Source organism: Kribbella caucasensis (genome assembly GCF_004361855.1).
GTDB classification, from domain to species: Bacteria; Actinomycetota; Actinomycetes; order Propionibacteriales; family Kribbellaceae; genus Kribbella; species Kribbella caucasensis.
Window position 1 is genome coordinate 564,464 of record NZ_SNWQ01000001.1, and the last position, 57,038, is coordinate 621,501.

54 protein-coding genes (2 of these 54 running past the window's edge) are annotated in these 57,038 nt (G+C 68.1%); 22 read left to right on the forward strand and 32 right to left on the reverse strand.

Annotation, left to right across the window (positions count from 1 at the left end; all coding sequences use genetic code 11):
• Positions 1-436, reverse strand: the 5' end (the start) of a protein-coding gene (locus EV643_RS02725; protein ID WP_133798307.1) for an MFS transporter. 797 nt of this gene lie to the left of the window's left edge; the window shows 436 of its 1,233 coding nt (coding positions 1-436); its start codon is at positions 434-436; its stop codon lies beyond the left edge, outside the window.
• A gap of 83 nt (positions 437-519) precedes the next feature.
• Between EV643_RS02725 and EV643_RS02730 the strand changes: the two genes are divergently transcribed.
• Complete coding sequence (locus EV643_RS02730) at positions 520-1,422, forward strand: LysR family transcriptional regulator (RefSeq protein ID WP_133798308.1); 903 nt, start codon at positions 520-522, stop codon at positions 1,420-1,422.
• 3 nt (positions 1,423-1,425) lie between these two features.
• On the opposite strand, the gene EV643_RS02735 is transcribed toward EV643_RS02730, so the two are convergent.
• Positions 1,426-2,262 carry an SRPBCC family protein gene (locus EV643_RS02735; RefSeq protein ID WP_133798309.1) on the reverse strand — a complete coding sequence of 279 codons (837 nt, stop codon included), beginning with the start codon at positions 2,260-2,262 and terminating at the stop codon, positions 1,426-1,428.
• Positions 2,255-2,821 (reverse strand): helix-turn-helix domain-containing protein, encoded by a 567-nt coding sequence (locus EV643_RS02740; RefSeq protein ID WP_238165312.1) that lies wholly within the window; start codon positions 2,819-2,821, stop codon positions 2,255-2,257. The genes EV643_RS02735 and EV643_RS02740 overlap by 8 nt, the downstream gene beginning before the upstream one ends.
• A 193-nt stretch (positions 2,822-3,014) precedes the next feature.
• Between EV643_RS02740 and EV643_RS02745 the strand changes: the two genes are divergently transcribed.
• From EV643_RS02745 to EV643_RS02755, 3 genes are all read left to right on the forward strand, one after another.
• Complete coding sequence (locus EV643_RS02745; RefSeq protein ID WP_133798311.1) at positions 3,015-4,088, forward strand: ABC transporter ATP-binding protein; 1,074 nt, start codon at positions 3,015-3,017, stop codon at positions 4,086-4,088.
• Between the two features lie 148 nt (positions 4,089-4,236).
• Entirely contained in the window at positions 4,237-4,665 is a 429-nt protein-coding gene (locus EV643_RS02750; RefSeq protein WP_238165313.1) for a phosphatase domain-containing protein, read from the forward strand.
• A 33-nt stretch (positions 4,666-4,698) separates the two neighbouring features.
• The gene (locus EV643_RS02755) at positions 4,699-5,094 is read left to right on the forward strand and encodes a RidA family protein (protein WP_133798313.1); all 396 of its coding nucleotides are present in this window, start codon (positions 4,699-4,701) and stop codon (positions 5,092-5,094) included.
• Positions 5,095-5,224: 130 nt separating this feature from the next.
• On the opposite strand, the gene EV643_RS02760 is transcribed toward EV643_RS02755, so the two are convergent.
• On the reverse strand, positions 5,225-6,505 hold the full coding sequence (locus EV643_RS02760) for an FAD-binding oxidoreductase (protein WP_133798314.1): 1,281 nt from the start codon (positions 6,503-6,505) through the stop codon (positions 5,225-5,227).
• Positions 6,506-6,569: 64 nt separating this feature from the next.
• Here EV643_RS02760 and EV643_RS02765 point away from each other — a divergent pair, with 64 nt between their 5' ends.
• A complete protein-coding gene (locus tag EV643_RS02765; protein WP_202869355.1) occupies positions 6,570-7,529 on the forward strand; it encodes a helix-turn-helix transcriptional regulator in 960 nt (319 codons plus the stop codon).
• 49 nt (positions 7,530-7,578) lie between these two features.
• Here the strand turns inward: EV643_RS02765 and EV643_RS02770 are convergent, their stop codons facing one another.
• Together EV643_RS02770 and EV643_RS02775 are read right to left on the reverse strand one after the other, a co-directional pair.
• Positions 7,579-7,989, reverse strand: coding sequence for a hypothetical protein (locus EV643_RS02770; RefSeq protein ID WP_133798316.1), 411 nt, complete (start codon positions 7,987-7,989; stop codon positions 7,579-7,581).
• 75 nt (positions 7,990-8,064) lie between these two features.
• Complete coding sequence (locus EV643_RS02775; RefSeq protein WP_133798317.1) at positions 8,065-8,619, reverse strand: DoxX family protein; 555 nt, start codon at positions 8,617-8,619, stop codon at positions 8,065-8,067.
• A gap of 85 nt (positions 8,620-8,704) precedes the next feature.
• Between EV643_RS02775 and EV643_RS02780 the strand changes: the two genes are divergently transcribed.
• A complete protein-coding gene (locus EV643_RS02780; RefSeq protein ID WP_133798318.1) occupies positions 8,705-9,358 on the forward strand; it encodes a MerR family transcriptional regulator in 654 nt (217 codons plus the stop codon).
• Between the two features lie 136 nt (positions 9,359-9,494).
• Here the strand turns inward: EV643_RS02780 and EV643_RS02785 are convergent, their stop codons facing one another.
• Together EV643_RS02785 and EV643_RS02790 are read right to left on the reverse strand one after the other, a co-directional pair.
• Entirely contained in the window at positions 9,495-10,643 is a 1,149-nt protein-coding gene (locus tag EV643_RS02785; protein ID WP_133798319.1) for a DUF2786 domain-containing protein, read from the reverse strand.
• Between the two features lie 172 nt (positions 10,644-10,815).
• Positions 10,816-14,073: a replicative DNA helicase gene (locus EV643_RS02790; RefSeq protein WP_440589961.1), complete on the reverse strand. Its 3,258-nt coding sequence runs from the start codon at positions 14,071-14,073 to the stop codon at positions 10,816-10,818.
• A 376-nt stretch (positions 14,074-14,449) separates the two neighbouring features.
• Between EV643_RS02790 and EV643_RS02795 the strand changes: the two genes are divergently transcribed.
• Together EV643_RS02795 and EV643_RS02800 are read left to right on the forward strand one after the other, a co-directional pair.
• Positions 14,450-15,754, forward strand: a complete 1,305-nt coding sequence (locus EV643_RS02795) for an MATE family efflux transporter (RefSeq protein WP_133798320.1) — start codon at positions 14,450-14,452, stop codon at positions 15,752-15,754.
• Between the two features lie 120 nt (positions 15,755-15,874).
• Positions 15,875-16,588, forward strand: coding sequence for a hypothetical protein (locus EV643_RS02800; protein ID WP_133798321.1), 714 nt, complete (start codon positions 15,875-15,877; stop codon positions 16,586-16,588).
• Positions 16,589-16,605: 17 nt separating this feature from the next.
• On the opposite strand, the gene EV643_RS02805 is transcribed toward EV643_RS02800, so the two are convergent.
• Entirely contained in the window at positions 16,606-16,983 is a 378-nt protein-coding gene (locus EV643_RS02805) for a YrdB family protein (protein WP_133798322.1), read from the reverse strand.
• Between the two features lie 111 nt (positions 16,984-17,094).
• On the opposite strand from EV643_RS02805, the gene EV643_RS02810 reads away from it, so the two are divergent.
• Positions 17,095-17,787: a TetR/AcrR family transcriptional regulator gene (locus tag EV643_RS02810; RefSeq protein ID WP_133798323.1), complete on the forward strand. Its 693-nt coding sequence runs from the start codon at positions 17,095-17,097 to the stop codon at positions 17,785-17,787.
• On the opposite strand, the gene EV643_RS02815 is transcribed toward EV643_RS02810, so the two are convergent.
• From EV643_RS02815 to EV643_RS02855, 9 genes are read right to left on the reverse strand one after another with little or no spacing between them, the layout of a single operon-like run.
• Entirely contained in the window at positions 17,784-18,158 is a 375-nt protein-coding gene (locus tag EV643_RS02815; protein ID WP_133798324.1) for a DUF4913 domain-containing protein, read from the reverse strand. The two genes, EV643_RS02810 and EV643_RS02815, sit on opposite strands and share 4 nt — an antisense overlap.
• On the reverse strand, positions 18,148-20,004 hold the full coding sequence (locus tag EV643_RS02820; RefSeq protein WP_133798325.1) for a type IV secretory system conjugative DNA transfer family protein: 1,857 nt from the start codon (positions 20,002-20,004) through the stop codon (positions 18,148-18,150). The genes EV643_RS02815 and EV643_RS02820 overlap by 11 nt, the downstream gene beginning before the upstream one ends.
• Complete coding sequence (locus EV643_RS02825) at positions 20,004-22,922, reverse strand: LAGLIDADG family homing endonuclease (protein ID WP_133798326.1); 2,919 nt, start codon at positions 22,920-22,922, stop codon at positions 20,004-20,006. The genes EV643_RS02820 and EV643_RS02825 overlap by 1 nt, the downstream gene beginning before the upstream one ends.
• A 16-nt stretch (positions 22,923-22,938) precedes the next feature.
• On the reverse strand, positions 22,939-24,447 hold the full coding sequence (locus EV643_RS02830) for an SCO6880 family protein (protein WP_202869356.1): 1,509 nt from the start codon (positions 24,445-24,447) through the stop codon (positions 22,939-22,941).
• Positions 24,434-25,942 (reverse strand): TrbL/VirB6 family protein, encoded by a 1,509-nt coding sequence (locus tag EV643_RS02835; protein ID WP_133798327.1) that lies wholly within the window; start codon positions 25,940-25,942, stop codon positions 24,434-24,436. The genes EV643_RS02830 and EV643_RS02835 overlap by 14 nt, the downstream gene beginning before the upstream one ends.
• A gap of 2 nt (positions 25,943-25,944) precedes the next feature.
• Positions 25,945-26,820 carry a TrbL/VirB6 family protein gene (locus EV643_RS02840; protein ID WP_133798328.1) on the reverse strand — a complete coding sequence of 292 codons (876 nt, stop codon included), beginning with the start codon at positions 26,818-26,820 and terminating at the stop codon, positions 25,945-25,947.
• Positions 26,820-27,659 carry a DUF8175 domain-containg protein gene (locus EV643_RS02845; RefSeq protein ID WP_133798329.1) on the reverse strand — a complete coding sequence of 280 codons (840 nt, stop codon included), beginning with the start codon at positions 27,657-27,659 and terminating at the stop codon, positions 26,820-26,822. The genes EV643_RS02840 and EV643_RS02845 overlap by 1 nt, the downstream gene beginning before the upstream one ends.
• Positions 27,660-27,707: 48 nt before the next feature.
• Positions 27,708-27,968: a TrbC/VirB2 family protein gene (locus EV643_RS02850; RefSeq protein ID WP_133798330.1), complete on the reverse strand. Its 261-nt coding sequence runs from the start codon at positions 27,966-27,968 to the stop codon at positions 27,708-27,710.
• Positions 27,969-27,983: 15 nt separating this feature from the next.
• Positions 27,984-28,622 carry a DUF6668 family protein gene (locus tag EV643_RS02855; protein ID WP_133798331.1) on the reverse strand — a complete coding sequence of 213 codons (639 nt, stop codon included), beginning with the start codon at positions 28,620-28,622 and terminating at the stop codon, positions 27,984-27,986.
• 249 nt (positions 28,623-28,871) lie between these two features.
• On the opposite strand from EV643_RS02855, the gene EV643_RS02860 reads away from it, so the two are divergent.
• Together EV643_RS02860 and EV643_RS02865 are read left to right on the forward strand one after the other, a co-directional pair.
• Positions 28,872-30,272 (forward strand): hypothetical protein, encoded by a 1,401-nt coding sequence (locus EV643_RS02860; protein ID WP_166665288.1) that lies wholly within the window; start codon positions 28,872-28,874, stop codon positions 30,270-30,272.
• On the forward strand, positions 30,269-30,544 hold the full coding sequence (locus tag EV643_RS02865) for a hypothetical protein (protein ID WP_133798333.1): 276 nt from the start codon (positions 30,269-30,271) through the stop codon (positions 30,542-30,544). Before EV643_RS02860 ends, EV643_RS02865 begins: the two co-directional genes overlap by 4 nt.
• Before the next feature lie 91 nt (positions 30,545-30,635).
• Here the strand turns inward: EV643_RS02865 and rplI are convergent, their stop codons facing one another.
• From rplI to EV643_RS02890, 5 genes are all read right to left on the reverse strand, one after another.
• On the reverse strand, positions 30,636-31,082 hold the full coding sequence (gene rplI, locus EV643_RS02870; protein ID WP_133798334.1) for a 50S ribosomal protein L9: 447 nt from the start codon (positions 31,080-31,082) through the stop codon (positions 30,636-30,638).
• 14 nt (positions 31,083-31,096) lie between these two features.
• Entirely contained in the window at positions 31,097-31,330 is a 234-nt protein-coding gene (gene rpsR, locus EV643_RS02875) for a 30S ribosomal protein S18 (RefSeq protein ID WP_133798335.1), read from the reverse strand.
• 78 nt (positions 31,331-31,408) lie between these two features.
• Positions 31,409-31,999, reverse strand: a complete 591-nt coding sequence (locus tag EV643_RS02880) for a single-stranded DNA-binding protein (RefSeq protein ID WP_133798336.1) — start codon at positions 31,997-31,999, stop codon at positions 31,409-31,411.
• Positions 32,000-32,091: 92 nt separating this feature from the next.
• Positions 32,092-32,382 (reverse strand): 30S ribosomal protein S6, encoded by a 291-nt coding sequence (gene rpsF / locus EV643_RS02885; RefSeq protein WP_012924541.1) that lies wholly within the window; start codon positions 32,380-32,382, stop codon positions 32,092-32,094.
• 186 nt (positions 32,383-32,568) lie between these two features.
• A complete protein-coding gene (locus EV643_RS02890; protein WP_133798337.1) occupies positions 32,569-33,732 on the reverse strand; it encodes an MFS transporter in 1,164 nt (387 codons plus the stop codon).
• A 94-nt stretch (positions 33,733-33,826) separates the two neighbouring features.
• Between EV643_RS02890 and EV643_RS02895 the strand changes: the two genes are divergently transcribed.
• Complete coding sequence (locus tag EV643_RS02895) at positions 33,827-34,327, forward strand: Lrp/AsnC family transcriptional regulator (RefSeq protein WP_133798338.1); 501 nt, start codon at positions 33,827-33,829, stop codon at positions 34,325-34,327.
• A 63-nt stretch (positions 34,328-34,390) separates the two neighbouring features.
• On the forward strand, positions 34,391-35,194 hold the full coding sequence (locus EV643_RS02900) for a deoxyribonuclease IV (protein ID WP_133798339.1): 804 nt from the start codon (positions 34,391-34,393) through the stop codon (positions 35,192-35,194).
• A gap of 70 nt (positions 35,195-35,264) precedes the next feature.
• Here EV643_RS02900 and EV643_RS02905 read toward each other — a convergent pair whose 3' ends face one another.
• The 3 genes from EV643_RS02905 to EV643_RS02915 all read right to left on the reverse strand — a co-directional run bounded on the left by EV643_RS02905 (position 35,265) and on the right by EV643_RS02915 (position 37,755).
• Complete coding sequence (locus EV643_RS02905; RefSeq protein WP_166665289.1) at positions 35,265-35,669, reverse strand: hypothetical protein; 405 nt, start codon at positions 35,667-35,669, stop codon at positions 35,265-35,267.
• A 32-nt stretch (positions 35,670-35,701) separates the two neighbouring features.
• Positions 35,702-36,940, reverse strand: coding sequence for an MFS transporter (locus EV643_RS02910; RefSeq protein WP_133798340.1), 1,239 nt, complete (start codon positions 36,938-36,940; stop codon positions 35,702-35,704).
• 98 nt (positions 36,941-37,038) lie between these two features.
• Positions 37,039-37,755 carry an SDR family NAD(P)-dependent oxidoreductase gene (locus EV643_RS02915; protein WP_133798341.1) on the reverse strand — a complete coding sequence of 239 codons (717 nt, stop codon included), beginning with the start codon at positions 37,753-37,755 and terminating at the stop codon, positions 37,039-37,041.
• 48 nt (positions 37,756-37,803) lie between these two features.
• Between EV643_RS02915 and EV643_RS02920 the strand changes: the two genes are divergently transcribed.
• A complete protein-coding gene (locus EV643_RS02920) occupies positions 37,804-38,556 on the forward strand; it encodes a class I SAM-dependent methyltransferase (protein ID WP_133798342.1) in 753 nt (250 codons plus the stop codon).
• Here the strand turns inward: EV643_RS02920 and EV643_RS02925 are convergent.
• Positions 38,544-39,110, reverse strand: a complete 567-nt coding sequence (locus EV643_RS02925; protein WP_133798343.1) for a TetR/AcrR family transcriptional regulator — start codon at positions 39,108-39,110, stop codon at positions 38,544-38,546. The genes EV643_RS02920 and EV643_RS02925 overlap by 13 nt on opposite strands.
• A gap of 131 nt (positions 39,111-39,241) precedes the next feature.
• Here EV643_RS02925 and EV643_RS02930 point away from each other — a divergent pair, with 131 nt between their 5' ends.
• The 3 genes from EV643_RS02930 to EV643_RS02940 all read left to right on the forward strand — a co-directional run bounded on the left by EV643_RS02930 (position 39,242) and on the right by EV643_RS02940 (position 42,432).
• Complete coding sequence (locus tag EV643_RS02930; protein ID WP_133798344.1) at positions 39,242-40,171, forward strand: SDR family NAD(P)-dependent oxidoreductase; 930 nt, start codon at positions 39,242-39,244, stop codon at positions 40,169-40,171.
• A 124-nt stretch (positions 40,172-40,295) separates the two neighbouring features.
• Positions 40,296-41,426 (forward strand): lipid II:glycine glycyltransferase FemX, encoded by a 1,131-nt coding sequence (locus EV643_RS02935; protein WP_133798345.1) that lies wholly within the window; start codon positions 40,296-40,298, stop codon positions 41,424-41,426.
• 4 nt (positions 41,427-41,430) lie between these two features.
• The gene (locus tag EV643_RS02940; protein ID WP_133798346.1) at positions 41,431-42,432 is read left to right on the forward strand and encodes an alanine racemase; all 1,002 of its coding nucleotides are present in this window, start codon (positions 41,431-41,433) and stop codon (positions 42,430-42,432) included.
• A gap of 53 nt (positions 42,433-42,485) precedes the next feature.
• On the opposite strand, the gene EV643_RS02945 is transcribed toward EV643_RS02940, so the two are convergent.
• A complete protein-coding gene (locus EV643_RS02945) occupies positions 42,486-42,869 on the reverse strand; it encodes a VOC family protein (RefSeq protein ID WP_166665290.1) in 384 nt (127 codons plus the stop codon).
• 119 nt (positions 42,870-42,988) lie between these two features.
• On the opposite strand from EV643_RS02945, the gene EV643_RS02950 reads away from it, so the two are divergent.
• The 3 genes from EV643_RS02950 (at position 42,989) to EV643_RS02960 (ending at position 49,484) form a co-directional block, all read left to right on the forward strand.
• Complete coding sequence (locus EV643_RS02950) at positions 42,989-43,720, forward strand: methyltransferase domain-containing protein (RefSeq protein ID WP_133798348.1); 732 nt, start codon at positions 42,989-42,991, stop codon at positions 43,718-43,720.
• 82 nt (positions 43,721-43,802) lie between these two features.
• A complete protein-coding gene (gene glsA, locus EV643_RS02955; RefSeq protein ID WP_133798349.1) occupies positions 43,803-45,197 on the forward strand; it encodes a glutaminase A in 1,395 nt (464 codons plus the stop codon).
• Positions 45,198-45,521: 324 nt separating this feature from the next.
• Positions 45,522-49,484: a GH92 family glycosyl hydrolase gene (locus EV643_RS02960; protein WP_238165314.1), complete on the forward strand. Its 3,963-nt coding sequence runs from the start codon at positions 45,522-45,524 to the stop codon at positions 49,482-49,484.
• A 275-nt stretch (positions 49,485-49,759) separates the two neighbouring features.
• On the opposite strand, the gene EV643_RS02965 is transcribed toward EV643_RS02960, so the two are convergent.
• Positions 49,760-50,368 (reverse strand): hypothetical protein, encoded by a 609-nt coding sequence (locus EV643_RS02965; RefSeq protein WP_133798351.1) that lies wholly within the window; start codon positions 50,366-50,368, stop codon positions 49,760-49,762.
• A 146-nt stretch (positions 50,369-50,514) separates the two neighbouring features.
• Between EV643_RS02965 and EV643_RS02970 the strand changes: the two genes are divergently transcribed.
• On the forward strand, positions 50,515-51,156 hold the full coding sequence (locus tag EV643_RS02970) for a hypothetical protein (protein WP_133798352.1): 642 nt from the start codon (positions 50,515-50,517) through the stop codon (positions 51,154-51,156).
• Positions 51,157-51,171: 15 nt separating this feature from the next.
• Here EV643_RS02970 and EV643_RS02975 read toward each other — a convergent pair whose 3' ends face one another.
• From EV643_RS02975 to EV643_RS02985, 3 genes are all read right to left on the reverse strand, one after another.
• Positions 51,172-52,362, reverse strand: a complete 1,191-nt coding sequence (locus EV643_RS02975) for a mannosyltransferase family protein (protein WP_133798353.1) — start codon at positions 52,360-52,362, stop codon at positions 51,172-51,174.
• 11 nt (positions 52,363-52,373) lie between these two features.
• Positions 52,374-54,599, reverse strand: a complete 2,226-nt coding sequence (locus EV643_RS02980) for a transglycosylase domain-containing protein (protein WP_133798354.1) — start codon at positions 54,597-54,599, stop codon at positions 52,374-52,376.
• A 131-nt stretch (positions 54,600-54,730) separates the two neighbouring features.
• Positions 54,731-56,230: a short-chain fatty acid transporter gene (locus EV643_RS02985; protein ID WP_133798355.1), complete on the reverse strand. Its 1,500-nt coding sequence runs from the start codon at positions 56,228-56,230 to the stop codon at positions 54,731-54,733.
• 235 nt (positions 56,231-56,465) lie between these two features.
• On the opposite strand from EV643_RS02985, the gene EV643_RS02990 reads away from it, so the two are divergent.
• Positions 56,466-57,038, forward strand: partial view of a PadR family transcriptional regulator gene (locus EV643_RS02990; RefSeq protein ID WP_133798356.1) — the 5' portion only. 6 nt of this gene lie beyond the right edge of the window; the window shows 573 of its 579 coding nt (coding positions 1-573); the start codon lies at positions 56,466-56,468; the stop codon falls past the right edge of the window.

Here is a 57,038-nt window from a genome sequence, read left to right on the forward strand (position 1 = left end):
CGTCCTCCTCCGGGCGGGCGATCTGCCGCAGTTCGGACAGGTGCGCCGTCGCGGTCGCGGTGAGAACGCCGACACCGACCCCACAGATGAATCGGGCGAGCATCAGCCCCGGAACGTTCTGCCAGACCAGGAAGACCACGGCCGACACCGCCTCCGCGAGCACCGCCAGCAGCGCGACCCGGCGACGGCCGAGCCAGTCGGACACGTGCCCGGCCAGGTACAGGCTGGCCATCACACCGACCGCGTAGGCGGCGAAGATCACCGTGATCATGAAGGTCGGGAACCCGTCGCGCCGCTGGTAGATCGCGTACAACGGAGTCGGCACCGTGGAAAACGCCATCGTGATCAGGTACGCCGCGGCGATCAACCAGAAGCCCTTGCCGTGGGCCAACCGCACGCGCGCCTGATCCACCCGGTGACCGGTGAGAGTCGTCATGGCTCCAGCCTGACCCGCCGAATCTATCGAGTCCAACGAATCTTCTTGCGGACTCTTATCGCCGATCTCGATAATAGGTGCCCGTGGACACTCGCCAGTTGGAGTACTTCGTCGCGGTGGCCGAGGAGCTGAGCTTCACCCGCGCGGCGCAGCGACTGTTCGCGGTCCAGTCCACGGTGTCGGCGGCGGTCCGGGCACTCGAGACGGATCTGAAGACGACGTTGTTCGATCGCTCGACCCGGCGGGTGACGCTGACCCCGGCCGGCGCGGCTTTGTTGCCTGAGGCAAAGGCCGCGCTGAAGGCGCTGGACCGGGCCCGGTCCGTGGTCGAGGAGGCGTCGACCGGACTTCGGGGCAGTGTCCGGATCGGGACGATGACCCGGCTCGGGCTGGTCGATCTGGCCGAACTGCTGGGCGCGTTCTACCAGCGATATCCACTGGTCGAGGTACAGGTGACCACCTCGCCGACCGGATCCAGCGGCCTCGCGGATGACGTCCGGCACGGACGACTGGATGTCGCCTTCGTCGGTCTCGGTCGCGCTGATCTGGCCGGGCTGGAGGTGCGGGAGTTGGCCACCGTTCCGTACGTAGTACTGCTGCCCAGCGCTCATCGGCTCGCCTCGCAGCAGGCGGTGACGCTGGCGGATCTGGCCGGCGAGCGGTTTGTCGACATGCTGCGCGGGTTCGGCAACCGGACCACGATGGATCGGGCGTTCGAGCTGGCCGGGATGCGGCGGCGGGTTCAGGTCGAGGTTCCAGACCTCACCACAGTGCCGGACTACGTCCGAGCCGGGTTGGGCGTGGCCGTAGTACCGGCGCTTGACCTGCAGGACGTGGCGGGCGTGACCGAGCTGCCGTTGACCGGGGCGGACCTGAGCTGGACGTTGTCGGCCATCACCCTGGCCGGCAAGCGACCGAGCAGAGCGGTGACCGCCCTGCTCGATCTGATGGCCGACGCCATCCGCCCCGAAAGCACCAGCTTCTGACGGTCAACCGACCCAGATCGGCGCCCAGTCGGCCTGCTCGTGGTACCGCCGGAGCTCGGCCATCCCGCTGAGCCAGCCCAGCCAAGCGGCGTACGGCGGCTGCTCGGTGTCGAAGCCGCTCATCACGAAGGTGAGCCGGGTTTTGCCCTCGGACTCGGCCAGTTCCCAGGTGGTGATCCCGATCCCCGGTCCCCAGTCGACCGACATCTTCCGGCCCTCTTCCAGGTCGACCACCTTCGCGGCCTGGCCGGCGTCGAGCCCGCCCATCGCGAACCGGCCCCCGACATACGGCTCGATGCCGATCGGGAAGCCGAACCACGCGGACGCCTGGTCGGAGTCGGTGAGCGACTCGAAGACCTTGGCGACCGGCGCGTCGATCGACAGCTCGCCGGACAGCTCGGGCGAGGTGAAGTCCGGCCGGCCGGTCAGCTCGCGGCCCTCGAGCAGGTCGACCAGGTTGGCGAGTGCGAGCGCCCAGAAGGTCTCCAGCACGCCGCGGATACTGGCGCCGGTCAGCACATCGTTGAAGTCGTAGTGGGTCTGCGAAAGCTTGATCAGGGTCGAGTCGGCGCCCTCCTCGATCAGGGTGATCTCGGTCGTCGTCTCCTCCCCGTCGAGCAGCCAGCTGAACTTGAGCGACGTGTCGTCGGCGTGCAGCACCTGCTGGTGCGGAGCGTCGCCCTCGGGGACGGAGCGGCCCCAGAACTCGAAGCGCTCGGGCAGGTCCACCGCGGAGTGCTCGCCGAGCCATTGGTTCAGCGCGGCCGGGTCGGTCAGCGCCTGGTACACCTCTTTGCGGCCGACCTTCGCCCGGGCCTGGAGGATCGTCGGTTCAGTCATGGTCTTGGTCTCCCTTGGGGTAGCAGGCCACGGCCAGCTTGAAGGCATCGCCTTCCGCGCCGCCGTAGCGCGAGAACAGGTCCTGCAGCGTGCTCTGCAGGTCGCGGAAGAACTCCTGCCGCCGGTCCGGTGGGACCCGGATCTCACCGGACACCCCGATGGACGGCAGCTCCGGAGCTGTCCGGTCCAGCGCGGCGACGTCGGCCTGGACCTCTTCCATCAGGTCCAGCAGGTAGCCGAGGCTCAGCTCGTCCTGGGCCCGGCGCAGTCCGCCGATCCGGCCGACCAGCCGGGGTGACAACCAGTACGAGCGGGCGGTGGCCTGGTAGACGCCCTCGTGGATCCCACGCACCTTGCGCTCGTCCACCTTGGTCACCAGACCGGCCTCGGCGAGGCGCTTGACGTGGTAGTAGACGCGCTGCGGTGTCTGCCCCAGCTGCTCGGCAACCTCGCCGCACGTGTGCGGCTCGGCGAGCCGGCGCAGCACCTCGATGCGCTGCGGCTTGAACAGCGCCTCGGCCTGGTCCAGCTGCTCCAGGTAGAGCACGTCTCTGGTCACAAAAAAGAGTTTGTACATAAAAAATCTGCTTGTCAACGGCTCGGCAGATCCATTGGGGGGGAATGGAAATCGGGCCGACGGCGTTGTGACGAGTGGGTTGGTGATGCGTCACCAAGCCAGACACCCAGACCTTGGGGGCCTTTGCTACGGATCGTCCGGCACGTACCTGCCGGCGAAGGAAAGGACGTGTGAAATGGCGACTGTCTCCTTCAAGGGCGCGACCCGGGTGTACCCGGGCACCGACGCTCCCGCGGTAGACCAGCTGGACCTGGACATCTCCGACGGGGAGTTCATGGTCCTGGTCGGCCCGTCCGGCTCCGGCAAGTCCACCGCGCTGCGGATGCTGGCCGGCCTGGAAGAGGTGAACGAGGGCGGCATCTACATCGGCGACCGCGACGTCACCAACAGCCCGCCGAAGGACCGCGACATCGCGATGGTGTTCCAGAACTACGCGCTGTACCCGCATATGACGGTGGCCGACAACATGGGCTTCGCGCTCAAGATGCAGGGCGTCCACAAGGAGGAGCGGGCCGAGCGGGTCGCCGATGCGGCCAAGTTGCTCGGCCTGGAGGAGTACCTCGAGCGCAAGCCGAAGGCGCTGTCCGGTGGTCAGCGTCAGCGCGTCGCGATGGGTCGCGCGATCGTCCGTAACCCGCAGGTCTTCCTGATGGACGAACCGCTGTCGAACCTCGACGCCAAGCTCCGGGTCCAGACCCGCACCCAGATCGCCGAACTCCAGCACCGGCTGGGCGTCACCACGGTCTACGTCACCCACGACCAGATCGAAGCGATGACGATGGGCGACCGGGTCGCGGTACTGAAGGACGGTCTGCTCCAGCAGGTCGACACCCCGCTGAACCTGTACGACGCCCCTCGGAACAGGTTCGTGGCCGGCTTCATCGGTTCGCCGGCGATGAACCTGATCGAGGCACGGATCGTCGACGGTGGCGCGAAGATCGGGGACTACGTGGTCCCGTTGGAGCGCAGTCTGCTCAGCAAGGCCGGTGACGACCAGACTCTGACGCTCGGCATTCGCCCGGAGGCGTTCCACATCGCCGACGAGGGGTTGCCGGTCCGGGTGTCCGTGATCGAGGAACTCGGGTCCGACGCGTACCTGTACGGCACAGCCGACCACACCGACGACCAGGTGATCGCGCGGATCAACACCCGCGCGCACAACGACAAGGGCGAGATCGTGCATCTTGCTCCGCAGCCCGACAAGTTGCACGTCTTCTCTTCTTCGACGGAAGAGCGGCTCACCGCCTGACACCTGGTACTTCGGCCTCGGGCTGACCACATCGGCCCCCGCGACCCGTAGTACGGCATCAGGCTCGACCCGTACTACGCACCCGACCCCGGACGGCACCCCCGCCGTACCGGGGTCGTGGTGATTAGTGGGCCACTAGGGTGATCTGGTGTGGAGTTCAGGGGATGCCGGGGTGCTCGAATTGCCGTCGGGTCGGTTGGTTCGTGGGCGTGGGTTGCGGAAGTCGATGCCGGCTGGGCCGGAGCCGCAGTACGGCATCTATTTGTTGGGCAAGCAGCCACCTTCCGTGCCGTGGGACAGCCGGTGGATCCGGTGGCCGGACTTTCGGTTGCCGGCGGAGCCGGTCGTGGTGGTCTTCCGCGAAGCGCTCCGGAGAGCCGGGACCGAGCGGGTCGAGTTCGCCTGCGGTGGTGGTCGGGGGCGAACCGGGACCGCACTCGCCTGCCTCGCCGTACTGGACGGCGTGCCGGCCTCGAGGGCTGTGGAGTACGTGCGGGAGAAGTACGACCCGCACGCGATCGAAACCCCTTGGCAGAAGCGCTTCGTACGGAGGTTCGTCGGCGCCGAAACCCGTTGACGCCGAGGAGCCGGGTGGCGTTGGGTCGGCTGTATGCGGATCGAGCGAACGAATCCAGACGGGTTGCATGCGACGCCTGGGTATCACCATGTGACGAAGGTCCAGACCGAGCGGCTCGTGTTCCTGGCCGGGCAGTGTCCGTTGCTGCCGTCGGGTGAGCTCGCGGAGGGTGGGCTGCCGGGGCAGACCTCGCAGGTGATCGACAACATCATGGTGGCGCTCGCGGCCGCCGGGGCCCGGCCGGAGGACGTCGTGCGGACGGTGATCTATGTGGCATCGCCGGTCCGGGAGGATCTCGCGGCGGTGTGGACGCAACTGAACGAGTCGCCGCTCGCCCCCGCGTTCACCACCGCGAGCACGCTGCTCGGCGTCGCCCAGCTCGGCTTCCCAGGCCAACTAGTCGAGATCGACGTAACAGCAGCCCTGTAGTTGAAGGCCCCCTGGGCGTTGCCGTCCCGCCAGCCCCCACCGCCCGCCACACCCCGCCCTCGCAGCACCCCCGCACCCGCCCTGCCGCGGCGCACGTCGTCGGTAGGGCCGGGCTGGATGCGGAGATGCTTCAGAGCTGGTGGTTTGGCTGGAGCATCCTGGTCGGGTCGTAGGTGTTGCGTAGTTGGAGCAGGCGATCGTGGGTCGTCTTCTCGTAGGCCTCGCTGACCTGGTGTTGGTCGAGCGGGGCGAAGGAGAAGTTCAGCGACCGGCCGACGACGTACGGCTGCCACGGGTCGAGAACCGCACGATGGAGTTCGGCGGCGTCGTTCTCGCCGGGTGTGAGGACGGTCAGCGAGTACGCCGCGTCGCGGTGGCCGACGGCGTTCGGTTCCTTCGGCGGGCGGGCCAGGGCGCCGCCGAGGTGCCTGATCATGACGACGCACATCGCCGCGGCCTCGGGACCCGCGAGCTTCGGGATCGTGGCGAGGGCCGCGGGGTCGAGCTGGTTGAGCAGGACATTGCGGGCGCCGTACGCATCCGGGCGCTCCGGTTCGGCGAAGATCCGGCCGGACTCGGTGTAGGGGATCTCGCCGACGGTGTCGAGCAGGGGTGTGCCGATGGCTCGCAGAGGCTGGATCAGTTCCTCGCCGTTGCTGCCGAGAATGCTGAGCGAGACTTGGGCGACGTACTTGCCACGCAGCGGTGCGGGGACGGGTGGGATGTCGGGGAACGGCACGATCGCGACCGCCGAGGTCACCTCGTCCGGAACCGTTGCGGTCCACTCGCGCCAGGTCTCGAGGATGCCCGGGGTGGCCGGCAGTTCGTAGTACAGGCTGCCGCCGAAGAGGGTGGTGACGGGGAAGAGGTCGACCTCGAGTTCGGTGACGATGCCGAAGTTGCCGCCGCCTCCGCGAAGTGCCCAGAAGAGATCGCCTTCGGCGTTTCGGAGGGTGCCGTCGGGGGTGACGACCTCGATGCGGCGGACGTGGTCGGCCGCGAAACCGTGGCGCCTCGCCATCAGGCCGACACCGCCGCCGAGCGTGTAGGAGATCGCGCCGACGCCTGGGAAGCTACCGGACAGCGGGGCGAGACCGTGTTTGGCGGCCGCGTCGATGACCTGTTGCCAACTGGCGCCCGCCTGGATGGTTGCGGTCCGTTGGCCGGGGTCGACGGTGACGTCGTCGAAGCGGCTGGTGGTGATGAGGACGGCGTCGGTCGGTCGGGTGTGGCCGTGGCCGGTCGCCTTGACGGCGAGTTTGAGGTCGTGGTCGCGGGCGTAGCGGACGGCTTCCTGGATGTCCGCTGCGCTGGTGGCGCCGAAGATCTTCGCCGGCTGGTGCGGATCGCGGCGCTGGAAACCCAGGCGTTGCTGGTTGTAGCCGGGGGTCTCTGGTGTCCATGTCTTCATGGGGACCACGTTAGGGAGCCTTCCGGACAGGGCTTGTCCGCAAGGCTGTGGAATTCTGGTTCTTGTGAACGATTTGCCCGGGCGGTTGTTGCGACTGCTGTCGTTGCTGCAGTCGCGGCGAGAGTGGTCCGGCCGCGAACTGGCCGAACGGCTCGGCGTCACCGACCGGACCGTACGGCGTGACGTCGAGCGGCTGCGTTCCCTCGATTACCCGGTGACGGGCACGACCGGGACAGCGGGCGGGTATCGACTGGCCTCGGGGCGGAACATGCCACCCCTCATCCTGGACGCCGACGAAGTGGTGGCGGTGGCGGCCGGGCTCGCGACCGTGACCGGGATCGAGGGGATCGAGGACAGCGCGATGAGTGCGCTGGCCAAACTCGAACAGGTGCTGCCGGCCCGGCACCGTCCGCAGGTCGCGGCGCTCGGCGAATCGTCGGTGGCGCCGCACCTCGACCTGCCCCGGATCGACGCGCAGTTGCTGGCGTCGCTGGCCTCCTGCTGCCGGGACTCGGAGATCATTGCCTTTGACTACGAATCCCGGTCGGGTGCGAGCAGCTCGCGCCGGGTGGAGCCCCACCAGTTGGTAGCGGTGCACGGGCAGTGGTATCTGCTCGCGTACGACCCGGAGCGCGCGGACTGGCGGACGTTCCGGGTGGACCGGATCAGCTCGGTGCGGCCGAGTCGGCACCACTTCACGCCGCGGGAGCTGCCGGCGCCCGACGCGTTGTCGTACCTGGAGCAGTCTTTCGCGACGGCGTCGTACCGGCACTCGGTGACGCTGTGGGTGCAGTTGCCGGCCGACGAGCTCAGGCGGAACTTCTACCGATGGTGGCTGCCGGGCACCGTCGAGGCCGACGGGGTGGATTCGTGCGTGGTGCGGTTGACGACGGAGTCGCCTGAGCTCCTGATCCAGTACGTCGCGGCGGTGGTTGCCCTGGGCGCCGAGTTCACGATGCAGGCGCCGGAGCAGACGGCCGCCTTGATCCGCGATGTCGGACTGCGGCTCGCCTCCGGCGCGTAGCACCGGGAGCTTCGGGCCGCATGCGTTCTGGGCCCCGAAACTGCGGCGGTCAGGCGGTGATCAGGCCGATCCCGAGGGTCACGACGCCGACGGCGAGCGAGGCGGCGCCCAGCCAGAGGACCCAGAAGAACTGGTTCGGCTGGGTCCGGTCCTTGCCGGCCGACGAGGCGAAGAACCCGCCGGACATCAGGATCGCGGCAACCGGCAACGCCAGCCGGCCGATCCACAACCAGAAGCCGCTCAGCCCGGTCGAGTCGACGTAGAGCAGGCCGACCAGGCTGAGGATCACCAGTACGCCGGCGTGCGCGTGGCCGGCCCGGGCGAACGACTTCTGGAAATCCGTCATCGGGACCTGTCCGCGGACGATCTTGGTCATGAACCAGCCGCCGATCTGGATCGTCACGATGGTGAGCAGGATCGCCCCGGCGATGGTCCGGGACGCCTCACTCAGTTCGGTCATGATGGAACTCCTGCCTGGTCGGGCTTGTGGTGGGGGTGGTTTGTCTAGGTTGCTGGGGTTCTGGTCGGCTTGGAATCAGCGGTCGACGAGTTCGGTATCTGCCCGGTCGGCCGGGTTCGACGCTGACTTGGCCGACCCGAGCAGGCGGCGTACCGGCGTACTGTCTGCCGACCGCGCTACCCAGGCGGCGACTGCCAGGTAGAGGACCTGCTCGGGGATGCGCTGCCAGAGCGGGGTCGCCGGTTCGCCATTGGCGAAGGCAACGTTCTCGACGGCCGCGTAGATGTTCGCCGGCAGCAACGTCACGAACAGCGCGACCAGGGACCAGCCCGCAGCCCACCTCGTTGCCGTCAGCACCAATCCGGCCGCGCCGAGCAACTCGAGTACGCCGGTCAGGTAGACCATCGCATCGGCGAACGGCACGAACGGCGGCACCATCCGCACCATGTCCGCGTGGGTCGGCATCACGGTGACGCCGGCCGGGACGAAGTGCGCGCTGGCGGTCATCACCAGCATCACCGCCATCCCGTGCGCCGCGCTCACCGGCCAGCTCGCGAACCGCCGGACCCCGACCGCGCCGAGCGCACGGAAGACCAGCGTGGCGAGCACCAGAACGATCAGGACGATCATGGACGCTTCCCTTCTAGTGGATAGTCGCGCTATCCGTTTATGGATACTGCTACTATCCATCACGAGTCGAGGAAAGGCAAGGGAGATGCGAATCGCGGAGTTGAGCCGGCAGTCCGGAGTCCCGGTGCCGACGATCAAGTACTACCTACGGGAGAACCTGCTGCCCCCCGGCGAACTGAGCAGCCCCAACCAGGCCCGCTACGGCGAACACCACCTGCGCCGGCTCCGCCTGATCCGCGCCCTCGTCGACCTGGCCCAGATCCCGATCGCCCAGGTCAAGGAGATCGTCGCCGGCCTCGACTCCCCCACGCTCCCCCTGCACGACCAGATCGGACGCGCCCACCGCGCCATCACCCCGACGCGCAACCTCACCACCACCCCCGAGGCACACACCGCCGCGTCCCGTCAGGTCGACGACCTGATCCGCTCCCGCGGCTGGACCATCGAACCCGACGCCCCCGCCCTCACCACCCTGGTCGACACCATCGCCGCCATGCACACCCTCGACCATGACTACCTGACCACTTTCCTCGACACCTACGCCGACGCCGTGGAAAAGTTCACCACCCTCGAGATCACCGCGGTCACCTCCCGCCAAACCCCCGACCAAATCGCCGAATCAGTAGTAATCGGCACCATCCTCGGCGAAACCCTCATCTCCTCCCTCCGCCTACTAGCCCAAGAATCCATCTCGGCCCACCTCTGGACAGGTCACCCAGCCGGCCCGGCCGGGGACTGACTCAGCAACCATGGGAATTCTGCGTTCCCACTCGCGGGCCGCACCGAAGCAACTCGGTCACGCGGCTAACTCAACATCCAACCTCTGATACAGACACCCAACGCCGCTCGATCCTGTGGTCGCCGGCGTCGCTGGGTCAGGTCTGGACCTCGTCGAACAGGTTGAGCTGGGCGAGCTCGGCGGCGGCACGACCGCCGGCCCAGCCCTCCTGGTTCGTGATAGCCGTGCTCTTCTCGACCAGGTTGGGGAACATCATGGCGGTTAGCTCGTCGACCTCTACTTCGTGGTCGCGGATCGCCGGCAGCAGGGCTGGTGCGGCGGCCGCGGTCACCGACTCCTCGGTCACCCGGCGCAGCCTCTGACCGATGTGCACCGCGAACGAGAGCAGGAATGACTGCCGGAACGACCGGGTTCTCGAGCGGCCTGCCAGGTCCGCTCGCGAGCCGTGGGCGAGCATCGCCCGCTGTGCCTGGGCCAGGAGTGATGTGATCATCAGTTCGGCTGCGTCGAGGTCGAACGCCGATCCCACAACGGTGCATACGCCCAGCCGCGTGTCGTAGACGGCCCGGCACCGATTCGCTCCTGCGACCTCGTCGACGAGTGTGGCCTTGGCGTCGAGGTACGGCGCGTCGAGCCAGACCCGGCGATATGTCGTCGTCGATCGGTCGTCTCCGTGCTCGTCCCCCAGATGCAACAGCTGTTCCAGCGAATATGTGCTGATCAGCTCTTGCGCCTTGGCAGAGAGTGCCTCCCCCTCCTCGGGGAACGTGGTTGCCTCGGCCTTTGCGAGCAGCGCGCGAACCTGGGCGAGCTTCGCGGACGCGCGCGACCCGATTGGTGCCTGCTCGGAAGCCCGTCGCTGCACAGGGACCTCGGCGGCGGGCAGTGCTGCGACGAGAGCGATCAGCCGCAACGCCAGCGAGAGGTCTCCGTCGTCGCCCAATGCGAGCTGCCGTGGCTGGCCCAGCGCCGAGATCTCGGCCTCCCAGGCCGCGGTATGGCCGCCGCCGACGTGGCGCGCGGCGAGCACCAGTCCGGACACCACCGCGCGATGGCTCGACCCGATCATGCGGTCGACGGCTTCCGCAAGCTCCGCCGGACCCCAGCCACCCCGGAGGGCGGGCGTGAGGACGCGGGTCAGTAGGTCGGTGACCGCCTGCTCCAGCGCCCCAGGAAGCGGGCACTCCCGCCGGAGGGACGCCGCCCTGCGGCGGGCCTCCTCCTCGGACCCGCGCGGCCCGAGCGCGCGCACATGAGCCACCACACGCAGATCCGCGAAGGCCACCGGATCCACGGTGAACCCGTCGCCTGATCCGAACGGCGACCCGCTTGGACGTCGCGAGCCGTGCTCCTGTCTCGGCTGCTTTCGCTTGCGAGCGTCCCGCCGCGCTTTGCTGTTGCGCCCCATCGCGAGTGAACCCCTTCACTGGCTGGTGATGTGAGTGGCCGGGAGCTCGTCAGCCGTCGTGAGCCATGTCCACAAACCGCGAGTAATGCCCCTGGAATGCGACCACCACATCGGCTGTAGGCCCGTTGCGGTGTTTGGCGACGATGAAGTCAGCTTCGCCAGGACGGGTGGATTCCCGTTCATAAGCGTCTTCACGGTGCAGAAGAATTACAACGTCGGCATCTTGTTCCAAACTGTTATGTAAAGCAATTCCATTAGCAACGAAATTGTGAGTGCCGAGAACTGTCGCGTCGAATACTTCTTGTTCACCGATGCTTTCGATCTGGATTACGGAATCCCAGAAGATATCGTTTGTCGCAAGCAATTCGAGGTCTGCGACATCGAGGATCTTCGCCACATCAGCGAGTCTCTGCCGCGTAGGCGCACCGGCGAACACCCGGCCGGCATTACGCAGTCCGAGCGCAGCCCCGAGGGCAACCTGGCTCATCCCACGGTCGAGCATCGCCGCCTTCACTTGGTCCCAGACTTCAACGGGGACGGTGTCGAGCTTCGGCGCAGCCTTGATGTCTTGCAAATAGCCCACTAGTTCACGCACTGTGTCACCGCGTGAACCATGAACGCCGATCTCCTCGCAGAAGCGCCGATGATTGTCTACCCCGTGGATGTTCAGGTGATACGAATCGCGATAGCCAGACTTTCTCGCGACACTGATACGGCTGAAGATGTTGCATCTGAGGAGGAGACGCGCAAGATCGTCGACCATCCGCCGACTGGTCGACGCGTAGTAGATCTGGGCGGTATTGATCTCGGGGCGCCAGCGGACTGAGCCGTCGGTGGCCCAGAGGTGGCGGATGAAGGTGGCGATCTGGTCCTTGGGGAGGCCGAAGACGGCGTCGGGGATGAACTTCTCGTGACTGCGGAGGCCGAACAGACCGAGGCCGTCGAGCCAGGCTGCGATCGGGTTCCGCTTCCCGCGGGCGAGCCGGTACGGCGCCGGCAGGCGGAGCGTGGTGACCCGGGCGGCGGCGTACTCGTCGCGGATGGGATTGATACCGAACCGGCGATGAGCGGCCGAGGCGACCGCGTCGAGGTTGTGCTCGTCGATACTCGCGTACCGGATCGGCTGCCGCTTCACGAACGAACCGTCGCCGAGCAGATGCGCCAGCAGAACGACTTCGTCCTCGTCCCACGGCTTGACGTCCAGCGGTGCCGGTACGTGTCGGAGCGATCCGACGCGGGAGCTGGGGACCAGTTCACCCAGCGGTTTCCAGCCGTCGTATGTGAGGAATGGGTGGTTCGCGGTCGCCTTGATCTCCCGGCCGGACGCGAGCTTCAGCCGGAAGACCTCCTTCACACCGCTGGAGAAGGCGTGCGTCATCGTCCTCGGCACCAGCTTCAGCCGGTCGTCGAGCGACCAGACCGGGATGTCCCGCGCATCCGTGGAGAGCAGTTCGCCCAACGAGATCTCGGCGCCAGTGTCCGCTCGCAGCAGTCGGGTGTCCGCGGTGAGGCAGCCGGATTCACGGAGGTCGGAGGCCATCGGGCGTTTGTCGGAGCGTTGTTCGGAGCCTCGGTTCAGCTGGCAGATGGCTACTACGGGGAGTTCGAGTTCTTTGGCCAGGAGCTTGATGGAGCGGGAGAACTCGGAGACTTCGAGCTGGCGGGACTCGACCTTCTTGCCGGAGGTCATCAGCTGGAGGTAGTCGATCACGATCAGGCGGAGGTCGTGGCGCTGCTTGAGGCGACGGGCCTTGGCGCGGATCTCCATCATGGTGAGGTTCGGGGAGTCGTCGATGAACAGCGGCGCCTCGGAGACCTCGCCCATCTTGCGGGCCAGCCGGGCCCAGTCCTCGTCGGTCATCTTTCCGTTGCGCATGTGGTGCAGCGGGACCTTGGCCTCGGCCGACAGCAGTCGCATGGTGATCTCGTTGCGGCTCATCTCCAGCGAGAAGATGCACGAGGTCAGGCCGTGCTTGATCGACGCCGACCGGGCCAGATCCAGGCCAAGGGTGGAGTTGTGGGTCGGGATCATCGTCTTGCCGGCCAGGTACAGGTGGTCGGGGTTGTCCACCTCGACACAGCGGACCGGGACGCTCTCGACCGGTTCGATCCACTCGAGCCGGCGGTCGCCGTCACCCTGCACGCCGACGGGGACGCCGTGGCCGGTGATCTCGCGCAGCGCCGAGCCGGGGATCGCGGGGGTCAGGCCGGGGACCGCAGACATCACCGTGAACAGGTCGGACGTCGTGCAGACCACCGGGCGGCCGCCATCCTCGACGCGCCACTGGTGCTCGGCGTCGGCGACGATCGTGCTGCTGTCGGAGAAGGTGAGCCGGAAGCAGGGCCGCTCGACCATCACCTCGGTCGCCGCCACGACCATGGTCGGCAGGCCGTCGGCGTCCAGGAGCTCGTCGCCGACGGCAACTTCTGCCATCGTCGTCCAGCCGGTCGGGGTCGGCAGCGGGGAGTCGAGGGCGAGCGCCTTCCCCATCGCGGGACGGGCGGCGACGATGATCATCTGACCCGGGTGCAGGCCGTTGGTCAGCTCGTCCAGATCGGTGAAGCCGGTGGGCACGCCGACCATCGCGTCACCGCGGGAGTCGATCGCCTCGATCTCGTCGAGGGCGCCCTCCATGATGTCCTTCAGCGGGGCGTAGTCCTCGGTGGTGCGCTTCTCGGTGACCTGGTAGATCTCGGCCTGCGCCTCGTCGACGACATCGTCGACCTCGCCCTCACCGGCATAGCCCAGCTGGACGATCTTGGTGCCGGCCTCGACCAGGCGGCGCAGGATCGCCTTCTCCCGCACGATGTGCGCGTAGTACCCGGCATTTGCCGCGAGCGGGACCGAGGCGACCAGCGTGTGCACGTACGGCGCGCCGCCGATCCGGGCCATCTCGCCGCGACGGGTCAGCTCGGCGGCGACGGTGATGGCGTCGGCCGGCTCGCCCCGGGCATACAGATCGGTGATCGCGTCGAAGACGATCTCGTGCGCCGGCCGGTAGAAGTCGGTGCCGCGGATGGTCTCGATGCAGTCGGCGATCGCGTCCTTGCTCAGCATCATCGCGCCGAGCACGCACTGCTCGGCCGCCAGATCCTGCGGTGGGGTGCGGTCGAAGCCCATCGCCGGGTCGCGCTCCTCGGCGCCACCCTGCCCCCCGCGGAACTCCGCCACGCTCACTCGTCCGACCTCCTCGTCCCGCTCGATCTGCCGCCGACCCGCACTCGCACCCAAACCGGCAACGCGAGCCCGAATCGAACACCTGATCGAATCGTAACCAAAGCTGCCGACAGTTTCCGCTGGCAGCATCCGCAGGCAAACTCACCCCGAGACTGCGGGCGGACGTGTCAGTCCCGCGACCGTACGCCCGGATGGCCGAACCCTGGTAGCCGGACATCCACAGGGGGTGTGGATGAGTTGTGGGAAACGCGGGCCACGGGTGTGCACAGGTTGGGCATATCCCTGTGGATATCTGGGGACAACTCTCCACAAACAGCCTCTGACCTGCGGTTTTCTTCGCGCACAGGTGTGGAGAAGAAAAAGTTTCGAAACCCGCTAACGGGACACTCGGTCCGGTTGTCTGTGCACAGGCGGCGGCAGGCAGAATGAGCCACATGCGCATGGCCGGCTGGTCGACACCCACCCGCCCCGACACGCCGGGGCGTCGACCGGCGACCGCGCCCGCGTGAAAGCCCAGGATCGGGAGATCCTGCGGCTGGCGGTGCCGGCGTTCTTCGCCCTCGTCTCCGAACCCCTGATGCTGCTGGCCGACTCGGCCATCGTCGGACACCTCGGTACGCCGCAACTCGCGGCACTGGGCGTCGCCGGGACGATCCTGCAGACGCTGGTCGGGGTCTGCGTGTTCCTCGCCTACGGCACGACGTCGGCCGTGGCCCGGCGAATCGGTGCCGGTGATCACCGCGGAGCACTCGCGCAGGGGATCGACGGACTCTGGCTCGCCCTGCTGCTCGGCGTCGTACTGGCCGTTGCCGGACTACTGCTGGCGCCCACCGCGATCGCGGCCTTCGACCCGTCCCCGGATGTGGCCGATCACGCTGTCACGTACCTGCGGATCTCGTGTCTGGGGATCCCGTCGATGCTCCTGCTGCTCGCGGCGACCGGCGTACTGCGGGGTCTGCAGGACACCAAGACCCCGATGGTCGTCGCCATCAGCGCGAACCTGGCCAACATCGGGCTGAACCTGCTCCTGGTCTACGGACTCGACCTGGACATCGCCGGCTCCGCGCTGGGCACCACGATCGCCCAGACCGCGGCCGGGGTCGCCCTGGTGGTGGTTGTGGTTCGCGGGGCTCGACGGGATGGCGCCAAGCTGAGTCCGGACCGCCCGGGCATCGTGGCGTCGGCGCAGGCGAGCGTGCCGCTCGTCGTACGGACGCTGACGTTGCGGGTCGCGATCGTGCTGGCCACCTTCGTCGCCACGGATCTCGGTACGACGTCCGTCGCGGCGCACCAGGTGGCGTTCACGTTGTGGTCGTTCCTCGCGCTGGCGCTGGACGCGATCGCCATCGCGGCGCAGGCGCTGACCGGTCGGGCGCTCGGCGCGGGTGACGTCGAAGGTACGCGGGCGATCACCCGGCGGATGATGTGGTGGGGGCTGGTCTCGGGTTTCGTCGGCGGGCTCGTGTTGTGGGGGCTCAAGGGGATCTACGTGCCGTGGTTCACGGAGGACCCGGAGGTGCGGCATGCGCTGGCCGCCGTACTGCTGGTCGCGGCGATCTGGCAGCCGGTCAACGGGGTCGTGTTCGTACTGGACGGAGTGCTGATCGGCGCAGGCGACGGACCGTACCTGGCGGTGGCGGGCGTGATCGCGCTGGTGCTGTACGTACCGCTCGCGCTGAGCGTGCTGTGGTTCGACGGCGGGGTGGTGGCGCTGTGGTGGGCGTTCGGTGGGTTCATGTTGCTGCGTCTGATCACTCTGCTCACCCGAGAACGCCGTGACGCCTGGCTCGTCACCGGCGCCGTCCGTTGACGTCAGCAGACAGCGGAGGTAGCGGGATAACGCGAGGGGACTGGATGGCTTGGGGTAGCGGGCGAGGCCTGGGCGGCTGACCTGTTCGTGCGGCATGGTGTTTCAGACGGAAGGAGCGGCATGGCCGACACTGACGACGACGAGCGGATGTCCGAACTCGAGCCGGCTGGGCGCGAGGAGGACGGCGAGGGCGCCCCTGGTGAGCGTGCCGCTGGGGTGGACCGTCGGGCGAAGGAGTGGGAGGCCGGTGCCGACCTGACCCGGCAGGAGGCCCTCAACACGGCGGACGAGGAAGAGGCCGACGCCGATCGCGAGACCGAGGCCCGCCAACTCCGCGAGGAACTCGAGCAGGACGCCCTCGAAGAACGTGACCTGGAGATCGCCCGCCGTCGCGACCTGAGCCGGCGCGATGCCGAGGTGGCTGAAGCCTTGCGGCTGGCCCGCAGCGATGACCTGGCTCGTGACAACTTCCGCTCCCGCGCCGATGCCGAACGCAGGCTGGCCCGCCAGGACCGCAGCCGGGCGACAGCCCTCGATGCCGGGGCGGCCGGGCGGGACGATCCGAGAGCGGACGCGGATCGAGCCAAGGCGGACCGCTACCGGGCGTCCGCGAGGATCGAGACCAACCGGGCCCGCTACGACGACGCCACCGCCGACTCCTACAGCGCCGACGGCCAGGAACGCCGGCTGCAGGCCTCCGAGGCTCGGCGCCCTGAGCAACCACCGGCCGCCGAGGCCGCCTTCAAGCCACCGCGGACACCCGTGGCCCGGAAGAACGTCAAGAAGAAGAAGTTCAAGGACAAGGAACTCGGTAACTTCGGCCTCGGCGACTGATCACGAGGCCCGGCTGATCACTCGGTGGTGCGCTGGATCGTCGGTGAGGTGCCAGCGGTCAGGTCGCCGACGCGGATGACCAAGAGGTTCGATTCGACGACCACAACGAAGACGACCGCCAGGATGCGGTGGTCCAGGCTCCACAACGCCAGCCCCGCCAGCCCGAACATGGCGACCTTGACGATCGCGGTGATCACCGGATTGCCGTAGGAGGCGGTCGGCGCGGCGAAGAGTCCCCACACGAACGCGGTGATCAGCGGCAACCCGATCGCGAGCAGCAGCCGGACAAGGGTGCTGTTACCCGTCCGCCAACCCCACCAGGCGAAGACGCCGAGCGCCACCAACTCCACCACGAACGCCAGCCCCAGGTTGATCCAGCGCCAGATCTCCGACATCGCTTCACCCTCCCAGATTTCAGAGAGCACCGCTCTCTCTTGCTGCCAGTATGCGGCTCCCGGCGACGCAAAGCAAGAGCACTGCTCTCTATTTGAGGCTAGGATCAGATCATGGCACCGACCCCACGGCAACTGGCGCACGAGCAGACGATGGCCGACATCCTGCGGATCGCGCACCGGCAGCTCGGGACCGAGGGCAGCGCCGGGCTGTCGTTACGCGCGATCGCCCGCGAGCTCGGGCTGGTCTCGTCGGCGATCTACCGGTACGTCCCGAGCCGCGACGAGTTGCTCACGCTGCTGATCGCCGAGTCCTACAACAGCTTCGGCGACGCGGTGCAGGCTGCGGAATCACGCTGCAAGAGGGACGATTTCGGCCGGCGTTGGCTCGCCCTTGGGCGCGCAGTACGGCGCTGGGCCGTCGCCAACCCGGCGGAGTGGGCGCTGCTCTACGGCAGCCCGGTCCCGGGGTACCACGCGCCACCAGAGCGCACGACCGAGGCCGGGAGCCGGGTCCCCCTGCTCCTGCTCACTCTGCTGGCGGATGCCGACCTCAAGCCGTCGGCGGACGATCCACCGATGACGGCAGCACTCCACCGCGAACTGGAGCGGCTAAGGCCGGGCCTACCCGGCGAACTCCCACCCGAAGTGCTCGGGCGCGGTCTGCTTGCGTTCTCCTCGCTGTGCGGCCTGGTGAGTCTCGAACTGTTCGGCCAGTTCACCAACACCGTCACCCAGTTCGCGGGCCACCTCGACCATCAGCTCGCCCGCCTGGGCGAGCTGATGGGTCTGCCAGAGCCCTACTAGATCCCGCGCAGGTTCGGTTGGCGCTGGTCGAAGAACAGGCCGGACGGCGGCTCCTCCACCGGCAGCGGCGGGATCGGGTAGTCCGTGTGCGCAGAGCGGCAGGCCGCGAACGGGCCGTCCGGGTCGAGCAGCGCCATCATGTGCGGGTCCGCGTGGTCGCGCCACCAGACCGACATCCCGGTCGCCGGGTCGAGCCGCAGGTGTTCCCAGGCCCGCCAGATCGAGTCGAGCCGGCTCAGTGCCTCGGCGTGCCGGTACCACTCCGGGCACCAGACGAACTGCTGACCGAGGCGACGCGAGTACAGGTAGACCAGCCGGTCCTCGACGAAGGCGGCGACGTGGGGATAGAAGAGCTCCTGGTCACCATCCACGCCGCTGCTCCTCGTTCTGCTGCTCCCATTGCGGGACCTGCGGAGCCGCCGGCTGCGGCGGCCCCGCCTGCGGCCGACCGGCCGCCACCCAGGCGTTCGCGCCACCGCCCTGGGGAATGGCCGCCTGCGCCGCGCCCGGGTCGTACTTCGCGAACGAGGCCTTCACCGCGGGCGCGTCCGGACGTGCCATCCACGGAACCGTTCTGATCATCGTCGCCGGGATTCCCGACGGGAACACCACGGCCCGTCCGGGCGGCATCGAGGCCAGATCGGACACCTCCATGATGTGGTGCCGCTGGGTCTGCCGGCTGGTACCCCGCTCGCCCTTCTGGTACGAGACCGAGCTGGACACGATGTCGTAGTCGCCGATCAGCTTGCTCAGCCGCTCGAGGAAGTTCGCGTCGGACACACCGCCGCCGTACACCCGGATGTTCGCGGCCGACCAGAGCTTCTCCATCCCGCGCTCACCCCAGCACTCCATCCCCTGCGCCCAGGACTGCAGGATCGTCATCAGCACGATGCCGCGGGAGCCGTAGTGGCTGTACAGGTCGGGCAGGTTCTTCCAGCGGCAGACGTTCGCCGCTTCATCCAGGACGCCGACCAGCGGGCTCGGCATCCGGCCCATCGGGCAGGTCTTCGCGTAGTCCTCGGCCGCCTCGACCACGGCCACCGTCATCGCGGTGACCAGCGGGCCCGCGGTACCGGCGCCTTCCTTGGACAGGCTGTACAGCGTGCCGCCCTCGCGGACGAACTGGTGCGGGTTGAACTGCGGGCGGTTGTCATTCGGCCCTTGCGGGGTGACCCAGCGGGTGACGGTGCGGTTGATCAGGAACTGCGCGCTCTGCTGGGCCGTGCCGTAGACACCGGCGCGCTGCTTGTCCGGCGCGTTGATGACACCGGCCAGCGCGTGCGCGGACAACTCCAGACCGGGGGTGTTGCGCAGGATGCGCTCCGGCTCGTCGTTGCGCTGGTCCGCGAGCCAGCTGTAGACCTGCGTGATCGGGCGCTTGGCAACCGCCGCCGCCAGCAGCAGGCCGGCCAGCAGATCGGTGCCGGCGGCATCGAAGAACGCGTCCGTCTGGGCGCTCTCCTTGCGCTGCGACGCGACGAAGTGCTCCGCCAGCTCACGCGCCTTCACCTCGTCGACGACGTAGCTGAGCGGGTTCCACCACCAGTTCGGCTCCTCGGCGCACACCTCCTGCGGGTCGAACACCCAGACCGGCCCGAACTTCTCCCGCGGGCCGCGGGAGGCGTCCACGATGTCGCGCTTGTTCGAGGTGGCGATGACGGCACCGGGGGCGTCCAGGATCGCCGGTACGGCGCGGGAGGTGGTCTTACCGGTTCGCGGACCCCAGATGTCGACGTGCATGTCTTCCCAGGAGCCGAACACCTCGAGGTTGTCCCGTACGGTCCGCCCGATCAGCACCCCGGGTCCGGCGTGACCGGCGCCGAGCCGGTTCGCGATCTCCTGGGCGCCCTCGCGGGTGATCTTGCGGATGTCCTGGCGCTTCGACATCAGCATCGCGGACTTGTCCACCCGGGACGACTTGCCCTGATTCCGGCGGACCAGGAAGAAGCCGAGCCCGACCAGGCCGCCGAGCAGCAGCACCTCCAGCAGCAGCATGGCGGTGGCCACGCCGGACCAGCGGGTGGTGCCGTCCATCAGGTCGATCAGGGCGCTGACCGGATTACCCGAGACCGGCCGGGTGTCGTTGATCGCGGCTGCGATCTTGAGCGAGGACCAGACGCCGCCGAGCACGATGGCGAACAGGCCGATGCCGATGAACACCAGCACCGACTCGACGGACAATCCGCCGGGACCGGTGCTCTTCCTGCCTTGTGCCACTAGTCCTCAACTCCCGTTCTGGCGACCACCCGCGTGGCCGGGTCGGGTGGCGGCAACTGCGCCGGGCCGTCGAAGCCGTACTCCGCGACGACCTCCTCGGTACCGTCCTCGGCGATCTCCACCTTCATCGGGCGGCCGTCCTCGCCGGTCTTCCAGAGCTTGTTGGTGTCGTTGATCTCGCGCTCGACCGAGGTCAGCCCGACGTGCACCGGGATACCCGGCCGGCCACCGACCTTGACCAGGAAGTTGCCTCGTCCGGGCGGCGCGGCCTCCTCCCCGGTGGCCGGGTCCCAGGCCGGCGGGTCCTGCCAGCCGATCAGCATGTTCTGCTCTTCCTCGGACAGCGGTACGACGGCGGTCAGGTTCTCCATCTCGGCGCGCGGCAGACCACCGCAGATCACCATGCCGGACCGCTCGACGAAACCCTTCGCCTTCATCCGGTCCTCCGGGTGCTCGAGGGCCAGCAGGTCGGACATGGTGTGCGAGATCATCGCCATCCCGACACCACGCTGACGGTTCAGCCGGGTCAGCGCGTCGACCCGGTCGACCAGGCCGCGACCGGCCCGCAGTACCCGCCAGAGCTCGTCGAGGATGACGAAGTAGTGCCGCCGGGGCTCCAGGCCGGCGTCGGCCAGCGCCTGGGAGACGGCGACCGCGCCGAAGCCGTAGGACCAGCAGGCGAGCAGCACGGCGGCCTGCAGGTTGGTCTCGGAGTCGTCGATGTTGGACACGTCGAAGACGACCGGGCGGTCCATCTGCATCGGGTTGTCGGTCTGCTCGGAGAAGATCTCGCCGAGCCGGCCGCCGCCGACCAGACCGATCATCGAGGCCTCCAGGCCTTCGGTGACCTCCCGGTAGCGGTCCATGCTGCCGCGGTCCAGGGCGACGTTGCGGACCCGGTCCGGGGCGTCCTGGATCACCTTCAGCAGGTCCCGCAGTACGGGCGTGCCGTGGGTGTGGCGCTCGTCCAGCACCTTGAGCGCCTCGTCGATGATGGTCTCCTCGCGGTCCGAGGGAGGCGCGGAGCGCATGATCGAGATCAGCGCGGAGACCATCGTCTGGCGGCGGCCGTGCGCGTCGGCCTGGATCGCCTGCCGGGCACTGCCGGTCAGCCGCAGCGCCGCCCCGCGAGACTCACCGGGGTCCAGCACGTTGAGGTGACCGCGACCGCGGCCGAGCTGGATGACCTGGCCGCCGAGCGCCTCGATCAGGTCCTTGTAGTCGGGCTTGAGGTCACCCAGTACCAGCGGCTGGATGCCGTACCCGGCCATGCCGAGGGCCATCCGGCGGGTGATCGTCGAGTTATGGGTGGTGATGAAGGTCCGCCCAGCCAGGTACAGGCCGTCGGCGTTCGCGACCTGGATGCATCGCACGGCCCTCGATGCCACCTTGCGAGCCGCAACCACATAGCGGCGTGAAGTACGAGCAGGCTGACCGACAGTCCGTTCCGCGTGGACAGCAGCTTTCCGCTGGAGCCCGAACACCTCGTCCGTGGTGGTGAAGCCGATCTTCCACACGGGGCCACAGTCTCGGCCATTCAGCATCGCCCGGCCTTCGCGAAGGGTAGGCCGGTAGCCGAGGCTGGCGACAAGTTCGAGGACATTCTCGGCCAGCCCCCGGCAGGTAGAGGTGTACTGGACTTGCCCACCGGCCGGGGAGACCGTGCCATCCGTGTCGAGCAGGCCGGCCAGAAGTTCTCGCCGCTGTCCATCCGATGCACGCAGGTACGACGCAGGGATGTGCTTGTTGCCCAGCACGCCGAGTTCTCGAAGCACCTCCGTCAGACCGACGCCCTTCTGCCGGTAGGTCCCCGGAATCGACAGCCGGTAGAGCAGGTGGCCGTTCGGCTCGCACTCGATGCCAGCCGCCCGGATCCGATCGACAATGCCCTGATCAATCGTCGTCAGCCTTGGCGCTGCGCTGTGTCCGTCCCCGAGCCAGGCACCGAGCACATACGGATCGAGCGGCAGTTGCGCCTCGGGCAAGGAGAGACCTGGCATCACGCGGATGGCGTGGTTGGCCTTGCCACCGGCCGTCAGCGTCGCCGCGATCTGCGCGGTGGTGATCGGCGTATTATCCGGCGTCCGAGCCCGCTGATCGTTCTTCGTCCTGCGCAGTGCCTCATCGACTGCGCTGATCAGCGATGCCGCGTCGTACCAACGCCTGCTGCCATTGCTGCGGATCGGCTGCACCCTGCCGGCCCACCGATACACGGCGCTCTCGCGAGTGGTCCCATTCCAACCGAGGGCGCGGGTGAGGTCCCGGACCGAGACAGGCTCGTCTCCGAGCTTGGTCCGGGCGTCACCAACAGCTGCCAGCTCGGCCTCGGAGCCGGCCGCGAGACGCTTACGAGGAACATTCCGCTCGACCCAGTTCCGTCGCCGATCCTCAACCGTCTCAGTGCTCCACAGATGCTCCGCATCGGCGACGATGGTCTCGCCAGTGGAGAAGGTCAGCTCCCAGCATTCCCGGTCTGTCATCACCTCCGAAACGGCGACTACGGCGGTCGGTCGGCCATTCGCATCGAACACGAAGTCGCCTGGCTGCAGATCGGCCATCCGGCGGAAGCCGTCGGGGGTCGGGATTTGGGAGTCGACGTCGAGCGCTTTGCCCAGACCAGGCTTGCCGAGCACGAACATGGACGGGTTCGAGATCAGCTTGGCCCGCATGAACCAGCTGATCGGGTCGCAGCACATGGTCGCGCCGGACAGGATGTTGCGGCCGATCGGAACGCCGACCATCGGAGACCCGGTACCGGCGGCGAACGGCCACATGCCGCACACCTGGACCGTCGTACCGCGCCACTCGGCGGGAGCCTGCAGGTAGGTCGAGTAGCCGGCGCCCATACCGGGCCAGCCCCGCGGCATCGGGCGTTTGCCGCCACGCAGCGGGTCGACCGGCTTCTTCTTCTTGCTCATCGCGGCTCCCTCCGGTTCACAGCGATTCCCTGAGCCCGGCCGGCACCGAGAGGTGGCTCTGCATCACGACGCCGAGCGGCAGCGCCGCGACGAAGGCAGAGTCCTGCGAACCGTAGGCCGGGCGGAGCAGCACCCTGGCGGTGGCGCCCAGGTTGTCCATCGCGGCGACCATGTCGGGCAATTGCTCGGCCGTCATCACCGTGCCGGTGACGACCATGCCGAAGTTGATCAGACCCGCACCACGGGCCTCCTCCTGCGCGGTTCGGTCCGCGGCCCTGGCCTCTGCCATCGAGCGGGCCGACGGCCGGGACGACGCGGTGGCGCGGAAGGAAGCGTTGCGCTTGTCCGCCTCCACCATCCGGGCAGCGGTGGCCGCGTCCAACGGGCGGTAGAGCAGCGTGACCCGCTTGCGGTCGATGTCCGGGTGTGGAGCGACCAGCTGGGACAGCACCGAGGAGAACACCTCACCGCGCGGCGCCTGGGTCATCGCCCAGCTGATCGACCACGCGCTGTCGTGCCGGTACTTGTCCCAGAACGCCTGGGCCCCGGCCGGACCGACATCGGTCCACTGCAACTCCGGGGACATCCCCTGGCCGCGCGCCTCGTCGATCAGTACCGCGGCCGCCGGGTCGTAGGCGATCCGGATGGTCTCGCAGAGCTCCTGCGCGTTGACCGGCCGGGCCGCACCGGCACCGGTGGAGTTCAGGCTCTGGGTCAGCGCGGGGAGCCGGGACGCGAGCTCGCGGCCCATGTCCTCTTCCTTGCGCTTCTTGCCGTTCCGGTCGGTGCCCTTGAAGGTCAGCGCCACCCGGGCCGACACCAGCGCCGAGCCCTCGGGGTAGGTCGTGAGCACCTCGGACAACATCGCCCGGGCGATCGCCGGGGTGTCCTCGCGCATGTTCTGGCCGACCTCGCGGCGGAGCCGGATGCCGGTGTCCGGCGCGGTCTCCACCGTCACCGAAGCGGCGATGATGCCCGGCTCGTGGCCGAGTGACGCGAGCCAGTGGCCCCAGTGCGCCACCCAGACGTCGATCTGATCCTCATCGACCAGCGAGGCGCCGTCGGGCTCGGCGTTGATGATGACGGTGAAGTGCCGGGTGCTGGGGTAGTACAGCAGTGCGAACGGCCGGCCGTACGAGTCCTGGAACTCGCTCAACTGAGAGGCGGCGGCCAGCCCGGGCAGCTGGAACTTGCCCCACGCCGTCCGCCCGAGCGGGCCGGACCGGTAGTGATTGTGCTTGGCCATCTTCGCTCGCTGCCATCCAATCCGGGTCGAGAGCCTCTGCAGGGCCGAGTGCCCGTGCTTGTCCTTCGTCATCAGCATCAGTAGGAGGGTGCCCACCAGCGCGAGGGTCACCACCGCGCCGAGGACGCCGGCGGCCAGGATGGCGATCATGGTCATCACCAGGCCGCCCATCATGATGCCGGTGCCGAGCGTGCCCAGTCCGGCGATACCCGCGGAGGCGGGCGCGCGCCAGTTGCCGTAGGTCCTCGGTGCGCTCCGTACGCTGTCAGCTGCTGCCACTTGGTCCCTCATCCTCGATCTCGCCGGCCACGTCCTCGGTGCCTTCCTTGATCGTGTCGAAGACCTTCTTGGCCGCTATGGCTGCCGCCACGACGGCGATGCCGACCGGGCCGGCTGCGGCACCGGCGCCCGCAGCGGCACCACCGGCCGCCGCGCCTCCGCCTGCGGCCGCGCCACCGGCAGCCGCACTACCACCCGCAGCCGCACTGCCACCCGCAGCCGCACTACCGCCGGCAGCGCTGCTGCCGGCGGCACTCCCGCTGCCACCTGCGGTACTAACACTGGCGCCACCGGAACTGCCACCGGTACTGCCACTTGCGCCACCGGTACTGCCGCTGGGCGGTGAGCTGTTCTGCGAGCCGCTGGGGCTGGAGCTCTGCGAGGGGGACTGGCTGGAGCGGGGGACGTTGCGGGAGCCGGACGGGCCGTCGCCCTCGCTGTCAGCGGACTTGGACACCTTGTCCGCGACCCCGTCCGCGCCGACCATCTTGGCCGCGAGCGCGCCCGCTCCCGCCGAGCCCGCTGTCGCAGAAACCATCGGCACAAGGAACTTCATCAGCGCCGGCAGTGCGAACAAGGCGAGCATCAGCAGCGTCACGCCGGTGACCATGTTCATGATCTGGGTGCCGGGATCCTGCGCGGTGAAAGCGAGCGGACCGTTCCGCTCTCCTTCCTCGAACGCGGCGCCGGTCAGCTTGATCGCGGTCGCGTAGATCAGCGCGCCGACCGGCTTGTAGAGCCACCACGCGACGAACCACGCCGTCACCCGGCTGAACCAGGCCTTGCCCATCTCGGTGTTGGTGGCCGCGGCCGCGATCGGCAGAATGCCGAGCAGCAGGATCATCATCGCGCTCCGGACCACCATCAGGACGATCTGGATCACCGAGGCGAGCAGGGTGATGATCGCGATGGTGATCATCAGCCCGATCCCGACCGGTCCGGCGGCGACGGACAGGCCGAGCAGCACAGTCATCGCATCACCGAACGACTGCCCGTTCGCCGCGGCGATCGAGCAGGTCCAGCCGGTGGTCGCGTCCGTGTCCAGGGCCGTCGCGACGATGCACTTGGAGAACTGGTCACCGATCTCGATCATGACCTGGGCGATCGCGACCGCCATGGTCGACGCGATCGCCAGCGTGATCAGCGAGCGGAGCAGGTCCCGCATCCCGTCGCCGCGGTGCGACCAGGCCATCTGGGCACCCGCGACGATCATCCCGATGATCGCGGCGAAGACCGCGATCCACTCGGTGCGCTCCCAGATCCAGCCGACGGTGGCGCTGGCCGGCTCACCATCGCGGTTACCGACGGCCGGTGTGTCGACGAAGATCCAGAAGGTGCCGATGGTGGTCATCACCTTGCCGACGGCGTCGGCAAGGGCGCTGAGAATGGGATCGAAGATCAACGCAATCAACGCCTCTACAGCAGGGGTCAGTGCAGCCAGCAGGAAGTCCTTGATGCAGTCGAGCCAGCCGTCGTCACAGAGCAGGGGGAGCATTGTCAGCCTCCGGTCGGCGGGGAGACGAAACGCAGGATGGCGGGCAGCGCCACGACCGACAGCATCATCATCGTCACGCCGGTGATGACCGCGAGCGTCTCGTTGGGCGCGCCGTACGGGCTGCCGATCAGTTTGATCGCGGCCGCGTAGATCAGCGCGGCGACCGGTTTGTACAGGATGAAGCCCGCCAGCCAGGCGACCGACTTCTTGAACCAGGCCATCCCGGCCTGGGTGTTGGTCGCCGCCGCGGTCAGCGGCAGGACGCCGACGAGCAGGATCAGCATGCCGTACCGGATCACCATCAGGGCGAGCTGGACCAGCGAGGTGATCACCATCAGGATGCCGATCACGATGACCAGCATCAGCCCGACACCCTCGGTCCGCAGCGGGTTGACGATAATCGAGCCGACCCGGTCGGAGAAGGTCCCGGTGTCGATCGCCTCGTCGATGATCCACTCGGAGAAGATGTCGGAGATCTGGATCAGGCTCGACGCGAAGGCGACGCCGGCTCCGGACACGATCACCATGGTGAGCAGGCTCTTCAGGATGTCGCGGACCGGCTCGCCACGCTGCGAGACCGCCATCCGCACGCCGCCGATGATCATCGCGAGGGTCGCCGCGAAGACGACGATCCAGAGCGTCCGCTGCTGGACGAAGTCGACGGCGCTGTTGGCTCCCACATCCCCGGTGTCGATGTCGACCCACAGCGTGCCGACCGCCTTCATCACCGCCTCGACGGCCAGGATCACGACGTGCTTGATCGCGTCGAAGACGAACTTGAAGATGCTGCCGACGACGCTTTCCAGCGCCTTGCCGAGGAACTCCGTGACGCAGTCTCCCCAGTCCCAGGGCGCCCACGAACAGCCGAGAACGATCATCACGCGCCTCCGAACCGGACGTAGCCCTCGAGCGACTGCAGCACATCCGGCGCGACCTCACCGTTGAAGCTGCCGTCGGCTTGCAGGACGACTCGCCAATCGCCGTCCGTCCACATCAGGGTGACCGGCAACGCGGCCACCTTCGTGTTGCCGATCTGCACCGCGATCGAGACGATCGCCCGGTTCGGCAGGTAGTCGACCACCTTGAACCCGACGAACTGCGCGGTCTCCGCTTCGCTGTTCCGAGGGGTCGGGGAGGTTCTGGCCGCGGTCAGCGCCCGGGTGCGGCCCGGGCCGGGCACGATCCGCTCCTGCAGGACCGCCTCGGTCAGGTCCGGGTTGCGGATCTGGCCCAGCGTCACCATCGCAGCCAGCACGGCACCGGTCGGCGAGTGGGCGAAACAGTGCCGCAGCCCGTTGGCGTCGGTCGAGGCCGGACCGCCGGCCGCCTGTAGCGGGACCAGCATGTCGGTCTCGAACTGCCAGCTGACAGCCGGCGGGGCCACCCGCGGGACGCGCTGATCAGGGTTCTTGTTCTTGCACCCGCCGGTGCCGGAGTTGAGCGGTGGCGGGGTCGGCTTGGCCGTCGGCTGTCCCGGCGTGGCCGGGGGTTCAGTGGGCTCGGTGGGCTGCTCGGTCGGCTCGACCAAGCTCGGCGACGCCGACGGCTGTGCGCCGGAATCGTCACCGCCACCGCTGACCACCAGCCAAACGATGGCGCACACCACCACCGCTCCGACGATGATCGCCGACGCGACGAAACCCGGGCTCTCCCAGGGGGAGGAGGATTCCGCGTCGGCGTCACCGTCGGAGGAGTCGCGGCCACTGAACAAAGCCATCGGCGAATCAGCCCCGCATCAGGCCGAGCAGGGCGGTGCGCGGCTCGGTCATACCAGCGCGGTGACGAACGCCGAGGCGGTACCGATCACGATGCAGCCGGCCAGCACCCAGCCGAGACGAGCAGCGTGCTCGCCACCTTCACCGCGGCGCTGACCGATCGCCATCATGGCGCCGGCGATGATGACACCGAGGATGCACAGCGACATGGCGATGGTGGAGACCCAGCCGATCACCTCGTCGACCTTGCCCTGCACACCGTCCGGCAGGTCTTCCATCGGAACGAGCAGCGGTACGAACTTTGCCAACATGTGCAATCGAACCTTTCAGTATGGGGCGGGGTAGTCCGCGGGGTTTGACGCGCGAAGAGCGTAGATGGATTCAAGTACTTCGAACACTTCGTCTGGCGTGTTCTCTGGCGTGGGATCCTCCCCCCTTCGCCACTCCTCGATCCAAGGGATGTCCCAGACCCTGGGCACCCCTCCGCCGACGATGTCGGCGAAGTCGTCGAGCACCCGGGGCAGCCGGCCCGGGGCATCCGCGATCAGAACCAGGCCCAGCACCGCGACACCCTGGACCACACCGGACGCCCACTCGATCGCGGCCCGCTGCGCGGCGCGCAGACCGGAGCCGTGGGTGCGGGCCACCAGGACCACCGGGGTCGGCACCGGCGGCGGCGGGATCGGCCAGCGATGGCCGGCCGCGCGGGTGCCGGGCAGCAGCAGTGACATGGTCGTCTCGCCGGCGCCACCGTGCACGCCGACCCACCAGAGCGTGTCCGCGGCCGGGATGGCGAACTTCGGCAGCCGCTGGTCCTCGGCGGGCGCCGGAACGCCGTGCTGGGGGGCGGAGGGGCCGCGCGGGGGACCGTCGGACGGCCGCGAGGGGCCGGGCTGCGGCGGCTCCGCCGTGCCCTGTTGCGGCGACTGCTGCCGAGTCCACGGATTCTGCTGCGGTTGTGTCATGGCCCCTCCTCTCGCGGTGTGTCACAGGCTGTCGCCCTCAGTATTCTCTCGCTATCCGGGTGTACTGGCGTGACCCATCCACAGGCGAGGATGTTTCTACCCCCTTTTCGGGGTCAGACGAGCCGGCCCGGCTCGCGGAACGGCATGCAGCCGGGCGGGCAGGCATGGGCTTCGGGCGAGGACATGCTAGAACGTGGCCGTGACTGGCCGTCGATCGAGGGAGACGTGTGGCTGTGATGAGGGGTGACCATGGCTGACAAAGGCATCCCGTCATGGCCGAAGGTCACAATCCGGCTTTACGACGATCACAACGCCGAAGTGAAGATCGCCGGCCGCAGCCACCCGGTGAACCACCACGATCCCCGCCAGGCCGCGATCGGCCTGGTGGCCGAGCGCGCGGCGCAGCTCGGCCGCGCGGTGAAGGCGACCGCGGTCGAGTCCGACGGCGCGTCCTGGCCGCTGGTCATCCACCCGGACGGCCAGGTCGAGGCGATCGAGGTGTCGACCAAGTCGGACAAGCCGATCTGGCCGATCATCGTCGCGGCCGCGCTGGCGATCGTGCTGGTCGGCAGTACGGCGGTGTACCTGCTCGTGGTGCGCGGCTCGGGCGGCGACCCGAAGCCACCCGCCGCCAACAAGCTGCCGGAGTTGCCGGCGCCGAAGGTCGGGCCGGACCAGTTCGTGGCCCGGCCGGTCCCACCGGGCTGGTCGGCGAACGCGAGCTGGACGGTCGACATCGCCGAGAAGTCGACCCCGGTGGTGTCCCCGGACGGCAGTGAGGTCGCCATCCTCACCCCGGACCAGAAGGTCGCCGTCTTCGACAGCAGCGGCAAGGTGCTCTGGCAGGACAAGGTGCCGAAGAACGCGAAGAATCCTGTCTACACCACCATCGACTCCAAGCCGGTGCTCGCCGTGGCCGCTCCGAAGAGCCTGCTCTACTGGCCCGGCGACGGCATCGAGTCGACCGAGGTCGAGCTGCCGGACGGCGCCAGCGTCCAGTTCTTCGGGACTTCGCCGCTGGTCCTGCTGAACGACGGTGCGGCGGGCGCCAGCGTGGTGAGCGGCGGCGAACTGCGTCCGGTGCCGAATCAGCCCCGGTTGTCGACCATGCTGCTGGCCGAGGGCGACAAAGCCCTGATCGCCCGGTACGCCGGCCCGCTCTACTGGAGCCAGCCGGGCAAGGATCTGGTCGACGTGGCGCTCAAGCCGCCGCCCGGGGCGACCGCCATCGACCACATCACGATGGCCAGTCCAGGGCGTGCCCTGGTGATCTGGAAGACCAAGACGTCCGAGGTGATCCCCTCGGTGAACTCGACCGTCGACGGCTCCATGGTGGCCGCCTGCCCCGCCGTCGGCTCGAGCCGGCCCAGGACCTGGAAGTGGTTGCCGGACGCCAGCAACAAGGTCGCGGCCTACGGCGAGTGCCTGATCGACCAGACCAACCGGAAGACCCGCCTGATCGACGACTTCGAACCGTTGTCCGTCACCCAGACAACGATCTTCGGCAACCTGACCAGCAATCTGGTGGCGGTTCCACCGGGCGGCAAGCCGGTGACGGTCCCGTCCAACACTGCCCGCCCGTGGGGGATCGCCGGCAACCACGCCATCGTCGTCCACGCCTCGGTCCTGTACGCCTTGGACAAGAAGTGACCCCAGGTACGCCGGGTGGGGCGCGGGTGGCTCGGCGGGTGCTGGCGGCGCTGGCGATCGGCGTACTGGTGTTCTCGCCGGTGTCGGCCGTCGCCACCGGGCTGGCCGACGATCCCGGACCGGTGGACTGGCCCGAAGTCGAGCAGGCGACCGAGGTCAACAGCAGCGGGGCCGACCCACGGCCGGTTGATCTGCCGACGATCGAGCCACCCGAAACGGGCGACGGCACCGACCCCGGACCCACCGAATGGCCCGCTCCGGAAGAGCAATAAGCCGCCAGGAAAGACAGCGAGCATGCGCAACGGCCCGCTCTCGCGATGAGAGCGGGCCGTTGTGGTGTTTCGGGTGAAGCGGACCGGCTGGTCAGCCGGCGACCACCTCGAGCCGGACGGTCGCGGCGACGTCCGGGTGCAGCTGCACGGTGACCTGGTGCTTGCCGGTGGTCTTGATCGGCGTGGCGATCGCGATCGCCCGCTTCTCCACCAACGGCCCACCGGCGGCCTTGATCGCGCCGGCGACATCCGCCGGGGTGACCGAACCGAACAGCCGACCGGTCTCGCCGGCCTTCACGTCCAGCTTGACGCCGAGCTGCTCGAGCTGGTTCTTGACCTCGCTCGCGTGCTCCTTGCCCTTGATCGCACGGGCGTCACGCGCCCGCTTGATCGACTGGATCTGCTTCTCCGCGCCGCGGGTCCAGCCGATGGCCAGCCCACGCGGAACCAGGTAGTTGCGGCCGTAGCCGTCCTTCACCTCGACGATGTCGCCGGGAGCTCCGAGGCCCTCGACCTCCTGCGCCAGGATGAGCTTCATGTCTCAGACCTCCCTCAGCGAGCCGTGCTCGTGTACGGCAGCAGGGCCACCTCACGAGCGTTCTTGATTGCCGTCGCCACATCGCGCTGGTGCTGCACGCAGTTCCCGGTCACCCGGCGGGCGCGGATCTTGCCGCGGTCCGAGATGAACTTCCGCAGCAGCGCGGTGTCCTTGTAGTCGACGTACGTCGCCTTGTCCTTGCAGAAGCCGCAGATCTTCTTCTTCGGCTTCCGAATGATCTTGGCCATTGTGGTGCTCTCCTCCTACTAGAGCCCGGCACAGGTGCCGGAATGGTCACTTTTGAGTGTTGGTCGCCCTGCGGCGGATCAGAACGGAGGCTCTTCCATCGAGCCGCCGCCCTGGTTCGCCCAGGGGTCGTTCTGCGGGGCGGACTGGCCGCCACCACCCTGGCCACCGCCACCTTGGGGGGTCGCCCAGGGGTCGTTCTGCGGGGCGCCACCCTGGCCGCCACCGCCGCCCTGGCCACCACCCTGGTTGCCGCCGTAGCCACCACCTTGGTTGCCGCCACCCCCGAAGCCGCCGCCGTCGGAGCGCGACGTCTTGGAAATCTTCAAGGTCGCGTAGCGCATGCTGGCGCCGATTTCTTCGACGTCACACTCGAAAACGGTGCGCTTGTTCCCGTCGCGATCGTCGTAGCTTCTCGCCTTCAGACGACCGTGAACGACGACCCGGGCACCGCGTTGCAGGGACTCGGCAACGTTCTCGGCAACTTGACGCCACACCGCACACGAGATGAAGAGGGTCTCCCCGTCCTTCCACTCGTTGGTCTGCCGATCCAGCGTCCGCGGAGTACACGCGACGGTGAAATTCGCCACCGCGGCCCCCGAGGGCGTGAACCGCAGTTCCGGATCACCCGTCAGATTTCCGATCAGGGTGATGGGTGGTTCGCCTGCCATTGCCGTTCCTCCTGCTTTCGGGTGTGGCTTTGTCAACAACTATCAGTAGCGGCTGGCGCCGACAGAACCGATGGCTGCTGACGACCCCAGGGTCAGTGCTGGTCCGGCCGGATGACCTTGGTCCGGAGGATCGACTCGTTCAGCGTGAGCTGACGGTCGAGCTCCTTCACCACCGCCGGCTCGGCGGTCAGGTCGATGACGGCATAGATGCCTTCGGCCTTCTTCTTCACGTCATAGGCCAGCTTGCGCCGGCCCCAGATGTCGAGCTTCTCGACCGTGCCACCTTCCTTGCGGACGATGTTCAGGTACTGGTCGAGGGACGGCTCCACGGTGCGCTCTTCGAGCTCAGGGTCGAGGATCACCATGACTTCATAACGACGCATGCGCGAACTCCACCTCCTTCGGACTTGGCGGCCACGGTCTCTCCGTGGCAGGAGGGCGATGCGGGTTGCCCGGTGCCGACAATCGCCGTCGACGCCAAGCAAGCAGCCCGGTCGATGGACCGGGCCACAGTGAAAGAATACCAGCGTGGCGACACCCGACTGACCATATCCACAGGGCAATTCCAGTCACTCTCCGTCATCGACTGCCACTCGCTCGTCAACCCGGGTACGGCGCAGCACAAGCACGAGCAACGGGATCGTGAGAACCGCCGAGGCGACGCTGAGCAGTGCGAAACCACCCTGGGTGAAGAGCCAGGGCGAGGCTGCGGTGGCCAGCGCGGAGACGGTCCAGATGGACGACTCGACCTTGCTCTCCAGGTCGGCGGGCGCAGCGACACCGAGGCTGACCAGCTGCGCGCTGCCGCCGAGATAGCAGAGGTTCCAGGCGTAGCCGAGCAGGAACAGGGCAGGCGTGAAGGTCATGCCAGGTTGCGCGACGAGTACGGCGGCGACGAGCAGAGTGGCGAGTCCGGTGAGCATCACAGGTCGAGGCCCGGCCCGGTCGATCCACCAGCCGGTCAGCGGAGCCAGTGCGAACATGCCGAAGGTGTGCGCGGACAACATCACCCCGAGTAGGCCGAGCCCGTCCCCGTGGTGATGAGCGTGCACCGGTACGGCGGTCATCAGCGCGACCATCACCAGATGCCCCACGACCATCACACCAGCGGCTAGGACTGCGGGCGTACGTCGAGCCGCGGACGGGTACTCGCGGTGGTCCGGTCGCGGGTCGGCCGCGGAGTCGACCCGGATGTAGCTGGACGCGACCAGTGCGGAGAAGACAGCAGCTACTGCGAGCAGGAACGGTCCGGCGATTGCCGGTAAGCCCATAGCTGTGGCGAAGGTCTGTGAGGGTGCCAGGAGGAACGGTCCGCCGACCGCTCCCGCAGTACTGGCCCAGACGACTGTGCTCATGGCGGACGCGCGCCGGGAGGCTGGTACCGCGTCAGCGGCGGCGTACCGGGACAGGAGGCTCGCCGCGTTCCCGGCACCGAGCAGGAACATGCCGGCGAAGAGCAGAACCACGTGTGCGCCGACTGCGGACAGCACCGTCAGCGCTGCGCCTGCGACACCGACGCCGTACCCGGTGCGGAGTGCCTGAGCGCGTCCCAGCCGGGCGGTCCAGCTACCGACGGCGAGCGCACCGGCCGCCGTGCCCAGTACCCCGGCTGTGTTGGGGAGACCGGCCAGGCCGGGGCTCAGTTCGTCGGAGATCAGGATGGTGCTCACCGCGCTTGCGGCGACCATGGCGGCGTTCATCAGGGCGGCGGCCAGAACGACGGGGATCAGCATGTCCAACACGCTAGGAAGGCGGCCGGCGTCGCTGAATGCATGAAGTAAGGCGTTCGGCCTTGCGGAGGGCCGATGTCGAAGGTGTTCTGAGGAGATGACCTTTCAGGAGCGGAATCTGGACGCGACCGACTGGCAGATCCTCGCCGAACTGCAGGCCGACGGGCGGCTGTCGTTCAACCAGCTCGGCAAGCGGGTCAACCTGTCACCACCCGCGGTGGCAGACCGGGTACGCCGGCTGGAGGAGTCCGGCGTGATCGCCGGCTACCGGGCCCAGGTGGATCCGGCCCGGGCCGGTCAACCGCTGTCCGCCTTCGTCCAGATGCGGTGCACGACCGGACGGTGTCTGCTGAAGACCACGCGCGCTGAAGACTTCCCCGAGGTACTCGAGATCCACAAGCTCAGCGGCAACTCCTGCTCGATGCTCCGCGTCCGGGTCACCTCCATGCGCCACCTCGAAGGCCTCTTCGAACGCCTCGGCGAACACGGCGAGATGAACACCCACGTGGTCCTGTCGACAGAATTCGAAGGTCGCCCGGTCCAGCCACCCAGCGACGAATCCCGGCCGGTGACGCGCTCGGCGGGATGGGGCTCCTGAGATCGGGGCGGTGGGGCGGGGAAGGTTTCAGTACTGTCGGTGGGCAGTTCTAGGGTGGGTGGCATGAGTTTGAAGCTGGGTGCGCATGTCGATCAGGAAGACCCGCTGGCCGAGGCCGCTGATCGGGGCGCCGACTTGGTGCAGTTCTTCCTCGGCAACCCGCAGGACTACAGGGCGCCGAAGCTCGCGTACGCCGACGGCGAGGAGGCGCTGCGAGACCGGGCCGCCGCCGCGGGCGTCGACCTGTACGTGCACGCGCCGTACCGGTTGAACGTGGCGAACACGAACAACCGGATCCGGATCCCGAGCCGGAAGCTGCTCCAGCAGACCCTCGACAAGGCGGCCGAGATCGCGGTCAAGGGCGTGATCGTGCACGGCGGACACGTCGGCGACGAGGACGACCCGGAGGCCGGGTTCGAGAACTGGCGCAAGTGCATCGAGCGGGCCGAGCTGCCGGTGCCACTGCTGATCGAGAACACGGCCGGCGGGGAGAACGCGATGGCCCGCCAGCTGGACCGGATCGCCCGGCTGTGGGACGCGGTCCAGTCGTCCGGCAACGACCGCCTGGAGAACGTCGGCTTCTGCCTCGACACGTGCCACTTCCACGCCGCCGGCGAGGAGCTGCCGACGATCGTGGAGAAGGTGCTGGCGATCACCGGGCGGATCGACCTGGTGCACGCGAACGGATCACGGGACGAGTTCGGCTCCGGCGCCGACCGGCACAGCAACTTCGAAGAGGGCCACATCGACCCGGCCGACATCGTCGCGGTGGTGCAGGCCGCGGGCGCCCCGGTCGTGGTCGAGACCCCGAACGCGGAGAACGGGCAGAAGGCGGACATCGACTACCTGCGCGCACGCCTGAAATAGCCGCCGGTACTGCGGGTCTGTGGTTGCGGCCGCCTGCTGGGTGCGGGTAGTCGGCGTAGATGGTCAGGCGTCAGGCGTCGGTGGGTTTGGGCTTCAGGTTGTGGAGCCAGTAGGTGATGCCCCATGGGAGCAACAGGGCCAGGGCGCCGGTGTCGCGGTCCGGGATGAGGATGTCGGCGCCGACCGCCGTCACCAGGCAGAGCGTGGTGGCGTGGAAGAGCGTCAGGCGACCGGTCAGCGACTGCGTCAACTGGAGCCGATTGAGGGCGCAGGCGGCGTAGGTCGCGGTGAGCGCAAGGATCATGAGGGTGGACAGACCCACACCCACCCAGGCGAGCGGACCGTACTTGGCGTGCGACGACGTGATGTCCGAGACGAGGAACAGCCCGATCAGCAGGCACAGGACTGAGCTGGTCCAGAGCAGCGTGGTCGTGGTGCGCTGAGCCTTGTCCGGTGTCGGTGCGGCGGACGCCATGGCCGGACCGTACCGCAGCAGCCCGCGCACGACTAACTCGCTGTCAGGTCTGGTTCGGGTGTGCGGGTCGGACTTGCGGAGCGCCACGGGAGGATCACGGCGCTCACCAGACAGCACGCGCCGGCGATCAGCAGGGTCGGGCGTAGCCCGACAAGGCCGGCCAGAGCACCACCTGCGGCCATGAACGCAGGTTGCACAGAACGCGAGGTGATCGCCCAGGACGAGATCACCCGGGCCATGAAACCGTCCTCGGTCGCCTCCATCCGGTAGGTCGCGAAGGACGGGTTGAACACTCCCGAGGCGACCAGCAAACCGGTCTCGGCCAGCACGATCAGCACCAGGCCATCCACCCCCGGCGTTGCCAAAGGCAACAACAGTAACCACGGCGTCCGTAGTACGCCGAAGACGATCAGCATCCGGCGCAGCCCGTATCGACGGGTCAGCCACGGCGCCAGGCGAGCGCCTAGCACACCGCCGAGACACGGCACGCCCAGCGCAACGCCGTACTGCCAGGGCGCCATGCCCAGATCGCGCAGCATGAAGACCGTGAGCAGCGGCGAGGTCATCATCACCGCTCCGCCGAACAGGGCCGAGTTCCAGAACAGGGCGCGGAGTACGCGGTGGTTGAGGATGTACCGCCACCCCGCCCGGAAGTCAGGCTTCTGCTCGGTAGGGGTGGGCTCCGGCTCTGGTTGACGGATCCCGCGAATTCCGAGCGCGGACAGCAGGAACGACACGGCGTCCACCACCAGGGTCGCGGTCGCTCCGATCAGGCCCACCAGCGCGCCACCAATCGGTGGGCCAACGCTCATCGTGACCCAGAAGGCCGATTCGAACCGGCCGTTCGCCTCGGCGCGGTCCTCCGGCTGAACCAGTGCCTTGAGATGAGCGCCGCTCGCCGCTTGGAAGGCGATCATGGCAGCGGCCTGCAGTACGCCGACCACGCAGAGCTGGACATACGTGAGCACACCGAAAGCCGCCGCGATCGGAACGCTCACCAGCGCCGCGAACCGGATCAGGTCGGCCGCGATCATCACCGGCCGCTTCCGGCGCCGCTCGATGAATCCGCCCGACGGCAACGCGATCGCCGCCCCCGCGATCGCCGACAACGCGGCCAGCAGCGAGACCTGGAAGGTGGTCACGTCGAGCACGAGCACCGCGACCAGGGGCAGGGCGCTGTATCCGATCGCAGTCCCGGTGGCGCTCACCGCGTTGGCGGTCCACAGTCGGCGAAAATCCGGCCCCAACGAAGTCCCCAGGCGTAACGGCACCGGGCGATCCTAGGAGCCGCCTCCGACAGATACCGCCGAGCCGCGCAGCCGGCGGGCGGCAGCTTCCGGCCAGTGGTCAGCGGAGGCTCAGGCAGTGGTCAGCGGAGGTTGAGGCCGCCGTCCAGGAGGATGACCTCGCCGGTCAGGTAGGGGTTGCCGATGATGGCGGCGATCAGGTCCGCGACGTCCGAGGGCTGGGCGGCGCGGCGCATCGGGCTGCTGGTTTTCCACAGCTCTTGAGCCGCGGTCCAGTCGGCCGTCATCGGGGTGTCGACCAGCCCGGGCGCGACCGCGTTGACCCGGATGTCCGGCCCGAGCGCGGCGGCCAGGAGCTTCGTCACGTGGTTGAGCGCGGCCTTGCTCGCGGCGTACGCGATCGAGCTCCCCTTCGGACGGACGCCCGCATGGCTGGTCACGTTGACGATCGAGCCGCCCGATTCACGCAGCGCGGGCGCGGCCGCAGTACAGAGCAACCACGGCGCGATCAGGTTCACGTCGAGCAGGCGTCGCCAGTCGGCAGCAGAAAGCGCATCGAGATCCGCATGTGGCACGGGCCAGCTCAACCCGGCGTTGTTCACCAGTACGTCGAGCCGCCCGTGCTCGGCAAGCACCCGGGGAACCAGCCCAGCGGCCTCCTCATCGTCCGCGAGATCGGCCTGGAGATAGCTCCCACCCAACTCCTCGGCCAACGCGACCCCGACGTCCCGACTCGAACGCGAGTGCACGACAACGGTCATCCCATCCCCCGCCAACCGCCGCACAGTCGCCGCCCCGATCCCCGACGCCGACCCCGTCACCAACGCCACCTTCTGCATCCGCCCACCCTAGAAACCCGCTCGCCAACGCCACGGAGCCCCCTTAGCGTGACCACCATGCGTCCGTACGCCGAACTCGTCGACGAAGCCCTCTCCGCCGACTTCACCGGCTGGGACTTCAGCTGGCTGAACGGCCGAGCGGTCAGCCACAACCCGTCCTGGTCGTACGCGGACCTCGCCCGCCAAGCGCTCGGTACGGCGACTCGCGTGCTGGACGTCGACACCGGTGGCGGCGAACTCCTCGCCTCATTCGCACCCTTGCCCGAGGCGACCATCGCCACCGAGGGATACCTGCCGAACCTCCCGATCGCCCGCGACCGCCTGAGTCCGCTGGGGGTCGACGTTCGACGACACGACCAGGGCGACCCACTGCCGCTGGACGACAACGCGGTCGACCTGATCCTCAACCGCCATGCCCGCCTCGCTCCCGCCGAGCTGGCTCGGGTACTCCGGCCGGACGGCGTACTCCTCACCCAGCAGGTCGGCAACCGGAACGACGCCGAGATCAACGACACCCTCGGCGCAGCACCAGTCACCGGGGACTACGACTGCGCGACCGCGGTCACCGCCCTCCGCGAGCATGGCTTCGAGATCATCGAGGCGACCGAGGAATGGCCGGAATTCGTCCTCCACGATGTCGGCGCGCTGATCTTTCAGCTCCGGGCCGTCTCCTGGCAGATCCCCGACTTCGACGTCACGACGTACGAGCCGGCGCTGCGCGAGCTGGATCAGCGGATTCGGCGGTCGGGACCGTTCGTCGTACACGATCACCGGTTTCTCATCCGGGCTCAGCGGCGGTAGCGGAGGCCGTCCATCAGGAGGTCCAGGAGGCGGTCGGCCTGGTCTCGTTTGGTGCCGGCGGCGAGGGCTACGCCGCTGACGCTGACCAGGACGTCGTCCGCGGAGACGTCCGGGCGGATTTCACCGGCGGCGGCGCCTGCATCCAGAAGGGGCTTGATCGCGCCGACCAGGAGTTCGAAGCTCTGGGCGTACGGGTTGGCGCCGGAGGCGATGACGGCGCGGAGCGCGTCGGCCATGCCCATCTTCCGGGTCATGTAGTCGACGAAGCGGTCCATCCAGGCTCGCAGCGCGTCGGCCGGCGGCATCGTGGCGAGCAGTTCTGGGGAGGCATCGCAGACGGCCGCGAGTTCGTTGCGGTACGCGGCTTCGATCAGCGCCTCGCGGGTCGGGAAGTGCCGGTACAGCGTGCCGATGCCGACGCCGGCGTCCTTCGCGATCCCCTCCAGCGTCGCCTCCAGGCCGCATTTCGAGAACGCCCGGGCCGCGGCGGCCAGGATCTGGTCGCGGTTGCGCTGGGCGTCAGCGCGCAGCGGACGCTCGCCGGTCCCCGTCATCTCTCCCTTTCTGACTGTCTACCTCGATCCCGCAACCTAGCGGACTTGATAACCGGAGGGCCCTCCAGTTAACTGGATTTACCGGAGGCCCCTCCGGATAAAGCTTAGCTCGCAGAACAGGACCAAGCCTGATGAGCAGAATCACCACCCCCTTCGACCACGACTCCACCGCCGCCCAGGTGATCGCCGGCGTCGACCTCACCGGCCGCCGCGCCGTCGTCACCGGCGGCTCGTCCGGCATCGGCGTCGAGACCGCCCGCGCCCTCGCCTCGGCCGGCGCCGAGGTCACCCTCGCCGTCCGCAACACCGCGGCGGGCGAGCGCACCGCGGCCGGGATCATCGAGACAACCGGCAACAACCACGTCTTCGTCGCACCGCTCGAGCTCGCCGATCGCGACTCGGTGCGGGCATTCGCCGCGACCTGGGACGGCCCGCTCCACATCCTTGTGAACAACGCCGGCGTGATGGCCGAGCCGCTCAACCGCACCCCCGAAGGCTGGGAGCACCAGTTCGCCACCAACCATCTCGGCCACTTCGGCCTCACCCTGGGCCTGTACCCCGCACTCGCGGCCGCCGGCGACGCCCGGATCGTGTCGGTCAGCTCGTCCGCGCATCACTGGTCGCCAGTCGTGTTCGACGACATCCACTTCCGGAACCGCCCGTACGACGCGTGGTCGGCGTACGGGCAGTCGAAGACGGCCAACGTGCTCTTCGCCATCGAGGCGACCAAGCGGTGGGCTCCGGACGGGATCACCGCCAATGCCTTGATGCCGGGCGGGATCCGGACCGCGCTGCAGCGGCACGTGGATCCGGACCGGGACGCCGGACTGAAGGAGATCTTCGACAGCTTCCCGTGGAAGACCGTCGAACAAGGCGCGGCGACCTCGGTCCTGCTGGCGGCGTCCCCGGTGCTGGACGGGATCGGCGGCCACTACTTCGAAGACTGCAACGAGGCGACCACCGACGTCGTCCACGGTGAGTCCGGTGTCGCCGAACACGCACTCGACCCGGAGGCCGCGACCCGGCTCTGGGAGATCTCCCGCGAACACCTCCGGCACTGATGACCAGGCGCGGCCCACGGTACGTCGTACGGTCAGGACCAGGCGCGGCCGAGGTGCGTCGTACGGGCTGCGCAACTCTTGCTCGACTACGGTCCTGCGCTTCGGCCCGGTAACCTGACCGACCGTGAGTGACTTGAGCATCCGGACCATCTCGGCCGAGGAGCACGCCGCCTACCTGGCGGCGCAACCGGCGGCGAGCTTCCTGCAGACGCCTGGCTGGGCGGCGGTGAAGAGCGAGTGGAAGGCCGAGTCACTGGGCTGGTTCGACCCCGCCGCTCCGGCCGAGCTGGTCGGGGTCGCGCTGGTGCTCTACCGGCAGATGCCGAAGGTCAAGCGCTACCTCGCCTATCTGCCCGAAGGTCCGGTGATCGACTGGGATGCTATCGATCTCGGCCGCTTCCTCCGCCCGCTGGCTGCGCACACCCAGGAGCAGGGCGCGTTCGGAGTCCGGATGGGACCGCCGGTGCCGACCCGCCGGTGGTCCGCGAAAACGATCAAGGACGCGATCGCCGGCGGGCAGCAGCCCAAGCTCGGCGATGTCCGCCCGGACGTGATCGAACCGTCCGGCGCGACCGTGACCGCGCAGCTCCGCGCGCTCGGCTGGAAGGCGCCGCGGGTCGGCGAGGGGTTCGCCGCCGGCCAGCCGCAGTACGTGTTCCAGGTGCCGCTGGCCGGCCGGAGCCCGGACGACCTGCTCAAGGGCATGAACCAGCTCTGGCGGCGCAACATCAAGAAGGCGGAGAAGCTCGGCGTCGAGGTCACGCTGGGATCGCCGGAGGATCTGAAGGCCTTCCACCAGCTGTACGTCGAAACGGCCGAGCGGGACCACTTCACCCCGCGGCCGCTGCCGTACTTTGTCAAGATGCAGGCCGCGCTCGCCAACCAGCCGGCCGACTGCTGCGACTTCCGGCTCTACAACGCCTACCACGAAGGGGATCTGGTCGCCTCGACGATCTGGATCCGGGTCGGCGGCCACAGCTGGTACTCGTACGGGGCCAGCTCGACGGCCAAACGGGACGTCCGTGGATCGAACGCGATCCAGTGGCGGATGATGTCGGACGCGCTCGCCGCGGGCGCGTCCGTGTACGACCTACGGGGCATCACCGACACCTTGGACCCGAACGACCCGCATGTCGGGTTGATCCAGTTCAAGGTCGGCACCGGCGGCGAGGCCGTCGAGTACGTCGGTGAGTGGGATCTGCCGTTGAACAAGGCGCTCTACACCGCATTCGACCTCTACATGAGACGGCGTTGACACCATGCCCCTGATCCTGCACGTCGACTCCGATCGATGGCGCGACCATCTGCGGTCCACCTGGAACCCCGAGATCATTCCGGTCGCCAAGGGCAACGGGTACGGCTTCGGGAACACCCGGTTGCTGGCCGAGGCCCGTGCACTCGGCGCGCGGACCGTCGCGGTCGGCACCTACACCGAAGTACCGCAGGACTATCGCGACGATGTCGTGGTGCTCTCGCCGTGGCGGCCGTTCCTCGAAATACCGCAGGGCAAGAACGTCATCCACACGGTCAGCCGGCTGGCCGACCTGGTCTCGATCCCGGCCGGTAGCCGGGTGCTGATCGAGGTGATGACGTCGATGCGCCGGCACGGGATCGGTGCCCGCGAACTGCGGCACACGATGCTGCTGAACGCGCTGGACCGGATCCGGTTCGAGGGCTGGTCCCTGCACTTCCCGATGGGTGCCGGCGGTACGTCGGCCAACGTCCGGGAGGCGCAGGAGCTTGGCAAGGCCGCTCTGTCGGTCCGGCCGGGTCCGCTCTGGGTGTCACACGTCCCGGCGCAGAAGCTGGCCGACATCGGCCAGAACGTGAAGCTCCGGATGGGCACCGGTCTGTGGCTCGGCGACCGGGGCGCACTCACCGTCCGGGCCACCGTGCTCGACGTGCACTCGGTCCGCCGGGGCGAGCGGGTCGGTTATCGCCAGCGCCGGGTGCAGGGTGACGGGCACATCCTGGTCGTGTCGGGTGGCACCGCCCACGGCGTCGGCCTGGAGGCTCCGACAGCGGCCGCGAGTGTCCGGCAACGCGCGATCGCGATGGCGAAGGGCAGCCTGGACGCGGCCGGGATGGCGTTGTCGCCGTTCAGTATCGAGGGCAAGCAACGCTGGTTCGCCGAGCCGCCGCACATGCAGGCGAGCATGCTCTTCCTGCCGTCCTCGGTGGCGCCGCCGGCAGTGGGCGACGAGGTGGGCGTGGACGTCCGCTACACCACGACAACCTTCGACAAGGTGTCGATGGACTGACCTGTACTGCGGGTGCCCTGCCGCACCTGAGCACGGCAGGGTTCACCGCCCGGTCAGTACGCGACCGGCGACGCGAGGTCGATGAAGGTGCCGTCGGGGAGGCGGAGGAACGACGAAATCTGTCCCCACGGCTTCTTCTCCGGCTCCTGCAGCGGTTCCGCACCGGCCTCGACCGCCCGGCGGAAGTCACCTTCGACGTCCTCGCTGACCAGCGACAGCTCGACGTTCACCCGCTCCGAGCCGCCCGTCTGGTACTTCTCCGGCAGGTGGACCTGGCCGACGCCGTAGTTGGCGAAGGCGATCTTGGTTTCGCCTCCGGTCTCCACCTCGGCGTATCCCTGGTCGTGGTACGTGCCCTTGAAACCGAAGGCCTGCTCGAAGAACTCCACCGACGCCTTCGCGTCCTCGACGTACACGATCGTCTTCGCGAACTTCACCAGCCCACTCCTTGTCCCGAGTACCCCGGCGGGTCCGTCCCGCCACCCAGCCTGACGTAACCCGGCGGGAAAACGTGACAGTTGACTTCAGGTGCACCTGAAGTTGCAGCGTTGGTGTCATGGCTGAACTGACCTTCCTCGACAGGATCGAGCAGACCACGGATGCGTTGGCGTTGCGGGCCGAGTCCTACCGGTTGCTGGACCTGGCGCCGGGTGACACGTGCGTCGACGTGGCCTGTGGAGCCGGGCACGCCGTCGCCGAGCTGACCCGCGCCCAGATCAAGACGATCGGTGTCGATCTCGACACCGACGCCATCGCCACAGCCCGGGCCCGTACGCCGGACGCCGTCTTCCACGTGGCCCCATCGGACCAGCTACCGCTGGAGGACGAGTCGGTCGACGGTTACCGCGCGGCCCGCTTGTTCCACCTGCTCGCCGACCCCCTGCCGACGATCACCGAGGCACAGCGCGTACTACGCCCTGGCGGGCGGGCGGTCCTCGTCGGCCAGGACTACGGGTTCCTGATGATCGACAGCAGCGACCAGGACCTGACCGATGTGGTCCTCCTCGGCCTCGAGTCCCGCTCGGTCAACCCACGGGCGGCCCGGAGCCTCCGCGACTGGATTCTCGACACGGGTTTCCACAACCCCGAAGTCGTCGTCCACAACCAGATCGTCACGGACCACGCGCTGCTCGCGAGACAACTTGAGTCCGCCGCGGCCGCTGCTGTGACGAAGGCCCTGATCACCCGCACGGACGCCGACGAGTGGCTCGCCGAACAGGCCGACCGCGGCAAGCGCGACCGCTTCCTCGCCGTCCTCCCGACGTTGCTGGTCGCCGCCACGCGCTGACATGCTGCTGTAACAGCGCCGATACGGCTGCGCCACAGCGGCGGGAAATGCTTGCTGACTTCGCCCGGAGGAAGGAAGCAGCATGGACACCTCGCTGGACCGCCGGCTTTTCGACTCGCTCGAACCAGATGCCGAGGGCAACGTCTACGCCTGGAAGCTGCTCTCCGCCCTCGGCCAGAACGGGATCATGCCCGACGACCCGCGGGTCGTCTCCGGGTTGGGTGTGCTTCGCCTCGACGAACAGCCGAGGACGCTCGCCTTCGATCAGTTCACCGCGATCGCGCACGCCGGGGACGGCGTGGTGCTGCGCTCCATGGAGGGATCGCTCGCGGTCCGGGACCTCTCGGCGCTGAAGACCGACCTGACGCGGATGCTCGAGCAGGTCCGCGAGAACAGGGATGGCGAGGTGGCCAGCTATATCCCCAAGCTGGCCGAGGCCGATCCGGAGCACCTCGCGCTCGCGGTCTGCACCGTCGACGGGCAGCAGTTCTCGATCGGCGATGACGGCGTCCGGTTCTGCGCTCAGTCGGTGACAAAGCCGTTCATGTATGCGGCTGCTTTGGAGGAACACGGCGCGCTATATGTGCACAGCCGGATCGGGCAGGAGCAGAACGGTGGCGAGTTCAACATGCTGGCGCTCGACAGCGAAGGCAGGCCGCACAACCCGATGATCAACTCGGGTGCGATGGGTTCGGCCGCGATGATCAGGCCCGATCTCCCGCTCGCCGACCGGTACGACCACATGCACAAGATCTGGGCCCGGATGGGGGCCCGGCCGACGTTCGACAACGCGACCTACCTGTCCGAGAAGGCGGACGGGGATCGCAACTACGCGCTCATCAGCGAGATGCGCAAGCAGGGCGCGATCCCGCGGGAGATCGACCCCCGGGAGGTCGCGGAGTTCTACTTCCAGAACTGCTCGATCGAGGTGGATTCGCCGGGGCTCGCAGCCGCCGCCGCCACGCTGGCCAACGGCGGGCGCAGCCCGTTCGGCAGCGATCAGGTGTTCGGGCCGGACGCCGTCCGCAACGTGTTGTCGCAGATGTCGACCAGCGGGATGTACGACTACTCCGGCGAGTTCTTCCGCGAGATCGGCCGACCGGGGAAGAGCGGAGTCTCGGGTGCGGTGATCCTGGTGGTGCCGGAGGTGATGGCGGTCTGCGTGTACTCGCCGAAGCTGGACGAGCGGGGCAACTCGGTCCGCGGGATCGAGTTCTGCAAACGGCTTGCCGCGGAGTACAAGGTGCACGTGTTCGACACCGACGGCTCGAAGCGGGATCTGCGCGGCACCGCCCGCGAGCTGGCCGCGCCGGCGCGGGACACCAGCGCGGACGACATGGCCCGTCGGGCATTCGGCGGGGTTCCCGGTCCGGTGGCTACCCGGCTGGCGGACGCCGTCGCGAAGACGCCTTGGCCGGGCCGGGCCCAGACACCCGCTCCGGCAAAGCAGTCCGGCCAGCAGACGCCACAACGCTGACCCACACGGCGACGGATCGGCAGACGCCTCCGCTCTGACCCATGCGTCGGCGCGCCGGGACGGAGTACCCGGGAGGTCGCTGGTCTACGCGATAGCTTGCGAACAGAGTGCGACGAGGTCTTGACCTGGTGTGACACCAGCGGGCACGATGCGCCGTGGACGCGGGCTGACAACCTTGTCATCGGGGCCGCGTGACCATCTGGTGTGCGGGGGGCCGTGGATCCGGTCAACCGGGCACTGTCCTGCCGACTAGGAGCGTAGATGAAACTCCGCCGCCCACTGGGGCTCGTCACGTCTCTCGGACTTGTTGTGACAATGACTGCCATGACGTCAGCGAGTGCCTCCGTCCCCACCGACTCCCAGACCCGATCAGCGCAGCCGGTCGTGAGTGGGAGCACCTTCTTCACCTCCTTCGAGCCGGGCCAGCCGCAGCCCGGGTACACCGACACGATCGAGACCGGCCCGGACGGCAAGCCTCGCGCCGACGGCGTCCGCGGCCCGACGCCGACCGGTATCGGTGGCAGCGAGATGGACAAGGTCAGCAAGGTCATCGCCAACGGCGAGAACAGCGGCGCCGGCGAGATCGCGACCAACGCCGCCGACGGGGACAAGTTCACCAAGTGGCTGGTGTTCGCCTCGACCGGCTGGCTGGTCTACGAGACCACGCAACCGGTGACGATCCGGAAGTACGCGCTGACCTCGGCCAATGACGCGGACGGCCGGGATCCGCGGAACTGGACGATCCAGGGCTCGAACGACGGGACCACCTGGACCACGCTGGACACACGAACCGGTGAGGACTTCGAGAACCGGTTCCAGACCAAGGAGTACTCGTTCAGCAACGACACGGCGTACAAGTTCTTCAAGCTGGACATCACCCAGAACCACGGAGACGGCATCGTCCAGCTGGCCGACTGGTACATCTCGAACGGCGCACCGCTGCCGCCTCCTGGTGAGACGGCCGAATCGCGGCTGGACTCCGGTCCGACCAGCGCCTACAACGCCCGCGCCCGGGTCGGGTTCACCGGCGTGAAGTCGTTCCGGTACGCCGGCCACCAGACCACCGAGGGCCGCGGCTACACCTGGAACAAGATCGCCGACGTGGACCTGACGATCGGCAAGGACACCCGGCTGTCGTACAAGATCTTCCCCGAGCATGTCGAGGGCGACCTGACCTACCCGAGCACGTACGCCGCGGTCGATCTCGCCTTCTCCGACGGGACGTACCTGAGTAACTTGAAGGCGAAGGACCACCACGGGTTCGGGCTCAGCCCGCGCGGTCAGGGTGAAGCGAAGGGCCTGTCGACGAACCAGTGGAACAACATCGAGGCCGATCTCGGCAAGGTCGCCGCGGGCAAGACGGCTCTGCGGATCCTGGTCGGCTACGACAAGCCGTCCGGGCCGGCCGACTTCCGCGGCTGGATCGACGACCTGCGGATCACGAAGGCCGCCGACCCCGACGAGACCGCCCGGAAGACGGCGGCCAAGCACCCGTCCGACCTGGTGCCGACGACCCGCGGTACGAACGCGACCGGCGGGTTCTCCCGCGGCAACAACATCCCGGCGACCGCGGTCCCGCACGGCTTCAACTTCTGGACGCCGGTGACGAACGCCGGGTCCACGTCCTGGCTGTACGACTATGCCAAGGGCAACAACGAGCAGAACAAGCCGACCATCCAGGCGCTGTCGATCAGCCATGAGCCGAGCCCGTGGATGGGTGACCGGCAGACGTTCCAGGTGATGCCGTCGACGGCCACAACGCCGACCGCCGACCGCAAGGCCCGGGCCTGGGCGTTCAGCCACGACAACGAGATCGCCCGGCCGTACTACTACGGCGTCACCTTCGACAACGGCAACGCGGTCGAGCTCGCCCCGACGGATCACGCGGCGATGCTGCGGTTCTCCTTCCCGGCCGGCCAGGCGTCGCTCGTGTTCGACAACGCCAACAACAACGGCGGCCTGACGCTCGACCCGGCGACCGGTGTGGTGACCGGGTACAGCGATGTGAAGAGCGGCCTGTCCACCGGCGCCGGGCGGCTGTTCGTGTACGGCGTGGTCGACCAGAAAGTGGTTGCCTCGGGCAAGCTGGCGAACGGTGGCGGTGCGAACGTAGGCGGCTACTTCATGTTCGACGCAGAGGTGAAGCAGGTCCAGTTGCGGATCGCGACCTCGCTGATCGGCACCGAGCAGGCGAAGAAGAACCTGGAACTGGAGCTCGGTGCGGACAGCCAGTTCGACAAGGTGAAGTCGGCCGCGCAGAAACTGTGGGACGACAAGCTCCGCACCATCGAGGTCGAGGGTGCGACCGCGGACCAGCTGACCACGCTCTACTCGAACCTGTACCGGCTGTTCCTCTACCCGAACAACGGCTCCGAGAACACCGGCACCGAGAAGGACCCGGTGATCCGCTACGCGTCGCCGGTGTCGCCCAAGGTCGGCACAGACACCCCGACCACGACCGGCTCGAAGATCGTGGCCGGTCAGACGTACGTGAACAACGGGTTCTGGGACACCTACCGGACCGTGTGGCCGGCGTACTCGCTGTTCTCGCAGGACACCGCGGACGACCTGGTGAACGGATTCGTCCAGCAGTACAAGGACGGCGGCTGGATCTCCCGGTGGTCCTCCCCGGGCTACGCGAACCTGATGGTCGGCACCAGTTCCGACGTGGCGTTCGCGGATGCCTACTTGAAGGGGATCAAGGGCATCGACGTCCAGGCAACGTACGACGCGGCCCTGAAGAACGCGGCTGTCCGGCCTCCGTCGGAGAACGTCGGCCGCAAGGGGCTGGACCAGTCGGGGTTCAACGGCTACACGGCGAACACCACCGGCGAGGGCTTCAGCTGGTCGATGGACGGTTACATCAACGACTACGGCATCGCGAACATGTCGAAGGCGCTGTACGACGCCGCGAAGAAGAGCGACCCGCGCAAGCAGGAGTACCTGGACAACTACAACTACTACCTGAACCGGGCGCGGAACTACGTCACGCTGTTCGACCCGGCGCTCGGGTTCTTCCAGGGCAAGGACGCGGACGGCGTCTGGGGCAATTCTCCGAGCACCTTCGACCCGCGCGACTGGGGTCACGACTACACCGAGACGAACGCGTGGAACATGGCGTTCTCGGTGCCGCAGGACGGGGCCGGACTGGCCGCCTTGTACGGCGGCCGGGACGGGCTGGCGAAGAAGCTGGACGAGTTCTTCAGTACGCCGGAGGACGCGACCCACGTCGGCGGGTACGGCGGCACGATCCACGAGATGCTCGAGGCACGTGACGTCCGGATGGGCCAGTACGGGCACAGCAACCAGCCGTCGCACCACATCGCGTACATGTACAACTTCGCCGGGCAGCCGTCGAAGACGCAGTCGGCGGTGCGTGAGGTGCTCAGCCGGTTGTACCTCGGGTCGGAGATCGGCCAGGGGTACCCGGGTGACGAGGACAACGGCGAGATGTCCGCGTGGTGGCTGTTCAGCGCGCTCGGGTTCTACCCGCTGCAGGTGGGCTCGCCGACGTACGCGATCGGCTCGCCGCTGTTCACCAAGGCGACGGTGAACCTGCCGGGCGGCAAGAAGCTGGTGGTCAGCGCGCCGAAGAACAGCGCGAAGAACGTCTACGTCAAGGGTGTGAAGGTGAACGGCAAGAAGTGGTCGTCGACCGCGTTGCCGCACGACCTGATCGCCAAGGGCGGCAAGATCGAGTTCGAGATGACCGACAAGCCTTCGCAGTGGGGCAGCGGCCGGAACGACGCGCCGCCGTCGATCACCACGCCGGGCGAGGACCCGAAGACCTGGCGCGACTCGACCGAGGACGAGGGCGCGGTCACCGCGGCCGGTGGGGTGGACGTGTCCGCCCTGGTCGACAACGACTCGAAGCAACAGGTCACCCTGACCGGGACCACCCCGACGGTGACGGTGCAACTGCAGCAGGGCCGGCCGGTCACGATGTACACGTTGACCAGCGGAAACACCGGTACGGCGCCGTCGGCGTGGACCCTGGAGGGTTCGAACGACGGGACCACGTGGACGACGGTGGACAAGCGAACCGGTCAGACCTGGGCCTTCCCGGCGTACACCAGGTCCTTCAGTGTCGCGGCGCCCAAGGCGTACACGCAGTACCGGTTGGTGATGACTCCGGCGGCGGGTGCTGACGGGGTGACGCTGTCCGAGCTCGAACTGCTCGGGACGTTGAAGGGGATCGAGCCCGGTACGCACCCGAGCGACCAGCGGGTGGCGGACACCAAGCCGAGCCCGACGCCGTCGCAGTCGATCGAGCGCAACTACGGGTAGGCACAGAAGAGCCGCGGCGACCGTGGTGGGTCGCCGCGGCTCTGACGGAGATTTCCGGCGGAACCTGCCCCTGAGAGGTTCCGCCGGATGCCTTACCAGTACCAACGCTCATGCGCCGGTGCATGTCGTCGGCAGGTTCAAGGGATGGGGTGGCGTCCCCGCCCGGACTGCCACCCCATCCACTCGTACTGACGAAGGAGGTCCGGGTTAGGTTGCCTCCAGCGCCGACTGTCCACATCCCGAGACGTCAGCCCTGAGAAGTCAGCCCTGAGAGATCAGCGGAGCCATTCGCAGAAACCGCATTCGGCGGATGCGGCTGCCAGCGGCCAGGCTGACCGGGGCCGGAGAGTCTGCGCGACCTGGAGCGCCCTGGCGTCACTGGCCCGCTGCTGGGGCTCTCCGCCGTATGTCGGGCCGGCGACATGGGCCCAGTGCTGGTCCGCGTGGACGAAGTAGTGCGTCTTGCCCTCCTGGTCCCGCGCCTGCCACACCTCGGACCCGAGCGCCGTGCAGCCGGTCAACGCGCTCTCGGTCACGTCCGCGAACCCCGTGCACGGCTCGGTGTCGAGGCGGCGCACTGTCACATTGACGTTGGCGATCCAATCACCGTTCTGCGTGGGCGGCTCGAGTACGGCGTACTCGATGCCCGTGCTCGAATAGTCGACGCTGTACGGCCAGGTGCCGTCCAGGTCGGTCTGCAACGGCTCCCGGATCACCGCCTCGATCCCCTGCTGCTCACCGTGGACTTGGTTGAGCTCCCACCCCAACGGAACCGCTGACACGACGACTACAGCCACCGCGGCCGCGACGCCCCACTTCCGCGTACTGCGTGCTGTGGCGGGCGTCGCCGGTGACAGCGCGGGCCCAAGGCCTGTCGGTGGCACCGGCGCGTGGCTGGTTTGTGGTGCGGGCTGGCGGTTGGTGAGCAGTGCGGCCGTGACCAGCACGGCGAAGGGCCCGAACTGCAGCGCCGGATGGAGGCGAACATCCCGCTGCCGGTGAGCGATTCGCCTGCGTCGAGTATTCGATCGTGCTCAGCCAGGCCCTGAACGCAGTACGGATCCCGTCCCGGCGGCTCGATCTGCGGCAGGCCCACCACCACGTCGGCGTAGGCCGCGGACATGTCGTCAGCGAGGCGTGGATCGACGACCTCGATCGCTGGGTCGTCCTGGACGGACAGAACGGCTCCTACTGGATCGATGCCGACGGCAACCCTCTGGGCATCAGCGAACTCCAGGACCTCGACACCACTCCCTCCTTCGTCCCGGTCGGCTCGGTCGAACCTCTCACCGAGCAGCTGGCCGCCGCCTGGTTCACCTACTTCGCGTCCGTCTCGACCACCGGCGCCACCTTGGCATCACCACCCTTCGCCCCGATCTTCCAGGAAATGCGAGTGATCCGTACGCCCCGACTGGCGCACGACCGATCGTTCATCTACCCGCGGCTCTCCGACGTCTCCACCGCTTTGGCGGGCACGGTCGACCGTCCGACCGTCCGGTTCGATCACTCCCACCCGTACGGCACCGGCATCCAGCTCCACCTCGACACCGGATCCCTCGACATCGACGAGTGGCCCCTTGAACTCACTCCGGGCGAGCACGAACTCGCCGTCACCATCCGCACGCCGTACGGCGAAACCGCACCGCGCCGCTTCGCCTACCTGGTTCGCTAGCAGCCCACAGCTAGGTCAGCCGGCCCAGCGCCCCGTGAAGAAGGCGCAGGCCCAGATCACAGCGAGGGGTACGGCCAGCGCGAGGTAGAGCCGGCCGAGCCAGGGTTTTCGATGGGCCAGCACGGCCAGACCGATCCAGAGTGGCCACCAGAGCAGGGTCGCCCGGGTCAGGGAGTAGATCCAGTACGACGTGACGAAGGCGGCGATCGTCGCGCCGACCCAGGCTGCCTCGCCCCACGACCTTCGCCAGAACAGCCAGGCGAGCAGGAGCAGCCCGACGATCAGGGCGACCAGCTCGGCCCGGAACATCCAGGTCCAGTCGGCCCGGTCGGCCGGGAAATGGCCCTTCGACGCGGCCTCGAAGGTGTGCACCAACGAGGTCCACGGCCAGGTGAACTCGCGCGCCCAGCCCTTCTCCTGCGCATCCTGCCAGGCGAACCAGGACCCGTGGATCTGCTTCAGGTACGCCATGAACCCGAGCACCGGCACCGCGGGCAGCGCCAGCCACGGCAGCGACAACCAGTCCCGCTTCTTCGAGGTGACGAACTCGACCACCAGCGCGAACGCGAGGAAGATCCCGGACACCCGGACGGTCGCCGCACAGGCCACCAGGATCGCCGCCCGCGCCCACCGCCCCTGCCGCGCCGCGAGCCAGGCCGGAAAGGCGAACGCGCAGAACAGCGCCTCCGTGTACGCCGCGGCCAGGAACACCCCGACCGGCGCGATGAACCACATCAGGGAGGCCGTCGGCCCGATGTTCCGCAGCTCCGGGAACTCGTACTGCGCGAGCCGGGCGAGCGAGATCCCGGCGAAGGCGCTCGCGATCGCCGAGACCAGCACACCGCCGCCGACGTACCCGATCCCGAGCCAGCTGGCGACGTGCATCAGCACCGGCAGGCCGGGAAAGAACGCGGCCAGCGGCGCACCGGACGGCTCGCCGTTGTTGTAGCCGAATTCCGCGATCGCCTTGAAATGCCAGACGTCCCACTGCCACCAGGCCCGCCATACGTCCGGGTAGCTGTCGCCACGGTTGAACAGCAGCGGTGCCGACAGCGCGATCAGGAAGATCCCGATCCGGGTGACCAACCACCAGCCGAGCGCCTCCCGCGCGGTCAGGTCCGGCAGCCACCGCCGTACCCCGACCGCCGCGCTGTCCCGAGCCCGCCTTGCCCGCCTGGACCGTTCCCCCGTCACCCGCTCGAACACCGAAGGGTCCGCTACTGGCTACCCGGGCCTTGGTTCCCCGGGGTCTGTGGTGTGTTCGTCTCCGTCGGCTCGCCGGTCGGGATCGTCGGCCAGGTCGGCGTCTCCCTCGTCTTGGTAGGCCGCGTCTTGGTCGGCGTGTTCGTCGGGGTCTGCGTCGGCTTGTTCGTCGGCTTGTTCGTCGGAGTCTGAGTCGGGGTCTGGGTCGGAAGGCTCGTCGGCGTCTGGGTCGGTGTGAAGGTCGGCGTGTTCTTGATGCTGTCCGGGTCCGGCTCGTCGAACTCCGTCTCCGCCTGCCCCGCCAACGCCGGCTCCATGTACGCCAGCCACGTCTTCACCGGCCAGTTGCCACCGAAGAAGGCCGGGTCACTGCTGTACGGGTCCAGGTCGCTTTCACCGGTCTTGCCGGCCCGGTACAGCACCGAGGTCGAGAGCTCCGGTGTGTAGCCGGTCCACCAGGAGGTCAACGTGTCCGTGCAATCCTTGCAATCGTCGCCCTCCTTGGCGAACTCGGCCCTGTGCTCGACGGCCACACCACCGGCGGTACCGGTCTTACCGGCCACCGGGCGGCCGAGCTCCTTCGCGTCCTCGCCGGTGCCCTTCTGGACCACGTCCTGCAGCGCGTAGTTGACCAGCTTCGCGACCTCTTTGTCGATCATTTGCGTCGGCTTCAGCTTGTCGGCCGCGTTCCAGCGCATGGTCCCGGCCGCGGTCTTCACCGTCTTGATTGTGTGCACCGGGGCGTACATCCCACCCGCGGCGAAGGTCGCGTAGGCGTTGGCCATCTCGACCGGTGAGGCGTACGGATCCGGGCCGAGCACCGTGGCCGGGTTGTTCCGGCCGCGCTCGAGCGCCTGGGTCTTCGGGATTCCGGCCGCCTCGGCGGCGTCGACCAGCTTGGCCGGGCCGTTCTCCATCTGATTGTCGACCAGGTCGTAGAACGCCGTGTTGACGGACTGTTCGGTGGCCTTCAGCAACGTGACGTCGCCGTAGTCCCTGTTGAACTCGTTGCCGAGTTCCTGGCCTTGGACCTCGATCGGGCTGTCACCCTGGTAGACGTCGTACAGGTCCCGGCCGTCCTTCAGCGCCGCCGCCACCGCGAACGGCTTGAACGACGATCCGGGTCTGGCCCGCAACGTTGCCCAGTTCAACTGGTTCTTCAGGAAGTCCGGGCCGCCGTACATCGCCACCAGTTCGCCGGTACCGGGTTTGACCGAGGCGATCCCGACGTGCAGGTCATTCTTCTTCTTCGGCAACCGCTTGACGCCGGCGGCAACGGCCTTGGACTGCAGGCCGAAGTCGAACGTGGTGACGACCCGCAGCCCACCGCCACTGATCTCGTCGTCGGGGATGCCGAGCCGCTCCAGCTCCTTGCGGGCCATGTCGAGCAGGAAACCCTTGGTCCCGGCGTATCGGCCGCCGCGGTCCTTCTTGTCCAGCGGCGGCAGCTTCTTGCTGGACTTGGCGTACGTCGCATCCGAGATGGTGCCGGTCTGCCGCATCCCGTCGAGCACGTACCTGTACCGCTCGAGGATCCGCTTCTGCGCCTCCGGCTTGTCCGGGTCGAAGTACGACGGGTTGTTCAGCACCGTCGCGAGAAAGGCGGCCTCGTCGACCGTGAGCCTTGCGGGATCCGGCTCGCTGAAGTAGGCGTCACCCGCCGCGGCGACGCCGTACGCGCCCTCACCGAAGTAGATGGTGTTCAGGTAGCCCTCAAGGATCTCCTTCTTGTCCGTCTGCCGGCTCAGCTTGGTGGCGATGAACAGTTCGGAGAACTTCCGGGAGAGGTTCCGCTCCTGGGTCAGGTACATGATCTTCACGTACTGCTGGGTGATCGTCGAACCACCCTGGAGCTGCTGACCGCGGGCGATGTTGAACGCGGCCCGTGCCATACCGGACGGCGAGATACCCGGGTTGGTCCAGAAGGTGCGGTCCTCGGCCGCAACCACGGCATCTTGGACCGTTTTCGGGATTTTGGCCAGCGGTACCGTACGGCGGTTCTGCTCGAAGAAGGTGCCGAGCTCGGTCTTGCCGTCCGCGTAGTACACCGTGGTCGTGTTGGTCTGGAACGCCTTGTTCGGGTCCGGGATGTCGGTCGTCTGGTACCCGATGAAGAACGTTGCCGCCGCGCCGATGACGCCGAGGAAGAACAGGGCCGCCAGCCAGCCGAGGACGCGCAGGGCCCAGTGTTTCTTCTGGCGCGCGCGGGACGGGGCGGCCTTCCTACGAGCTTCACTCACTGTGCAATCCTCGACGATCTCGCTGAAGTCATTGCAGCCCAGACTACGGGTGGTGTGGTAACGCTCCTCGAACCGCTCCGGATCGTATCGCTACCACCGGTCACCCGGAAATCGCCGCCTATCACCGACAGTCATCGCCCGGTGACATGAGGCGCGAGCAGCGTGACCGCGAGCAGCGCGCCGGGGAAGCAGGCGAGGAACATGGTGAAGGTGTAGCCCATGATGTCTCGGGCCTTGAGGCCCAGGATCGCCAGTGTCGGCAGCATCCAGAACGGCTGCAGCAGGTTCGCGCTCGCCTCGCCGAGGTCATACACGACGACCATCCAGCCCGCGTCCACCTTCAGCTCGTTGGCGGCCTCCAGCACATACGGCGCCTCGATCACCCACTTGCTGCCACCGCTGGGCACGAAGACCCCGAGGATGCACGAGTAGATCGCGACCAGCGGCGGGAAGAAGAACTGGTTGCTCGCCTGCACCAACCAGCCGGCCAACCGGGCGGAGATGCCGGTGTAGGCGATCATCCCGAAGATGCCGCCGTAGAGCGGGAACTGCAGCAGTACGCCGGCCGCCGCCGGTGCGCCGTCCCGGACCGCCCGGGCCATCCGCCAAGGCCGCCAGTGCAGCAGCAGCGCAAGAAGGAACAGGATCAGGTTCACCGTGTTCAGGTCGAGCGCGTTGAAGAAGTTCTTCCCGTCGAAATAGCGGACCAGGTAGACCGCACCGAGCAACACGACCAGCAGGCTGAACAACGGGGAGTGCTCCAGCCAGTCGCCCGGCCGCCGCTGCTCCCCGTCCGATCCGTCCACCCGCTGTCCGTTGTACGCCGAACCTCGGCCGATCAGGGGTCGTAGCTCGATGCCGAGCTGTTCCGCGGTCCGCGCGTTCTCCGCCCCCGGTGCGACGAACCACGCCATGCCCACGCCCACGCAGTACACGAAGAGCGTCGCGACCAGCGCCTGCCAGGTGAAGATGGTGTCGCTGAGCGGGATCACTCCGCTCGCGTGACCGGCCTCCCGGATCACCTCCTGCACCGGCGCCGGACTGCTGCTCGCACTCGCGACCTGGAGCGCGGCCGAACCGGACAGCCCCTGCGCCCAGACGGTACCGAGCCCGAGGAACGCCATCGCGCCGAGCGCCCGGTAGTCCGCCTTCGGTACGTTGCGGGCGACCTCGCGGGCGAGGATCGCGGCGAAGATGAGGCTGAACGCCCAGTTCAGGTACGACGCGAGCATGGCGACCGCGGCCACGAACGCGACCGCCGTACGGGGTGTCTCGGGGACGCGGGCGAGTCGCATGATCAGCCGGGCGACCGGACCGCTGGTGGCGACGGCGTACCCGCCGACGATGATCATCGCCATCTGCAGGGTGAAGGTGATCAGGCTCCAGAAGCCGACGCCCCACGCGTCGATCAGGCCGAAGCCCTTGGTGGCGGCCGGGTCGTCCGGGCGTTTCAGCAGCGGCTCGCCGGTGACCAGGCCGAACAGCAGCACGACGAAGGTGCCGACCAGCACGAACCCGAACGCGTCGGGCAGCCACTTCTCGGTGAACGCGGTGAACCGCAGCGCGGTCCTGGCCAGCGGGCCCTCACCGGCGGTGCCGTGCTTCGCGTGCTTCCCATGGCTGTCGGCCATGACCCTCCGCTCCTGGACCACGACTCGGTGTCAGCTGAATAACGCCGCACGGCGGCTGACGTAACAGGTTTCGCTGAGCCGGGCGGCGGCCATCACTGTGACCGAGCTGACAAAGTCGACCTTTGTCAGTAGTTGTGCACAGGATTCGCCATGCTTACAGTGGCAGCACGATGTATCGAACCGATACATCAGGTCATGACAAACTAGGCAGACCTTCCGAAAGGAGGCGAGGTCAGTGGGAAACCGCAGCGGGGTCCTTGAGCTCGCCGTACTCGGTCTGCTGCACGAAGCGCCGATGCACGGTTACGAGCTCCGCAAGCGCGTCAACGCCCAGTTCGGCTGGGGACGCGTGCTGTCCTTCGGGTCGCTCTACCCGTGTCTGAAGGCAATGCTCCGCAACGACCTGATCTCGGCCGACGCCGGTACGCCGGACGGCCGCAGGCAGAAGATCGTCTACACGATCACGGCTGACGGGAAGGACTACTTCGCGCACGCCATGCACGACGCGGGTCCGTCGGCGTGGGAGGACGACACGTTCGGTGTCCGGTTCTCCTTCTTCGGCCGGACCGACCCGGCCACCCGGTTGCGCATCCTCGAGGGCCGGCGGGCCCGGATGGAGGAGCGGCTGGCCAACTTCCGGGCGGCGATGAGCCGGACGGCGGAACGGGTCGACGCGTACACCCTCGAGCTGCAACGGCACGGCCTGGAGTCGGCCGAGCGCGAGGTCCGCTGGCTGAACGAGCTGATCGACGGCGAACGCCGGCAGCAACGGTCCCCTGACCAGCAACTACCGCCTGTAACACCCCCC

Excerpts from the sequence above, each read along its gene's own strand:
- EV643_RS02810 (WP_133798323.1), top strand. The coding sequence starts at position 17,095 with ATGGCACCGACCCCACGGCAACTGGCGCACGAGCAGACGATGGCCGAC.
- EV643_RS02985 (WP_133798355.1), bottom strand. The coding sequence starts at position 56,230 with ATGGCCGACAGCCATGGGAAGCACGCGAAGCACGGCACCGCCGGTGAG.
- EV643_RS02855 (WP_133798331.1), bottom strand. The coding sequence starts at position 28,622 with ATGACACAACCGCAGCAGAATCCGTGGACTCGGCAGCAGTCGCCGCAA.
- EV643_RS02850 (WP_133798330.1), bottom strand. The coding sequence starts at position 27,968 with ATGTTGGCAAAGTTCGTACCGCTGCTCGTTCCGATGGAAGACCTGCCG.
- EV643_RS02745 (WP_133798311.1), top strand. The coding sequence starts at position 3,015 with ATGGCGACTGTCTCCTTCAAGGGCGCGACCCGGGTGTACCCGGGCACC.
- EV643_RS02890 (WP_133798337.1), bottom strand. The coding sequence starts at position 33,732 with ATGCTGATCCCCGTCGTTCTGGCCGCCGCCCTGATGAACGCCGCCATG.
- EV643_RS02905 (WP_166665289.1), bottom strand. The coding sequence starts at position 35,669 with ATGGCGTCCGCCGCACCGACACCGGACAAGGCTCAGCGCACCACGACC.
- EV643_RS02880 (WP_133798336.1), bottom strand. The coding sequence starts at position 31,999 with ATGGCAGGCGAACCACCCATCACCCTGATCGGAAATCTGACGGGTGAT.
- EV643_RS02755 (WP_133798313.1), top strand. The coding sequence starts at position 4,699 with ATGCGGATCGAGCGAACGAATCCAGACGGGTTGCATGCGACGCCTGGG.
- glsA (WP_133798349.1), top strand. The coding sequence starts at position 43,803 with ATGGACACCTCGCTGGACCGCCGGCTTTTCGACTCGCTCGAACCAGAT.
- EV643_RS02770 (WP_133798316.1), bottom strand. The coding sequence starts at position 7,989 with ATGACCGAACTGAGTGAGGCGTCCCGGACCATCGCCGGGGCGATCCTG.
- EV643_RS02835 (WP_133798327.1), bottom strand. The coding sequence starts at position 25,942 with ATGCTCCCCCTGCTCTGTGACGACGGCTGGCTCGACTGCATCAAGGAC.
- rplI (WP_133798334.1), bottom strand. The coding sequence starts at position 31,082 with ATGAAGCTCATCCTGGCGCAGGAGGTCGAGGGCCTCGGAGCTCCCGGC.
- EV643_RS02800 (WP_133798321.1), top strand. The coding sequence starts at position 15,875 with ATGGCCGACACTGACGACGACGAGCGGATGTCCGAACTCGAGCCGGCT.
- EV643_RS02790 (WP_440589961.1), bottom strand. The coding sequence starts at position 14,073 with ATGCTGCCAGCGGAAACTGTCGGCAGCTTTGGTTACGATTCGATCAGG.
- EV643_RS02760 (WP_133798314.1), bottom strand. The coding sequence starts at position 6,505 with ATGAAGACATGGACACCAGAGACCCCCGGCTACAACCAGCAACGCCTG.
- EV643_RS02735 (WP_133798309.1), bottom strand. The coding sequence starts at position 2,262 with ATGACTGAACCGACGATCCTCCAGGCCCGGGCGAAGGTCGGCCGCAAA.
- EV643_RS02845 (WP_133798329.1), bottom strand. The coding sequence starts at position 27,659 with ATGGCTTTGTTCAGTGGCCGCGACTCCTCCGACGGTGACGCCGACGCG.
- EV643_RS02900 (WP_133798339.1), top strand. The coding sequence starts at position 34,391 with ATGAGTTTGAAGCTGGGTGCGCATGTCGATCAGGAAGACCCGCTGGCC.
- EV643_RS02915 (WP_133798341.1), bottom strand. The coding sequence starts at position 37,755 with ATGCAGAAGGTGGCGTTGGTGACGGGGTCGGCGTCGGGGATCGGGGCG.
- EV643_RS02775 (WP_133798317.1), bottom strand. The coding sequence starts at position 8,619 with ATGATCGTCCTGATCGTTCTGGTGCTCGCCACGCTGGTCTTCCGTGCG.
- EV643_RS02895 (WP_133798338.1), top strand. The coding sequence starts at position 33,827 with ATGACCTTTCAGGAGCGGAATCTGGACGCGACCGACTGGCAGATCCTC.
- EV643_RS02940 (WP_133798346.1), top strand. The coding sequence starts at position 41,431 with ATGCCCCTGATCCTGCACGTCGACTCCGATCGATGGCGCGACCATCTG.
- EV643_RS02925 (WP_133798343.1), bottom strand. The coding sequence starts at position 39,110 with ATGACGGGGACCGGCGAGCGTCCGCTGCGCGCTGACGCCCAGCGCAAC.
- EV643_RS02780 (WP_133798318.1), top strand. The coding sequence starts at position 8,705 with ATGCGAATCGCGGAGTTGAGCCGGCAGTCCGGAGTCCCGGTGCCGACG.
- rpsR (WP_133798335.1), bottom strand. The coding sequence starts at position 31,330 with ATGGCCAAGATCATTCGGAAGCCGAAGAAGAAGATCTGCGGCTTCTGC.
- rpsF (WP_012924541.1), bottom strand. The coding sequence starts at position 32,382 with ATGCGTCGTTATGAAGTCATGGTGATCCTCGACCCTGAGCTCGAAGAG.
- EV643_RS02825 (WP_133798326.1), bottom strand. The coding sequence starts at position 22,922 with ATGAGCAAGAAGAAGAAGCCGGTCGACCCGCTGCGTGGCGGCAAACGC.
- EV643_RS02840 (WP_133798328.1), bottom strand. The coding sequence starts at position 26,820 with ATGATCGTTCTCGGCTGTTCGTGGGCGCCCTGGGACTGGGGAGACTGC.
- EV643_RS02805 (WP_133798322.1), bottom strand. The coding sequence starts at position 16,983 with ATGTCGGAGATCTGGCGCTGGATCAACCTGGGGCTGGCGTTCGTGGTG.
- EV643_RS02960 (WP_238165314.1), top strand. The coding sequence starts at position 45,522 with ATGACGTCAGCGAGTGCCTCCGTCCCCACCGACTCCCAGACCCGATCA.
- EV643_RS02930 (WP_133798344.1), top strand. The coding sequence starts at position 39,242 with ATGAGCAGAATCACCACCCCCTTCGACCACGACTCCACCGCCGCCCAG.
- EV643_RS02860 (WP_166665288.1), top strand. The coding sequence starts at position 28,872 with ATGGCTGACAAAGGCATCCCGTCATGGCCGAAGGTCACAATCCGGCTT.
- EV643_RS02950 (WP_133798348.1), top strand. The coding sequence starts at position 42,989 with ATGGCTGAACTGACCTTCCTCGACAGGATCGAGCAGACCACGGATGCG.